Consider the following 57,671-nt stretch of genomic DNA (forward strand, 5'->3'; position numbering starts at 1 on the left):
ACCGGAGGGGCAACCATACCCCTCCACCCCGAAAGGGGTATGCTTCTTAAACCGCTACCGCGTGTTCCTCCCTGGTCTAAAGCTTGCCCGATAAGCGAAGCGAAGGGACACAGGGTTTCCCACAACGAAGGATTTTTATGATTGGGAGTTTTTAGGAAACTTAACATAGTTAACTTTTTTTATCTCCGAATATAGCGTTTCCAGATCTAGTGAGGTACTATGCCTTGCCTTGGGCGCAATCCTGGCAAGGCTTGCGCCCCGAAAAAAAAATTTCCGATCTTAAGAATTATAAACTATTGTAACGAATATAGCGTTTTCATTTGAGATGTAAACAAGCACCCCTTGCCCAGTAAGGCTTTCAGGGCTTTTGCTCTACACGAATCATCTGAAAACGCTATAGCCGTCCTATTTAGTTTGTGGCAATTTATTTTCTGGCTAGACTCTAGGTTAGTAATCGATTGTCAACTCAATCGATTGTAAATCTTTTTTTTAACAAAGTGTAATTCTTGTAAACAACAGGGTGTCAGATGGAATTCACAACTACAACTGAACAATTTTTTCCTTTAGGTCTTGATCCGGAAACCAACCCTGCCTCTCTGGGGTTAACTGAAAATCAAACGGCAGAGAACCCTGCTGCATCTACATCTAGTGTTGATTTGGAGGCTACTCTCACAACCCTGTCTCTTAGTCAATGGACAGATGACTTGGTGGTGAATACCCTCATACCTTCTGATTCTACTGTTGAGGATACTCAACTAGACTCGGAAGATTCTTCAGAAAACAATCTTCCTTTAGTCGGTGCATTTGGCGACGCTTTGACTGGGACAATTTCCTCGAAAAAGCCGGAACAGGGAAACGGTCTGTCCGAGGACGCCCAAGAAAAGGAAAAGAAAGAAAAAGATAAACTAAAAAGTTTGTTTTCGGCATCCAAACTTGCTGCAATCACGGGCGACCCCAAGACAGTCCGTGTTAACGTCGGGGGTTCAGAAAACTATCTCGATAGTCAAGGTCAGGTTTGGGCAGCAGACAGTAACTTCACCAGCGGTAAAAGCGGGAAAAGCTTTAAAACATTACCCAAAGTTACAGGAACCAAGGAGTCAGTCCTGTTTCAGTCGGGGCGTCAGGCAGCAGAGTTTGAGTATTTATTTGCTCTGCCCAACGGTGACTATGAAGTGAGGTTAAGTTTTGTCGAAACGCCTTATGTCCTTGAAGCTGATCAACGAGAGTTTCAGGTAAAAGCCAATCAACTAGTTGCTCTTGATGAAGTTGATGTGATTCAAGAGATAAAGGCTAAGAAGAAAAATGCTGTTGATAAAATTGATGCCATCATCAAAGCGGAAAAGCTCAAAAATAAATTAGGCATTGGCAAGATAAAAATCCTGGAAATTGAAGAGGCTGTTAAGGGATTAGAAGATGAAAAAATTAGCGGCATCCTTAAAAAAGGAAAATTTAAAGACAAACTAGAAATTGATGAAGCTGAAACCCTACTTCAAGCCGTTAAAGATAAACCAGAAACTAATACAGCCCTGACTCAAACCTTTAAAGCCAAGGTAAAAGATGGGTTTCTTGAATTAAATTTCAAATCTCTTAAAGGTGAAGCCGCTCGCCTCTCAAGTATTGAAATTGTTCCGGATGAAAAGAAAGGAAAAGGAAATAAGAAGAGTAAAAGTGACGAGTCGCTCTTGCCAGTACTCCAAATCAACGACTTAACCTTGGCAAGTGACGAGTCGCTCTTGCCAGTAGCTAGAAGCAGCGACTTAAGTTTGGCAACAGCTTCGGCTAACGAGCCAACCGTATCAGCAACCCAAGTGACTACCTCCGCAATACGTATCAATGCGGGGGGAGGAAACTATACCGATAGTGAAGGTAACCTTTGGCAGGCGGACAATTATTTTACCGCCGGAAATACCTCTTTATTCAATGTTCCCATTGCTGGTACTAGCGAAGATACTCTCTATCAAACAGAACGCTGGCGGAAAAACTTCGGGTATGCAATTCCCGTCGATAATGGCACTTATACCGTTAACCTGCACTTTGCCGAAGTTTACTTCGATTTAGCCGGAAAACGGGTGTTTGATGCCACCGTTGAGGGCCAGTTACTCAATGACAATTTAGACATTGTTTCGGTAACTGGAGCAAAAAATTCCGCCTTAATCACATCCCTTTCTGCTGTAAACGTTAGCGATGGCATCCTGAATATTGACTTTGCTGGTGTTGTTGACAAAGCCAAGATTTCAGCTATTGAGGTATTAGCGAGTCCCAGTGCAGATACGATAGTGCCAACCGCTAGCCTGAGTGCGACTAATGTCACCCAAGAGGGCGGAACCAGTTACCAATTCAGTGTCATCTACTCTGATAACAAAGCCGTTAACTTGTCCACTGTGGACAGCAATGACCTGCTCGTCACTGGACCTAATGGGTTCAGTCAGTTAGCCACTCTGAATAACGTGAAGCTAGATAGTAATGGCACGCCAATGAAAGCCACTTACAGCTTCCTGGCTCCAGGAGGAACCTGGGATTCGGGGGATAATGGCACTTACGCGATCGCTCAGCAAGCTAACCAAGTGATGGACACCAGTGGCAATGCGGTGTCTAGCGGTTCTCTGGGAACCTTTAACGTCAACGCCGCTCCCCCAGTACCAACAGATATCCGGATCAATGTGGGAGGAGGAAACTATACAGATACTCAAGGTAACCTTTGGTTCGCCGATACCCACTTCACCAACGGCAATACCTCATCAACCAGTGCTGCTATTGATGGTACCGTAGAAGATACCCTGTATAAAACAGAGCGCTACCATAGCTCCTTCGGGTACGACATTCCCATCGTCAATGGCACCTATACGGTAAACCTGCACTTTGCCGAAACTTTCTTTAATCAAGAAGGACAACGGGCGTTTGATGTGGCGGTTGAGGGTGATCCGTTCCTGAATAATTTAGACATCTTCTCGGTTACTGGGGTGAAGAATACCGCCTTAATCACCTCCCTGGCAAATGTTAATGTCACCGATGGCGTCCTCGACCTAGACTTGAATGCTCTGGTCAATAACGCCAAGCTCTCAGCCATTGAGATATTAGCCAATCCCATCCCGGATACCATCATACCAACCGCTAGTTTGAAGGCGACTGATGTAACCTACCGAGGTGGAACCGAGTATCAATTCAGCGTCACCTACTCCGATAACCAAGTCATTGATTCCACCACTGTAGACAGCAGCGATGTTCTCGTCACCGGACCGAATGGGTTCAGTCAGTTAGCCACTCTACACAGTATTCAACCAGACAGTAATGGTTCTCCACTAAAAGCCATTTACAAGTTTGCTGCCCCAGGTGGAAACTGGGATGGGACAGATGATGGCACCTACACCATCGCGTTGGCAGCCAACCAAGTCAGCGACGCTAGTGGTAACTTTGTCACCAGTGGCACTCTAGGCAGCTTTGATGTTGCTGTCACCGGGACTGCACTCCCCCCCACCCTGATCAACTCCGGGGGACCAGACTACACCAGTGTTGATAGTCGGCTTTGGAAAGCCGATACCTACTTCGTTGGTGGTGGTACTAATGCCATTGCCGCGACAACGGATATCGGTAATACCTTTGACGATAAGCTATATCAAACAGAGCGCTGGCACAAAAATACCCTGTCTTATCAAGTTCCTGTCCCTGAACAAGGCACCTATACGGTCAACCTGAATTTTGCGGAAATTTACTGGGCTGATGCGGGGTTGCGGGTATTTGATGTCATCGCTGAGGGGAATGTAATCGCCAATGATCTAGACATTTACGCTCAGGTGGGTGGTAATGCGGCACTGACAATTTCCAACAATGTTGGGGTAACCGATGGCATTCTCAATATCGATTTAGTCGGTGTGGTGGAGAAGCCGAAAATCTCATCCATCGAAGTTGTCAAGGAAGAAAAGGCTCACGGGGGTCATCCCTTTCTCCATGTTGTGATCGATGCCCCAGAATATGCCATTGACTATAACGGAAATGGTAGCGAAGGGGTCAGCTTTTTGGGCAATGAATCCCACACCCATGAACCCGGTAAGGTATTGACAAGCTGGACTTGGGCAGAAGGGGCAACGGTTTTAGGCACAGGGGAAGATATTCAGGCGACTTTGGGCGTTGGTTCCCATACAGTCTCATTGACCATTGAAGATAGCAATGCACCAGCCGATAGTCTCACGGATTCGGTTGACCTGAATATATTTCCCATCAACGCCGTCGGTGGGATGTTAGTCTCCTACGATCTGGATGCTGATATTGACAATCTCACCGCCCCTGAGTTTCAGGAAATCCTACCCCTGACGCCAAAAGATCCGAATGATTTACTAGATGGCAGCTTACACCTGAAGGAAAATGGTACCTTTGGCACCTTGGGCAGTTCGTCCTACTCCAACCAAAATGTAGCCGTTGTATTCAAGGGAAAATTTGCACCCACCACCGCTGGAAACTATGATTTCACCGTTAATGGTGGCACTGATAGCGACATCTATATTAATGGCAATCTGGTCACGGCTACAGAAACGTTAACCGCAGGCACAACCTATAACCTAGAAGTTCGTGTGGCTCGGGCAGCCGGGGAAGTAAACCCCATAGAAGTACTGGCATCAATTGATGGTGCCCCACCCGCACCCCTGCAAGGAACCCATCTAACTCACGACCAAACCAGTCTGCTTCCCTTCATCAATCCCCCCGCCGATACCGATATCTCCACGTTCGGGGCTCAAATCCTCACCCTCAAGGGTATTGCGTTTTGGGAAGGTGATGCCTCCGATCAAGTTAAAGTTCACTGGGGCAATACGATTTTCACTGAACCCGATATCCAAGTGAATCAGGGGACAATCACCTTTGCCACACCTCCTGGAACCTTTGGCGACACGGTTGATGTAAGGGTGGAAACGCCCAATGGGATGAGCAATGTGGTCACCTTTAATTATGTTGAAGGAGTACCACCGATTAAATTCCTGCCTGAACAACAAACGGGTGCCACGCTATTCGGACCCACTCAGGCAACTTGGGGACCCGATGGCAGGCTCTACGTGGGAACGATTACCGGAGCCATTAAAATCTACACCTTCGATGATAACTATCAGGTGACCAATACCCAGTCCGTTTCCAGTATCGCCGGTCTGAGCAACAACAATATTTTGGGAATCGCCTTTAACCCCTTTGATGATCCTGCTGATGCCCCTAAAATCTACGTCGCCCACAGTGAACTTTTTGCCCATAATGGTGGTCAAGGACCTGTCACCGAATTTTCACCCTACAATGGTCAGGTTTCTATCCTCGAAGGACCCAACTTCTCAACGGTAACGCCTTTAATTACAGGTTTACCCGTCTCTAACCACGACCATGGAATTAACGGATTGGCGTTTGACAATCATGGAGACTTGCTCATCGCCGTTGGCGGAAATACCAATGCCGGAGTCTCCAACAACAACATTGGTGGTCTTCCGGAATCTCCGTTATCGGGGGCTATTCTGAAAGCCAAAATCACAAAACCGAATTTTAATGGAACGGTTGAGTACGAGTTAACTCCAGGAGAAACAGCACCGACTGGATTTAATGCTAATGACCAGGTATACGGATCAATCGTCAACGTGGTTCCTGGTGTGGATGTATCCGTGTTCGCCAGCGGACAGCGAAACCCCTTTGATACTGTCTGGACGACTCAAAATCGACTCTACGGCACAGATAATGGTGCCAATGCCAGCAGTGCTTTTGGTACTGCCTCTACGGGACCGAACACCGAAAAGACCATCACCGGTCAACCCGATGAAATTAACCTTTTGGTTGAGGGGAACTACTACGGACATGCCAATCGCAATCAAGGTCGCTTCGATCCTCGGCAGTATGTTTGGTATGGTGCGAATGATACAGGTGACTTTACCTCGCCCTTAGGGGCGGTAGCGTCCTCAACCAATGGGATTACCGAATACCGAGCCACGACCTTTTTGGGACAGATGCAGGGCAACCTATTGGCTCAGAAATGGAATGGCACCGTCTACAATGCTTCTGTCTCCCCCAATGGCTCCTTTGAGTCCTTAGAGACGATCATCAATACCCCAACTGCTCTAGATGTTGTGCATGGTCCTGGGGGCGCAATTCTGGGCATCGATTTCACGGACGACCAAATCACTGTTTCCCTACCCGATGATCTGGCGGCTGTCTTCGATATGACTGCCTATGATATCTTTCCCTGGCGCTCGCCGGCTGTGGGTGGTGCTACCTTCACGATTGGCGGGACAAACTTCAACCCTAACCTTGCCAATACCACAGTCACGATTGGCGGTCAGACAGCGCTTCTTACCTCCGTCTCTGCCAACCGGATTCAGGGGATTATCCCTGAGCAAACCGCCCCAACGGGTGATCTACTTGATGTAGTGGTCACCAATGACGGAACCACCTCCACCATACCCGATGCCTTTGTCTACTTGAGTAGCACCTTGGCATTCGGTGATCTGGAGTTTACGGTTAATGAAAATGGCACATCTGTGACTCAGGTGAGTGTTACTCGCACTGGCGTGAGTTTTGGCGCCGTCAGTGCAACAGTGACTCAAACCGATGGCACAGCTACCAGTGGTGTTGACTACACCAATGCTCCGATTACCGTTTCCTTTGCCGATGGGGAAACCGGAACGAAAGTGGTGTCGATTCCTATCCTAGAAGATACGGAAGTAGAAGGAGATGAGACAATCAAGTTGGTACTGGATAGTCCTACCCCATGGGCAAGAATTGGGGCGCAAAATAAAGCTACGCTGCGGATTTTGGACAATGAAGCCTTGCCAACGACCACGGCATCGGCTAAATTTACAATTGACCCACCGGGGGCAGGTATCAATAGCAGTACCTTTGGCTCCGGTTCGTTCCGAATCACCAACACCTCGACTTCGGGTCAGAAACTCGACCGGGTTTTGATTGATTTGAGTTCAAGTATTCTGCCTGATTTAGTTTTTGACCCCAATGGTACCGCTGGCGACACAGCCGCCAAAGTCTTTACCGTGGATAGCGACTCAGGAGTGGGATACCTTTCGCACACGCTGCTAAGTTCCCATGACGGTGGTTTTGATGCCTTGGAAATCCTATTCAATGACTTTGATCCGACAGAAACACTAACCTTCTCCATTGACGTTGACCCGACTAGCATTAAGGGGTCGCCACAACCCGGACCTGGCGATTCGGCTGACGTTTCTGGACTTGAGTTAACGGGTACCCAAGTGCGAGCTGATTTTAATGATGGCTCAACGTTGGTGGGAGATACCTATCGGATTCCCAACAGTGTCGATGGGTCTCAGGTGACACTCCAATCGGACTTGCCCGGTCAACCCACGATTTCAGCCGTAGGACTGTCTTCGACACGAGCCAAGGTGTCCAATGAAAATCAGACCATCCAGGTTACAGGTCCTGCGGGTGCTGAGGTTGTATTGCTGGTTACGGAGGCAGCACTGTTTACTGATAGTGGCAATGGATTTGATCTAGACCCATTTGAGGCAAACAGTATTATAGCCATTACTGAGCAGTCCGCTACCCTTGACGGGACCGGCTCTGTTGACATTCCCGTAACCTTGACCAAATCTGATCCAGAAGGAGGACTCAACTACATTGTTGCTGTGGTGAAATATTTAGATGGCACCACGAGTCCCCTTTCCTCAGAAATCATCCTCGAACTTGTGTGATGATAGTTGAACGCACCCCACTCAAATCGAAGATTCTGAGTGGGGATTCTTATGCTAGGCTTCAAATCTGTGGAAGATATAGCAGTAGACACATAGCTTAGGACTTTCCGAACTGTGGTAGAGACGTTCCGCCGGAACGTCTCTACTCAATGATCAAATGCTGTTGGCTTTGTTCGGAAAACCTAACCCCTTAATTATTTTCCCCAATCATCGCCGCCAGGGGTAGAATCGCGGCAATTCTCTCTGTGGAAATAGTACCCAGAGAACTTAACGCCACATTAAATAACCGTCCCGGTTTCAAGTCATCTTTGACCAAATTCCAGAGGCGTTGCACCTCTTCAGTGTGCAATCGGTCATCTTCGGTTAATGCCAATAGTACCTGACGCCGCAGAAACTTCCCTTCTTCAGATAGCAGATATTGTAATCCTAGTTGGGCTGTGGGTAGCAAATCAAAGTTCTCATCCGATCGCGCGATCGCTATCATATTCTCTAACCGTTGCCATTGGAATCTACCATCCTTAAACAACACCTCAATCAACCGCCGCCGCATTGCTGGCGATTCACCCTTGAGTAGACGTTTGGCGATGTAAGGATAAGACACCTCAACTATTTTGAAATCTGGATTCAGGGTTAACGCCAACCCTTCCTGAGTCACCAACGACCGAATAATTAGGGCAAATTTGGCTGGAACTCGGAACGGATAGTCAAACATTAACTCCGAAAAACTATCCGTAATCGTTTTAAAATTGAAGTCCCGTACACTTTGACCCACCGCGTCTCCCAGCACTCGTTCTATGGCAGGAATAATCGGTATGATATCTGTCTCCGGGGTTAAAAAGCCCAGTATGACAAACTTTTTCGCTAACTCCACATAATCCTTATTGATTAAATCAATAACTGCACTTACGATAGTTTCTTTCGTTTCTTCCTCCAACTGATCCATCATGCCAAAGTCAATGTAAGCCATGCGACCATCGGGCATAGCAAACAAGTTACCGGGATGGGGATCAGCGTGGAAAAAGCCGTGTTCTAAGAGTTGGCGCAAACCCGCTATGACGCCAGTTTGAATAATTTGGTCAGCATCAAGTCCAGCCGTGCAAAGACTTTTTGTATCGGTTAGCTTACACCCATTAATCCACTCTAAGGTTAAAACCCGGTGGTTACTGTACGTCCAATAAATGGTCGGCACTTTGACACTGGGATCATCGCGGAAGTTACTGGCAAAGAGTTCTGCATGGCGACCTTCGTTGATATAATCAATTTCTTCAAACAACTTAATGCCAAATTCATCGACAATTAACGTCAAATCATGACCCAAATTTAGGGGGAGCCATCGGGATAACCAACCGGCTGACTTCCGCATTAAATACAGATCCAGGGTGAGTAACTTGAGTAGGTTAGGACGCTGAACTTTAACGGCTACCTCTTCCCCGGTATGCAGATAAGCGTGATAAACTTGACCGAGACTTGCCGCAGCGATTGGATCTGGAGAAATTTGGCGATAGACTTCACTCACCGGACGCTCTAACTCTGACTCGATAATCCCTAAGGCGGTTTCATTGTCAAAGGGCGGGAGTTGGTCTTGTAGCTTAATCAGTTCTTCTAAGAAATCTTTGCGAACTAAATCTGGGCGCGTGGATAAAGCTTGTCCCACTTTAATGAATGTCGGACCGAGGCGAGTCAAGATCTGTCGCAGTTGAGTAGCGCGTTTAAACCGATTCCGCTCAACTTGGTTCCGCCACTCGTCCCACTTGAGACCTAGAATAAACTGCACAAAGTTCCAGATAATCCTTAACGCCCGCCAGAGAACCACCCAAGGGCGATAGCGGTATTTGGCTGCGATCTCGTCGGGATCATAGCGCCGTCTGGGTTGAATCTGTTCGGCTTCAAGATAATCAACTTCAATGTAATGCTGACTCACAGCCATTTATAGCCTCTCACGTAACGAACTAGAAAAGTTTATTTATTTTTTTATCGTTTTGTTAAGTATATTCTATGTGATCCTACTTAGTCCAGACCACAACAGCGCTGAGAGGGAGTGGGAAGAGTCGAGAGGCTGACGGGAAACAAGTAGGCTGAAACCCTTGCCCGATAAAGCTTTCAGTTACCATGAAAACGAGATGCAACAGGCAGAAGATACTATGCTAATACAAAAGAAGCCACAGACCCATACTCTAGAAGACTATTTCGCCTTAGAGGAACAATCCGAAACCAAACATGAGTACCACAACGGAGAAATTGTACCCATGACTGGCGGCACGACCAATCATAATCGTATTATTATTAATTTAGTGGCTTTTTTAAAGTTTGCCTTTCGGGGGAAACCACTGAGTTTTTTTGCCAGTGATGTTCGTCTATGGCTGCCCGAATACAATCGCTACACATACCCCGATTTACAGATTATTTCTGGAGATATTCTGTATTATGAGAACCGCAAAGATACTGTAACCAACCCTTCAATTATTGTGGAAGTACTCTCGAATTCAACCCGCAGTTACGACAAAGGAGATAAGTTTAAATATTATCGCTCCCTACCTACGTTTCAAGAATATATCACCATCGACCAATATGGCTTTGAGGTGGAACAATATGTCAAAACCGATGACGGCAAATGGTTGGTGACTTACCTGGAATCTGAAGACTCTGTTTTATCCTTGACCTCTGTTGAGTTTGAAATCTCCTTAAAGGATTTATACGATTGCGTAAACTTCTCTGAAGCAGATTAGATGTTATCTCTTCCATTACCGGAGGAATTTGATTAGCAAGGGATTACTCAGCAGTATCTCAGACGAGTGAAAGCAATCTATCGAGAGTCTGATGAATTTGAATGATTCTCGATTCTCAGAACCTAGACGCGATTCGAGACAATACTGACGCGATCGCACAGTTTCAGTATAGCCGTTGATGAACTATTCGCCTAGAATCTACTAGAATAATTGCTCTTGGAGGTATTGACAAGGGTGATGGTTTTATGAGATAATTACTTCATAATGGGAAAATGTACCCGCCTATAGGGTCGATTTCATCCAGATTTAATACAACTATCATAGCTGAAATCAGCAGTTTAAGCTTATCCCATCAGTAATACAGCAAATTGCCCTAACCTTGAACAACGCATCTCAATCAGAAGTGAGGATCAGAACCCGTCAAAAATGTGGATGCGATACGTTCTCTTCGGAACAGGCTCCGCCAACGCGCCAAGGTTAATCCCTTCCAGTTATCCTCCAGTTCAGGTAATGTTCAGCGTTCAATTATCCTGATGCAACATTATTCGGAGGGCGCACATCTATGCGCCCCTAAAGTTTCTGGATATAAAACCCCTTATGTATTACAGCAATTGATCAATCACTAGCTAAGTGAGTCGGCTTTTGACTGGTTGCGATCGCGAACCGGGGTTACACCCACTGATGCTCTAGCTCATAGACAACAAAGCTTTGGAATTCCGGTGCATTAGCAGAACCCAAAGACTTTTTGGAGAGTTGCCGCCAACCGCCAAGTTTGAACTCTTGTTCAGCAATCCGTGGGGACATTTTGTGTTCATCGCCAGAACCCGTCATTAGGTCATTATACGTTGCTCGGAGTTCGTCGATTGCGACTTCAATACAATTCCTTTCCATGGCGTAGTCAACAACATACCTATACCAAATCCAGAGTGCCTGTTGCCGACGCCGTTCAAATTCCAATGCCACAGGCGGAATCTCCTCTGAACGTTTATAATTTTCTACCTCAGCCGCCGTTGTCAAAATATACCCATTCGCGATGTAGATAAGTTCAGCGTTAGCAATCCGTACTGCATCAGTTTCATCGCAGTAATCTGGGCAAAATTCATCCCCGACAATGAAAATGCCATCTTTTTTTAGCACCTGCTTGGCGTGAATTAAATAGTTTGACGGCAAATGGTGGTGAGCGCCCCAAGAGAGGATTATATCTACGGGTTCGTTCCACTCTTCAAAGGGACAGTTGAATACTTTAGCATTAGTGTTAGCGAGACGACGTTCTAATTTAACCACAATATCAGGTTCTGCTTCTGCCGCGATCAGTTCGATTTCCGAGAACTGCTTGAGCAACCTTGACGCAAAATACCCAGTACCACAGCCAACATCAAGCAGACGAACGGGTAGTTCGAGGCGTTGGCAATGTTGTTTAACCAGTCTCATGATGTAGGCGTCACCTTCCGCAATTTGAGGATGACCTTTACGCATCAATTTTGCAATATCTCCTTCCGCAAAGTTGACCATCATTGGGGAATTATCAGTAACAAAAACAGACATCTACAAACTCCTGTAATAGGAGTAAATATATTAACCTGGGTTCGGCATAGGCAAGAAAACACATTTGTCCTGGCTAGACTATAGGCATAGGGATGAAGCGGCTTGAAACAAACAGATGCTTTCCACTCCTTATCGCAATGCATTGGCTTTCCCTTGTCCAATTCTAATTTTTTGCCAGAATTGGGTTACCCCTTTAACGATAGCATTGAACCCATACATCACGCGACCTTTGAGACCAGCAAGAAAAAAGTAATTGAAAGAACAGACAGGTAATTTGGCAATTATTTCTTGAGCCAACGCTTTCTTATCACCGGAACCTCGTAAACGAAATTGCGTTGCATTGGTAGCACCATAAACAATACGCAGCCAGAGGCGAGGATGTAAGAAAAAGTAGTTCCATAATGGCGGTTTGCAACCGATTATATCAGCCATATCATCCATGTAAATATGATAATCAACCAAACTACGGATGCGAAGAGCATTATGTTCAAACTGGTTTAAATAGTTCTCTCGATCTATCGATGCTATTTGCTCCATTTCCGCCGCAGCCGGAAGCGTTTTTTCACCAGTACAAATCAAGGCAAACAATCGGGCTTGCATTTCCATAATCGGAAACTGACTTCCGAACCCCGGACGTGCCCAGCCAATCCAAGTGATTTTGTCTCGATACTGGGGATGAAATAGATGTTTGTAAAGGTTCCGGGGGTCAGTTTGCTTCAGTTCATCGGGAAGGAAAGGTACATAGTTTTTGTAGCCCGTACAAAATAGTACCGCATTTACATCTTGCAAAGTTTTCCCATCAACCGTGAGTAATGTTTTGCCACCATCTTTTACCGTAATTATGTCACCAACGACGTGACACCCATGCTCCACAATTGCCTTTGGTAACGCGAATGTTTTAGTTCCGTATGTTCCCAAAACTCCGTTTCTGCACTTAACTTTCTCATTCAGGGTAACGGCAGTTTGCTCAACAGGATTGTTGTAATTTAACCACTGTCGCAAGATAATTTTGCTCAAGGTATATCCATAGTCTCTGGGTAAGCCGTATATACCCCGATTGCTAGCGATGTCGTTGGCGCGATTATTTCTCTGGCGAGGTACGACAAACCCCGTTGAATGCCGCAGACTAACCCAGCAATTATTGGCGACACGAGATAATTCTAGAGCTATGTCTGAACCGGATTCACCGCCGCCAACGACTAATATATTTTTGCCCGCAAAGCCCTCAGCATTACGATAGTCTTGGGAATGGGAAAAATCTACCTCCGTTAATAATTCTTTCCATTTGGAATAATTCGGGATACTATTATTCCCGATCGCCAATGCCACTCGTTTTGAAAGTAAAGTCTCTCCAGATGCCAATTGAACTTGCCATCCTTGGTTTTCTTCCTGCTCCGCCAGGGCTACAACTTTGGCGTTGAAACGAATTTTCTCTAACACACCAAACTGTTTGGCATATCGCTTCCAATAGTCAAGGGCTTCAGTCTTTGTCCAGAATTTGTGCTGTTCTCCATCACCAATCCAGAAGTCGGAAAACATACTATAGGTGCAAGACGAGGTTAGGACTAAACTGTCGTAGGTTTTAGCAAAAACGCCACCCACATCCTCGGCTTGCTCTAAACAGACAACGTCGCGCACCCCTTGTTCGAGTAATTCTTTGGTTGTCACTAGACCTCCGGGGCCAGCTCCAATCACAATGCAATCCAACATAGAGTTTGGTGGTTTAATGTTTAAAAAATTGGCTAATAAATAGTTATTTTATTCTTTATGTAGGAATTAAATATCCACTCTACCTTATATTAGAATTTTTATCCAGTTTTTTGCATAAAAAAAACTTATTAAATTTTTCCAAAAAAATAAGTAACTTTAATAAAAATAATCGGGATTGTCTGGGAGGATATTGAGAGGAAGTTAAAATCGATTGTTTAGCGTTGAAAAGAAAAAAGAAACTATGACGACAAACCAAATTGATGCCGCTCGCCAACGGACAGTGAATTGGTACTACCAGGATGTCTGGGGTTGGCAGCCTGAAGAGATTCCTCCGGCAGAAGTACATACCACTTTTCTCAAGGCTCAACTCATTGCCGCTAATGGCGACGGGACACTGACGAATGAAGAAAGACAGTGGGCGCTGGGTCGGGCGGCGGCTTGTGGATACCGAGAAGAGCTACTGCAAGAATTAGAAACCTATCCGGCAAATGAAGATATCGTCGAGGTACTTTCTCAAACTCAGACAACCAATAAATCTCGCAAAGCTGTAATCTACTTTACGATTAAAGTTTGTGCGGCTGATGGCGTTTATCACGACAAAGAAAAAAAGGTTGTCCGTCAAGCGGCTGCGGCTCTAGGGATTGCTGAAGACGTAGTAAAAGAAATTGAAAAACTGTGTGCCGAAGAAGAACGTCTGAAACAACAACGTATTCAGTTATTGTTCCCTGATGGCAGCCCCGTACATGACTAGAGGTTTGTACAGACGTTGGATGTAACGTTTCTAGCAAAGGGATAATTGTATTATTTTTAATTATCCTGTAGGGGCGACCCGCTGGCACGAATCAACAGCAGTGTCTACTCAATTTACTCGGGTCGCCCTTGACTAAGGGAAAATAATAAACACCTGAATAGCGCTCATTGTCCTAGCTAAGAACAATGTTTGGGTATCAGTTGTTGAACATTATTCCAGACAACGAAATCCTTTTTGTTTCTTCAGCTTGCGATCAAAACTAACTGTTTCTGTACAACCCGCTTGATGGACAATCGCTCCGATTAAATAATCCGAAAAGTCAGCACTACCTTGTTTGTACCGCTGTAAAGCTTGATAAACAGTAGAACGGTTTTCAAATTCAAAAGCAGAACTATGTAACATTGCTTCTAGGGTATTGATAATTTCATCTTTATGGAACCCGTAGTTGCCTCCTTTGAGAACCCAAACCAACTCGCAAAGGACAATATTGGTAATAAAACAGGGCTGGTTTTGTTGAATCAGTGCGACGGCTTTTTGCCACTGCTGTTCATCATCTTGGGTAAGGTAGCGAACCAGAATGTTTGTATCAAGCCCAATCATTGGCTCCCTCAGAGATGGCAACTTCCATTTCTTCTAGGGTAGATTTCCTGATGCCAGGTCGGTGTAAAAACCCTGATAATTTTTCTACAGAAACATTAAGAGGAATCAGTTTAACCTGACCGTCTTCATCAATAACAAAATCAATTTTACTGCCACTACTAAGTTTAAGGTAGTCCTGAATTTCTTGAGGAATCGTAATTTGTCCGGTATCGGTGACTGTTGTACTGAACATGACTAAGAGTTTTGAGTCATTTAAGCCCTTTAATTATAATCCATTTGGATACCCTCGGTTGCCTTCGGTACGCCTTACGGACTAAGTGCTAACCTCTGCGTTACCCTATAAACGTTATCGAATTCACCCCTAACTCTCAAGCAATGATCACCTCAACAACTCCCTCAACTCACACCCAACCCATCTCCCTAGACGACTGGATGGAAAATCACCCAAATAGTACAGAATGGGTCAATGGAGAATTAATCGAAAAAAATGGCATGACACTCAAACATAGTCGAATTCAATCCAAACTTTCTTCTTACTGGAGAACCCATAAAGACTCCAGTGAATTAGGTGGAGAAGTCTATACAGAAGCACCTTGTCGCACCAATAAACAAGGGCGTTGTCCCGATGTCGCCTATCTTCCCCCAGAACTTGTCAGCCAATATGGTGATGCAAAAGTCCTCCCCCGAAGTTTTCCCCTGAGTGCAGAAATCGTTTCCCCCACTGATTTAGCTGAAGATGTGATTATCAAAGCCCAAGAATACTTACAATCGGGTGGTAAGGAAGTTTGGTTAGTCTTTCCAGAAAGCCGTTGGATTATTATCGCCACTCACAACCAGAGATTGGTGTTTACTTCTGGGGAAGTGGTGAGTACACAAACTGTTTTACCCGGTTTCAGTATAACCGTTGATGAACTATTAGCCTAGAATCACTAAAATCATTTCTATTTCAGTATTGACAAATGCGGTGGTTTTCTGAGATACTTATTTCATAATGGAAAAATGTGTCCGCCTATAGGGTCGCTTTTCATCCCGATTCAACACAAGTATGGGGTGAAATCACGGATTTAAGCTTGTCTGATCAGTAATAGCGTGAATTATTCTAAGCAAGCACAAGGTATCGGAATCAGTTAAAGCATCAGAACCGGACAAAAATGTAGATGCGATCGCGCCAAGGTCAACCCATCCCAGTTATCGTCTCCTGAAGGGGATGTTCAGTGTTCAAAAAACCAACGCGATCGCACCCCACCCCAAACGCAAGCAATTTCCCCTCTGCGCCCCTCTGCGCTACCCTCTGCGTCCTCTGCGTTACCCTATAAACATTACCGAATTCACCCCTAACTCTCAAACTAGGAAAATAATTTCTATTTCAGTGTTGACAAATGCCATGGTTTTGTGGGATGCTTACTTCATAATGGGAAAATGTGCCAGCCTATAGGGTCAATTTAATCCCGATTCAACACAAAGATTCGGTGAAATCACGGGTGTAAGCCTATCCAATCAGTAATACAGCAAATTGTCCTAACCTTGAACAACGCCTCTCAATCAGTTAAAGCATCAGAACCGGACAAAAATGTAGATGCGATCGCGCCAAGGTGAACCCATCCCAGTTATCGTCTCCTGAAGGAGATTTTCAGTGTTCAATTATCCCGATGCAACGAAAAGATGAGAGGGCGCACGTCTATGCGCCCCTACCGTTGACCAATGACAAATTAAGACGATTTCGCTTCTAGGCTTTCTAGGCGGCTTTTAAGTTCCTGATTTTCTTGCTTAATCTGGTCAAGTTCTTCGCGAAGCTGTTTAATCGCTTTGTCTGAACCCACCTGCTTCTGCACCTTTTGAATCGCCTCTTCCGCCCGCCGACGTACACGCCCATCCGGTGTTTGATCACACAGCGATCGCAAAACCCCAATCGCTTTGACAGTCTCCATTTGAGCTAATGCGGAAACCACCGCCACTTGAGTCAGGAAGAACGACTCCCCAGATAACTCCTCTAACGCCTCCAATATTTCCTCTAGCTTATTCGGGGTTTGACCCGTGGAAATCGTACCTAAAGCCCGAATTGACGCCAGTCGCAAGGGTTGAGGAACACCGGGCTTAGTGTACTCCATAATTACATCTAACGCCTGGGGTGAAGACTTCATCTGACTCAATCCCGCGATCGCACCCGATCGCACAACTTCATTCCAACCCGCACGTTGATTAAGGATCGTGCTTAAAAGTTGCAGCACTTCATCAGCTTTATCTTTCATACTCCCTGACGCCAGTTTACCCAGCACCTTCGCCGCAGACGCTTCCACATAATAACTAGCATCCCCCACCTCTAGTAGATGCTTTAATGCTTCATAGCTTTCTACTGTTTTCACCTTATTCAAGGCTTCAACCACCGAGCGCCGCACCCGCGCATCTTTATCCGGCAATCCAGCGACTAAAGCAACAGAGGCTTGATCCAGTTTGACCTTTGCTAATTGTTTAGCGACTTCGACTCGTACACCCCAGAACGGATCATCAGTCATGGCTTGGGCTAACGCCTGAACCACTTCTAACCCCCCCTTCTTAACTAACGCTTGGGCGGCGTAAATCCGGGAAACGGGGTCAGGGTCATGTTTTAGCTGGGCTTTCAGTTCGGCTAACGGATACTCCAGCGTCACCGTTTTTAAGTAATTGTTCCCTGCATCAAAACTAATAAACTGGGGCTTTTTCTCCAAGGGGAAATAGAAACTCTGTTCCCGTTCATGGATGCGAACCTTAAATGTTTTCAGTGGGGAATCAGCGTCTTTGTAGCCAAAAGCGATGGGAATTTTTAGGTCAAATAGCTCATTTTTACTACCATTTTGACTCTCTTTTGCATGGCTTTGGCTAACTGTCACTTTCGCCAACTGGCTGTCGGCGTCCCAGGTGTAGCTAACTTTATAGTCGGGATGACCACCTCGGAAGACATATTGATCGAACAAAAAGAGGAGATTTCGACCCGTGGCTTTTTCAATTGCCCGTAATAGGTCAACGGTTTCTACTGTATTATGGGCATTATCTTGCACAAAGGTTTGAATCGTCTTCCAGAATAACTCATCCCCCAATTCCGCCCGAATCATGTGATAGACACAAGCCCCTTTTTCATAAAGGTGGCGGTCATACAATTCAATCGCTTCTCGGTAGATATGGGTAACAATGGGGCGGCGATAGCGGGAGGTGTCTTCGTGTATGTAGCTGCGGGCTTCATTAAGTAGGTAATACGCCCCATCATCTTTACCATACTCCTGCTGGGTCCACAAAACTTCGGTATAGGACGCCATTCCTTCCTTAATCCAAGCATGGGACCAATGCTTGATCACCACCAAGTCACCAAACCATTGATGTGCCAATTCGTGGGCGACTAAGCTTTCGGTACGCATCCCATCAAGCGCCGCCCGTTCATCGAGTAAGCAGCGATCGGTAAGTAGGGTGGTAGAGGTGTTTTCCATCCCCCCAAAGATAAAGTCATCAACACAGACTTGGGCGTATTTAGGATAAGGATAGGGATAGCCAAAGACATGACTAAAGAATTCTATCATCTGGGGCGTTTTCCCCATACTGCGCCGCCCATCATCTTCGCGCCCTTTTTCTACATAATAGGTAACAGGTTTTCCTTGCCATTGATCACGAATTTCGGCAAAGTCCCCTACCGCCAGGGTCATCAAATAGGTAGGATGAACATGGTTCTGTAACCAGTGATAGGTTGTGCGATCGCCCTCTTGTTGAGTTCCGATCAGTTCCCCATTGGATATCGCCATCAGGGGTTTGGGAACCGTGACGCGCAGTTCAGAACTGGCTAATTGACCGGGATAATCGAAACAGGGGAACCAGAAGCGAGAGTCTTCATCTTCTCCCTGTGTCCACACCTGGGTGGGTTTGTTGGGGTAATCTTGGCTGGGAGTAATGAAATAGATACCCCGTTGCGGCTTCTCCACATGATACGCGATCGCGATTTTTACCTCTTTCCCCGCCTCAGTCGGGTTGTGAAGTTGGATCTGTAGTTGTTCCCCGTCACAGTCAAAGGGTTGGGATTCACCATCAATCTGCACCGATTCAATCGTCAGGTTCACCGCATCCAGGACAAACTGATGGATATCATTCCGCACTGGCGTTAAAGTAATAGTGCAAGTCCCTTCTAAGCGCTGCTTGGGGATATCCAAGACCAAATCCAGGAAAATATGATTAACTTGTCCCGGGCGATCGGGGTTGTAGTGGGGTCTAGCACCCGGTAATTCAAAGGACTTGTGACCGTTTTGATCCGAATCAAAATAAGACTGTGCCATGTGTGAATTTGTCAAACGTTAACAGAACAACTACAGGTATCTCTTCCTTCCAGGTTAGCTTGTCTCCCCGACTCCCAGTCAATGCGAACCAGCGTTTTAACTTAGAGCTCTCTTAACCTTAAACAATCACTACGCCAAAAAATATTTTGTGTAGGGTGGGTTAGGCGGGTTTCTCATCAGGACAATAACCATTGAATAAATTCTCCGCCGTAACCCACCAATATTAATGCTGAAGCGAATATCATTTAACCTACCTTGTTGGTTTTAAAAATACGTCTATTTTCCATTACTATGAATTTTTAATTTTCCTCAAAACCTCGGAAATCATCATTTTTAACTGAGGAACATCTTCCTGAACCGCTTGCCAGATGATTTCCACATTTGCATTAAAATAATCATGAATCAGTTTATCCCGCATTCCGGCAATATCTCTCCAAGGAATATCAGGATATTGATTTCTCACTGAATCAGGTACTCGCTTCACAGCTTCACCAATAATTTCCATAGCTCTTGAAACTGCAAAAACCTTCTCTAAATTTTGTGAGAAAGCTTCAAAATCAATACCTGCGGTAAACTGTTCAATAGCAGCAACAGCATCCAAAATATCCTGTAAATAGTCCTCCACTTGCCGTTTGGTCACAGGTAAACAACCTCCGCCAAAACCCGCTCTCCAATTCGAGGCTTCAAGCCTCCCTTATGCACCAGATCAACCTTAACTCCTAGGTTATCAGTAAGATAATTCTCCAAATTGACAAACTTTAACAAGCTGGGTGTCTGGGAAAACTCCACTAACACATCAACATCGCTCGTTTCAGTCTGCTCTTTTCTCACGTAGGAACCAAAAATACCGAGTTCCCTAACCTGATAACGTTCCTGCAACACTGACTTATTTTGCACAAGCCATTGCTTGATTTCCTCTAAAGTTTTCATCACCCCAATCTCACGTTGAATAAGTACGGTGTTAATCTAGCTTACACCAATCCGGATGGAAACTTGAATAGTGGGTGTTTTAGGCGCACGTCTTTTTACCCTATAGTTTCTGGATGTTAGGCTAATCTATCCGATTGGCTGTACTACGGCACTATTGTGAATTATATTTGCGGAGAATTTCATCAACAAAATAACTGTTTCACGAAAAACACGACACCAGTTAACCCACGCCAAGCATAAAAAAAGCGGTGAAGCCAGAAGGTAACATCGCCTCACCGCAAAATTAATTAAAGTTTTAGTTGGAATTTGCTAGTCCTAATGAATATACTCCACCTAACCTGGATCAGGGAAGAGAAAACCTGCCCAGAGTTCAAGCAATAGGGCTTGAGTTTTTGGTTCCTTGGGTTCAAACCCAAAGCAGGTTAATACTTTCCCCCTTTACGCAGAAACAATGTAATCCGAGTCAATCACACTCACCTGATTCGCATCCACTAAGGCTTGATAAACCATAGCAGCCACCTCACCACGGGTAGCCGCTTTTGTCGGATTTAGTTTTTTGATATCAGGGTGATTCACCACAATTTGTTTCTTCGTTGCCGTGGCTACTTCCTCCTTACCATAGTCAGGAATATCATCGCTATCCTCGTAAACATTTAAGGCATTATCATCAGATTCTGATAATTCTAATCCATTCACCAAAGACACCAAAACCTGAACCCGTTCTACATTATCTCCCTGGCGGAACATATCACCAGGATAACCAGACAGAAATTCGCCGCGATAGGCTTTTTGAATCACATCCTTTGCCCAAGACTTGTCACTAACATCCAGAAATTTCTTGGCTTCCCGTTTAGGTTCAGGGTCAAAGGCTTTAACCAATAACGCCGCATATTGAGCGCGGGTCATTTTTTCATTGGGTTTAAATGTACCATCACCAAAACCGCTAATTAACCCTTTCTTGAGTAATCCTTCAATAAAGGGTTTTGCCCAATGGTTTTGAATATCAGGGAAGGTTTTACTGGCGCTAACAATATAGTCTGAGTTAACTTCACTCACCTGATTCGCATCAACCAGCGCCTGATACACCATCGCCGCCACCTCAGCACGGGTAGCATCTTTTGTCGGGTTAAGTTGTTTCGTATCCGGATAACTCACCACAATTTCTTTCTTGGTTGCCGTGTTGACTTCATCTTTGGCATAATCTGGAATAGCCGCGCGATCGCTATAGGTAATCAACACCGTCTCATCGCTTGCCGATAACTCCAATCCATTAACCAAAGAAACAATCACTTGCACCCGTTGCACATTATCATTGGGTTTAAAGGTATTTTTTGGAAAACCAGACAGGAATTCGCCGCGATAAGCCTGTTGTATCACATCCTTTGCCCATAAATCAGCGGCAACATCTGTGAAATTTATCGCATTCCGTTTAGCCGAGGGATTAAAGGCTTTCACTAATAGTGCCGCATATTGAGCGCGGGTCATTTTTTCATCGGGCTTAAATGTGCCATCTTTAAAGCCGCTAATTAATCCTTTGTCAAGTAATCCTTCAATAAAGGGTTTTGCCCAGTGGTTTTGAATATCGGAGAAGCTATCCGGTGGTGAATCCCCATTACCACCATCTCCACCGCTATCACCGTTATCACCGACGATGCTGCCCTCAATTTTAACTGAACCACTAACTTGATTACTCGTCAACTGATTTCCCCAAGAAACCAGGGTATTCTTGCTGGAGTTGAGAATGGCGAATTTGCCGTTGTTGCGAAAAATATTATTACCTGGAGCTTCTTTGCTACCTAAGTCGGGTTCGGCATTGCCTGTCACGGCTATACCGTATTCTTCATTATCTTCAATCCGGTTATTTCGCAGGATAGGTTTAGCATCTACAGAAACTCCCACTCCGAAACGGTTTTCAGAAATAAGATTATCTACAACTCGCGGCGTCGCATTGCCATCAATGCTAATACCGTACCCTGCTTTTTTGCAACTATTATTTTTAATTTCACCTTGAGCATTTTTGGTAAAGGAGATGCCATTACCACCATTATCAATGAAGTTATTATTGACAACGTTAGGTTTGGCTGTTCCTGTGGCTAAAACCCCTTCGCGATTACATTGAGTAAAGGTACAGTTGGTTATAGTCGGATCAGTCGATTCAATCCAAATCCCTGTGCCTCGCGTGGCTTTATTCGTCACCGTGACACCACGCACTTCGGTTGTATTTGCGAGTAAAAGGGTTATATTTTGTTGAGCCAGCGTGGGACTAATATACTCACCACTTCCTTCAATTACAATACCACTGCCTTTATTCCCTTCATTGCCTACAAGTTTGACCCCAGATGGGACTTGCAGTGGGAAAATCTCGCCGCTAGTCCCATTATAGGTTCCCGCCGCCAGTTGGATAGTTGTATCGGCTTGGGCTTGTTGCAGGGCTTTGGACAGGGTTTTCCAGGGAGCAGATTGGTCACCCGCAGCGCTATCGTTTCCGGTAGCGGGATTAACGTAAAGAGTTTGAGCCATAATGTAATCTTTCTATCGAAACAATAATGAGAGTATTGACTTGAGATAAGGGTGAATGTTTCCCAGCCTAGGCTCAACTCAGGGCAAAAATCATCCTTCATTTGGGTGAAATCTAGCTACTCACGGTTCCCTAGCCTCAGATTTTACACTGTTCAGAGCAAATGTACTAACAGGATTACGCCATGGTGCAACACACATAATGCATTATGTGTAGGGGCGCACGGGGCGTGCGCCCTAGGCTGTAGTCGATGCAATCGAGAGTTGCGATAAATTGCATGGGTTTTAGTTAGTTTTGAATATACGCGATCGCGTATTGCCGGATTTAGAAACCTACTCCAATTGTCTGTTTTTTGCCTGTCGCTTGTGTCGGCTAATCTATTGAAAACAATAAACGCAGCCTTCTCGAATAAGTAACCCAGAAAAGCCCAGATGGTGTTCGACTTACACCAATTTTACATTGTACAGTTTGAAGCGATGATCGTTGGTGATAATAATGTAATCTTCGGCTTTCGCCTGAGCGATAATTAGCCGATCAAAAGGATCTTGATGATGAAAGGGCAAATGCTGCAATATTTCGTAATGACTAAACTTAGCGTCTAAAATTTGAAACTGATTATTTATTAGAAAAATTTCTAACTCAGACAATGAAATCGACAAAGACAACTTGCTGATACTAATCTTAATGGTCATTTCCCATAAACTCGCTTGACTGACATAGATAGAATTAGCAGGATTAGCAATTAATTTTTGTGCCTGTGTAGAAAGATTAGTGTTCCCTTCAATAAACCAAATTAGTATATGAGTATCAATTAAATAGTTCATGATAGCATATAGTCTTCAAAACCCGGAGGTATTGCATCAAAATCATCTGCCACATAACTAAAAATACCTTTGCCACAACCAAATTGCCGAGGCTTAGTCGGGGCTATATTTTTCACTGAGTTTTCTTTTATGTTCTGAATTTCATTTAAGAGTTGAACATCTTGCAATAACAAAATCCACTGAATCAGTTCTAGTTTAAGAGATTCTATCTTCATGGCTTTTACAGATATAAGTTTTTTGACTTAAATTACGCGCTATTAAGATGAGAAACTAGCCCATCTAAATTTATTTATAATGCGAGGGTTTTGAAAGGGAAGCAGTATAATTATTATAATATCAATTAGCTAGTCAATAGTCAAACTGCGCCACACCTGAACAAATGGGAATGACGGGACTTGAACCCGCTATTGACTTGTTCCACAAACAAGCGCCGCGACCGCTTTGGCTTCAGACACCATCATGGATCTGGCGGGGGTCGAACCCGCAACCTCCTGTGTGCAAAACAGGCGTTTTCCCATTAGAACTACAGACCGTTACATAAGACTTACCCAAAGTTGCCCAAAGCGTGGACATCCTTGACGCTTACTTCCTGCTTCATCCTGGTGGTGACGGCACTCAACCAGTCCACAGGCTAACACCACCTAACTGGCGGCTATCTCTCTCACCTATCTAGCTGTGGTTTTTAGCTGGATAGGTGTACCAATAAAGTATACACATAATTGGGGGAGCGGGGGAGCATTTTTTTCCGTTTTGTCTATTACCTAAGATACGTCTCAGTTGGATTGTTCTTGGCTCCCCAAGTTGGTGAACGACTACAATTGATATCCTTGGAAATTCAACCTGAATCTTTAGTCAAATTATCATTGACGCAATATCTCTCGCACTTCCCCTAAAATCTGTCCCAATCTATTTTGACCACTGCTATCTTTACCGCACCCCCAGTAGTAATCTATGGGAGAATTCTCGACAATTAAGTCATCTCCTGTCGCCAAAAGTATCTCGCGGATATCGGCATTTGCTTTAAACTTTTGCAATACTCCCCGCTTCATGATTTCATCCTTAACTTGTTCCCAATCGCTACGGAGAGGATGTTCCCGACTTCTGCCCATTTTGGCAGCTTCCTTGGGTGTTTTTACCTCGCGGATTTTGTCGAACCAAGGATGATCCGTATCGACGAATTTCTGTGCCTGGAAGTAATGTTCACTCGTTGCCCACCAATAACCATCTAACTCGAAACCATGGTGAGAGAAGTTGGAAAAGCAACCGTAGGGTTTTTCGCGGGTGCTGTAGAAGTAGACAGGCATAATTTAAATTGGTATTTTTGTACTATTTTAGTCCAATATTTGTAATTTTGCGATCGCCCTCTCGTACTAAGTATGTAAGCTCTTAGAAGTAACGATAAAACGGGAAAATCTGATGCTAGGATGAATTAATCTGTTTGTAGTAAGCGCTAAAGCGCTTCTTCTGGCACGAAGCGTGCCTACTACGAACGAACCCCCGAAAACTATGTCCTCGCCACGTTCTCTGAGAATTGAACTGACTGTTTCTGCCTCCAATCCCAACTTACTCGAAGGTCTAGAAACCTGGTTGCGCTTGGGTTTAATCAGTGATGCCCAAGTTAAGCAATTAAGTCGAATCTCTCTGTCTTGTCGCGTACCTCAACCAGAGATTGCGCCGCTTCCATCTCGTCCTCAAGTTGCGTCTCCCCGGAAGGTGAAAACTCAGGTAGAGGAACCCGTTCCTACGGTGTCACCCTTATCCGGTGTCTGGCAGTCATGGCAAGAGGAACTGAGTGTACGCTGGCTGCTGTTTCTGGGTGTCTTTCTGGTTGTTGTCTCTTCCGGTGTCCTCGCCGCAACTCAATGGCAGAATTTTCCCCCGGCGGGACAGTATGGTGTTTTATGGGCATATACTGTTGTCTTTTGGGGCATTAGCCTTTGGGCGGGAAAGCGTTCTAACTTAAAGTTAACCTCTCAAACCTTGCAACTGATTGCCCTACTTTTAGTCCCGGTTAATTTTTGGGCAATGGATAGCTTTGGGTTATGGCGTCATCCCTGGGAATGGATTGTTGTTGGTGTTGCGGCTTTAAGCCTAACCGGGATTACGGTTATCAATCAATCTATCCAAACCAACTCATTCCGCCTTACCTCCCGCGCCTCTCTAATTTTATGGTTGAGTTATCTGCACTGGGGTTGGAATTGGTCACAGGTTCCATTAGTCGCCGTTTATTTAGGCGTCATCGGAACCGCAATTTTCCTCCCCTCTGCCTTTCCAATCCCTCGCGCTTCCCCATCTGTGCCTAATCATGCCCCTACGGGCAGTTTAGTGGTGATTTATGCCCTAACGGTGTTGTTAGGACGGGCGATTTTCGTGATGAATGTGCCAATTGTCCAACTTGGTTTGGCGATGGGAATCTGTGGTTGGTTGTTGGCGCGACAGGGAAAGCCTCCAGCCGTCTCACCAGAGTCTGTTTCCTCCTTTAGTACAAAACTCTGGGATGGAATTGGCGGCGGGTTATTGCTGATGGGTTGGTTGGTTTCGGTAGGAGAAGCAATTCCTTGGCAAGCTACGGCGGTTAGTGGGTTGGCGATTTTGTTTTTCGCCCAGCGCTTACAGTATTCTCGGCGGCGTCGGGATTTAGCTGCCATTTTTATTATTAGTTTGCAAACGCTGTTTTTACTATGGCGATTAATCCCGTTGGCGGTACGAGAAGATGTAATCGCATTCCTCTCTCAACAGTTTGGTTTAGTCGTCGAAGCTTGGTGGGGTGTCGCCCTGTTTCCCTACGTTATTCTCTGGGTGGGCTTGACAGATTGGCTGTATCGTAAGTCGAACCCTAAATTAGCCCGTTTTGGGGAAGGACTCACATTAGGATTGGGTGTAATGTTAACGGTAATCAGTACCCTGAATCCGACGACGCGATCGCTCAATCTATTACTCTCGACTGTAACCCTTGGTATTGTTACCCATCGTCGCCCTCCTCTGCGAATTCCTCTGGTTTATCTCACCCATATCGCCGGATTATTCACCCTCTGTTCGTTTATCGAGGGATGGTTTGGGACTCTCAGCGAACCCCTCTGGGCAAGTTTATTGTTGGCGCTAATGGTAGGAGAATGGAGTCTAAGTATAAGGCAGGAGGCTTTCAGAAGCCAGGAAGGGCAAACCGTAGAAGCAAATCCCCCATCTCCTGTTCCCAAACAAATTTGGTATCGCAGTTGTTGGCACATTGGTTTTGTCCTCGCTGGAATTAGTTATGTTTTATTGGCTGGGGAGGGATTTCCTGATGGGGTTTCCTTTTCCCCGCACCCTTGGGGACTTTTATGGTTACTCACCCCATTAACCTTAACTGGAGTTGCCCGTCTTACTCAGCGATCGCGGCGCATTCAGGCGGCTTCGTGGAGTGCGATCGCGTTATTTTTTGCCCAAGGGCTAACCCTATTCACACCGCACAGTAGACTGATAGGCTTAGGGATTGCTACGGTTTTAATGTTCCTCAATAGCCGCTATTTACGCCAAACTGTAGCCGCCGCGATCGCGATTGGATTTGCCCTCAGCTTTTTGGCTGCATGGCTTTGGCAAGGAATTCCCGGATTATCTCCCTTATCTGTCGCCGATTGGTATTTGGCTGGCGCGATCGCAATTCTCGGATTATGGCTGCTACGGGCTAGCTTAATTCCCCAGTCTGGCAGGTTAGCTACATTGTACGCCCAAGCCTCGGATGGATGGGCAATTGCCCTGTCTGGTACAGAATTAGGATTTCTGACGCTACACATTACCCAGAGTTACATCGAACTGATTCCATCGAGTTGGCAATACTTAACCGCCTCAATTTTAATTGGCGGTGCGATTTGGTTTCGCTGTTGGCGATCATTTACAGAATTTGGTGTTTACGGCATCAGTTGGGCAATTGAATTAGCGATCGCAGATACCATTGTCTTACGAAATGGTTCATCCTTAACCCTAGCCACCGCCAATATTATCCTGGCACTTTTAACGCTATTCCTCACAGATTGGTGGTTTGCCCGTTTAGAGGGGGACACAGGGGAACCCGTAGAGACGCGCCCTGATACGTCTGGAAGCCCGTTTGTAGGGGCGGGTTTTACCGATAACGTTTTGGAGACAACCGTTAATTTAACTAAACCCGCCCTTCTTTGGGAACAGGGAAGAAGTTACCGGGATGCACTGGAAATTTTACCCTTAATTTATGCCCTGATTGGCATTGGTTTACGCTGGACTTATTTCACCCCTTATACCGGGTTACTCACTCTCGGTGCGGCGTTAACCGGGATAGGCGTAGGGCGTCGCCGTCTTTCCTGGAAAGGTATCACCTATCTTTCCCTAGCGGGTATTTCCATCGCCTGGTATGAATTGGTGATTTACCAGATGCTGCAAGCAGATGGGGGAAATCCGGCGGATGGCTTTACTATTTTAGGAGTTGTGGCGACTGCGATCGCGGTTATTTATCGAGTGTTGGCTTGGTTTTGGCAATCGCGCGATCGTTCCCAATTTCTCAACCTCAGTATCACTGAAATTAAAATCACCGCCCATATTCACTGGGCAATTGCCAGTTTCCTGATGGTGCTAGCGGCTGGAATGTCTGTGTTCACAACACCAAACCTGAGAACCGTCGGACTTGCCATCAGTTGGATACTGGCTATCTATGCGTTATTACAGGGGCGTACCAGAGGACAACAACGCCAGTTTTTTGCCTCATCTGCTAACGTCTGGATATACGCCGGATTAACCCAAGTCGCCGCCACAGGTGTTTATGCACGTTTGGCATGGACACAGTTAAGTATATTTGACCCTTGGAGAGGGGTAATGGCTTGTTTATTCGCGATCGCTCTTTTTCAACTTCCCTGGCGACGCTGGGGATGGAACGATAAACCTTGGCAACATTACGCCATAATATCTCCTCTGCTAACAGTTTGCTTCAATTATCAAACCCTATCTTCAATCAATTTACTAGCAGTTGCGGGTTTTTATGCCTGGGTTGCCAACCGCCAGTCTAATTTACGTTGGACGTATTTGAGTCTATTTTTCGTTGATTGGGCAATCTGGCGTGTTTTAGTTAATCAACAGCTCACCGAACCCTTATGGTATGCTGCCATAATTGGCGGTTCTTGCCTCTACATTGCCCAAATTGATCCAGAATTAAGACGTACCCGAAAACGACAAACTCGTCATTATCTCCGCTTACTGGGTAGTAGCATCATTTGTTTAGCCGCGTTCTTTTTCCATCAAGGTACTGGACTGATTCCAGGAATAATTAGCCTGATTGCCATATTTACTGGATTAGGACTGCGAATTAGGGCATTCTTAATGGTTGGAACTGCCACATTTGTGCTAACGGTTTTTTACCAGTTAGTTGTTTTGAGTTTTCAGTATCCATTTTCAAAATGGGTCGTTGGCTTAATCGCTGGCATCATTTTTATTAGCATTGCCGCTAATTTTGAACAGCGACGGGAGCAAATTTTGGGCATTTTCCAAAACTGGGCGAACCAGTGGCGAGAATGGGAATAAGCAAAGGTTTTTCCAGACGTGCCATGGCACGTCTTTTAGCTGGGTCAGTTTGATTATTGATTGTGTAGGGGCGGGTTTCACGATTATCTTTTCGGTTACATCCATAAGTAACTAAACCCGCCCCTACTCAGGCTTCTAGACTACCAGTGAAAAGTGTTAGAATTCCGCTGACACAAAGGAGTGACTAATGAAATGCTGACCACTCAGCCAGGTGGAAACCTCAAGGTTTTATAGAACCTACAACCAACACCCTGGATTTTATCGAGGGTTAACCTTTATGGTTTGAGAGTTGACTGTCTAACCTTTAACGATTGAACGTTAAGCGTTAAGCGTTGAGCTTTAAGCTTTAAAGGTAATAGACGATGGAATCGCTACGCAATTGAGCTATCCACCGCAACCCATAAATTTAGAGATTTTCGAGTGACCAGCAATTCTATCTTAGTCGGGAATCTCAATCATTGTCCGAGCATTGCTAATTGACAGTACCCGGTCAACCGTTGATTTAAACTCTTCAACAAACCCTTGCCGTCTCTCGATGTCTTCTGCCAGATTAGTGGGATCGAGTATTTCTACCCCTTCTCGTGACAAGAAGCTATCCGCCAGAGATTGATATTTTGCAGAAGCCGCATTTTTACCTAACACCTCTAGGGCTAACTTATCAAGTCGTTCTTTCACTCGTGCTTGAGCGGCTTTGTACTCATTCTGAGTGCGAGTATACGCCGACACCATCGTGTGAAAAACTGCCTCATAGTACACGATGAAATTCTTCATCTCGATAGCTTCAGCCACTGTCATTTCTTGACCCGCGACGGAAACCATGGTGGAGGCATTAGACAAAACAACGGCTCGTTTAATTGTCCGTCGTCTAGCAATTAAATCATCGACTCGTTGTAAACCAGCGCGTGCTTTAGAGGCATGTTCCTCTCTCGATTTGTAGCCTGTTGGCACTTTGCCGACTTCCACAACAGCAATTAACGTATTATTATCTAAATTGGCTCGTGCAGAATCAATCCGTTTTTCCAACAGTGTCAACTCTGCCAAAGCATCAGTCACCGTCATCGTAGTCATTTTCACTCCTCCTCTTCTATAAAAATTACGGATAAACAGGTGGCAAGATTTGCACAGGCAAAAAGGCTTGACTCAACACCTGTATTCAAAAGCAGATGGCGGGAATCGAACCCACATCGAGGATTTACCACACCCTTGTGTTGCCATTGACACCACATCTGCATGACTAGCTATTTTCATAACTGCCAATAACCACTCCAGTACGTTGACATTCCCCTTAACTTGCCCCTAAAATAGTCTTCTAAGCGGAGGTCAGTTCACAACTTGAAGTTAATACTTGTAGCTCCCAGTTCACAACTGTTTGCAGCTTTTCAACAGTATTTCAGCTATTTACCCAACGTAGAAATCGTTAACGACTATTTCCAGTGGTTGCCCGAATTTGACTGTTTAGTCAGCCCTGCCAATTCATTTGGCATGATGGATGGTGGCATGGATGCAGAAATTGTACAGTTTTTTGGTCGTTCCCTGATGATAAACGTTCAGCAGCACATCCTGGAAGAATTCCTGGGAGAACAGCCTGTTGGTACATCATTTATTGTGGAAACGGGTCATCTAAAACACCCTTTTTTGGCTCATACACCCACCATGCGAGTACCCATGTCTATTGCTGGCACTGATATCCCATACATAGCCATGTGGGCAATGCTTTTGGCGGTTCGACGACACAATCAAAATGCTACCCGAAAAATTGATAGGATTGCCTGTCCTGGATTAGGCACAGGAATAGGGCGAATTCCTTATCACGAAGCAGCTAGACAGATGGCAGTTGCTTATGACAACTTCTTACATCCACCCAAATTTCTCAATTGTATCGTTGCGGCTGAACGACAACTTCAGATTTGGGAAGGTGAACGTTCAAGCTTTGCCTGAGTCGCGAGTAGCAGTGTACTTGGCAAGCAGGTGGCGAGAGTCGAACCCACAATTTCAAGAAATCGGGTTTAAGCCGATCGCGTCTGCCAATTCCGCCACAGGAGCGAGTTTTGGTACTATGAATGGATGCCGGGACAGGAGTTGAACCTGTATCTCAGACTTCAGAGGACTGCGACTTTCCATTCGTCCACCCGGCAATAAATGGCTGCCCCAGTAGGACTCGAACCTACAACCCCCGCGTTAACAGCGCGTCGCTCTACCATTGAGCTATAGGGCAATGCCAGTCCCCCAGGTCAGTATTGAACTGACGACCTCTTGCTTTTCAAGCAAGCGCTCTACCCAACTGAGCTACCGGGGGAAATGGTTGATTGGCGCAGGGACTGAGATTTGAACTCAGATCATCGGTTTTGGAGACCGAAATGTTGCCGTTACACTATCCCTACATTCAATTTGAACTTTGAAAGCAAAATTCAATGGGTCGGGCAGGATTCGCACCTGCAACGCATAAAAGCGGCTGTTTTACAGACAGTTGCCCACCCTAATAGGCGAGCCGACCCAGAGTCTATGTAGTATGTCTGGCTCGATATACTACATAAAGCGGAGAGGACAGGAGTCGTTCGCGGAGCGTTCTCGAAGAGTAGCTGCAATGGGTTGCCCCATGCTTCCTTAGCACTTAAGTGCTTTCACCAATTCAGCCACCTCTCCAGATAGCCCCAAGGAGACTTGAACTCCTCTTTCTGCCTTGAGGGGGCAGCGTCCTAACCACTAGACGATGAGGCTGGATCACAAGATATTGAGTGGGAGCAGCAGGAATCGAACCCGCAACCAGACGGTTAAAAGCCGCCTGCTCTGCCAGTTGAGCTATACTCCCCTTACTCAAATAATCCGCTTCTTTTGAAGGTCAAGGTAGGAGCTGTCAGTATTCCCTTCAACCCCTCAATTACTTGACCTGATTCATCAATGTCATAGCCCCAACGGGATTTGAACCCGTGTCTTCTGAGCGAAAATCAGAGATCCTTGTCCACTAGACAATGGAGCCAGATAGCGGGAGCGACGAGACTTGAAAAGAGCAACCTCAGACTCGACAGGTCTTTGCTCTAGCCATTGAGCTACGCCCCCACATTGATAAAAAAAATGTGTTACATATTCAGTTTTCAAGGTTCGGCTTGAGCGCTTGGAGTCAAGCGGTTTTGCTCTCTCCCCTTCGCTCTTAAATACATACTACAAAAATACTACAAGTCTGTCAAGGGTTTGGGCAAAAAATTTTTTGGACTTGGCTCAAAACCTTATAGAGAGGAAGATTCAAGCGCGATCGCACGGGTGTCCGACTATTTAGGTCGAATGGCACACTCAGATGAGGCTGGTGGGCGGTGCCCACCCTACGGTAAAGGGAATTTTTCTGGGTTATCCGTCAATTGGGTAGAGGTTGTACGGGACAATCCTTTGAGCAGTACACTTCGACAAAACGAATCGTGGCTGTATCCTTATACTCCTTCGTCTGGTTAAATTCCTTTTGGGGTGAGGGATAGACTCCAGCCAAGCTATCATCATTCGCTGCACCCAGCCGGAAGGCAATGTCTGGAGACGGATGTTGGGCAAACTTGACGTATTCCCGCGACTCGTTAACAGTGTTATAGGTAAGAGTCGCCTCTCCGTAAACGTCTTCTGCTTGCTTCAGGGGGGTTCCGGGTCCAACACCCTCAGCCGTTTGATAATTGGGATTATCTGTAACTAACGCCTCGATGATATCGTCGTCACTCATGGGTATTCCCGCCGGATACAAGATGTAGTATTGGGGTTTACCTTCTTGAACGATCGCGATCGCATCAAAATCGACCATAAACGGTGACGTAACCTGAAACTCAGCTTGATCTCCCAGCAATTTTTTCAGTTCACCCAGCGTCATCCCAACTTGCGCCACTCCAATCCCCTTTGCAGATATCCGTTGGGTTTGAGCCGATTGAGTGGATTTAGACGGATCAACTGGGGAACGTTCGCCCGGTGAGGTACGAGGGGATGATGGCTGCGCCGATGGTGTATCTTGAGAAGACACAGATGATGTATCCGTCAGGTTTGGAGAGTTGTTCTCGCAACTGACGAGTAGGCAAAAAATAAACGTGATCAGAGGAATTTGTAGTTGGCGCATGATTGACTTAACCCGTTTTAACTCACATCTTGCACCATCCCAGGGTAAGCTGATTTTATTTAGGCTTCTTCCCTAATAGTGGAACACCTATTCCCACAGCACCGAATGCAAGCAAGCCTAACACCGAACCGGGTTCAGGAACAACCGCCGCTAGAGCGCGATCGGCTTGAATTAAACCAAAACCACTGTCAAAGTCAAAGCCAGGACTTTCCATATCCAGGGCAGTGGTTTCCAATATACGATAAATTTCAGTTGGGCTAGTACCGGGCGCCGCTTGCAAGATTAGAGCCGCCACAGCCGCCGCATGGGGAGCCGCCGCAGACGTACCAAAGAAGTTCGGAAAACCATCACCTTCAGGATCTCTGGGATCTAAGAAAGGAGGTGGGAAAAATGTTGTATTTGTTCCATCAACAGCAATAATATCTGGCTTTAAGCGAATTTCCGGATTTGCCAAGCGATTACCCGCCCTATCAAACAGAATCGGAGTCGGTCCTGCTGAGGAGAATGGCTGTAATTTAGGTGGAGCAACACCAAATTCGGGTGTGTCTTGATAAAACGCCGCGCCAACAGCTTCTGCTCCCCTAGCATTAGGATGCCCAAACACCGTTCCACTAGCCGTATCATACTCATTCAGCGTACCATCGCCAAACAATATGTACTTCATCAATCCAGGATCTAAACCCTCTACCTTTGATATAGCTAGGTTAAATGTATCGGTTCCTAATGACCCATCATTGAAGAACGAGAAAAATTCAACCGCATCATTGCCCACATTTTGATTGATGCTGCTCGCCAATATATTCGTTCCTGACTCATCAAACAGGAAAATATCCAAATCATTAGGAGAACCCGCACCACCGCTCACCGAAAAGAACGGTGAATCCCACTGAAACGAGATGCCAAATCCGCCGTTTTCAGGAATCGTCAAACTTTGCAAAATATCGATTCCTGTTCCTGGATCAAAATCATGAAATTCACCGCTGACTAAAGGTTCAAACAGATTACTTCCATTAAACGCACTTTCGTAAGACTGTCGAGCATCGTTACCCGCCGCCGAGAAATAGGCAACACCCTGAGCAACGACAGTATCAACGGCTTGAGCGATGATTCCATCCTGGAACATTGGCTCAGTCGGGTAAAAGATGTCATCTACAATAATGTCAGCACCAGCATTGGCGAGTGCCAGAATCCCTTGAGCAAAATCTGTTTCATTAAACGCCGCCGTGTGAAACGCTAAATTAGCACCCGGCGCCACGTCATGAATCAGTTGCATCATGGCACGACCTTCATCAATACCAAAGATATCTTCACCTAAACTCCCGTCATTGGGTAAATCTTTCAGCACATTGATACCCGATGGCAAATCTCCACTCGCCACATCCTCTGCGGCTGTGCCTAAAAAATTAAAGCTATCTGATAATACCCCAATCGTAACCCCTTTTCCATCCACACCAAACCGATTACGCGCTACATCTGCACGTAAGGCGACATTCGCCTGACTGGTTGTTTTGCCAACATTGGTTATGGGTTTATAAGCTGGCTTAGCGAATTTTAAGCTTTCTAACTGTGCCATAGAAGCAAGAGCATCAATAACCACGTTGTTATTGTAGGTCTGCAATAAAGATGAGGTATTCTGCCCATAAAAATTGCCTTTATTAACAGCCATCGGCGCTAAATCAAACATCAGCTTACTCAGGGAACCTTTTTTGATGGCGCTAGTTTCAATAGAGTTTCCTCCACTGTCAAATGTGATTGCCTCTGCTCTATTGGGTAGATAGCTAATCGTCGCCGTGGTCAGAATGGTAACTGATGCAACGGTTTGAGCGAGACGTTTCATCTTTTTGTCCTGCCAATAAAATTATTATGTATCTATCCATAGAATAAATCTATTTAAATTAAATAGGTGAGATATGTCTTTATCTTTATCAATAATTTATTTTTTCAAATTAATATAAATATTGATGTTTATGAAGATTCCGTAAAGAAAAATGAGTTCTTGGATTGCAGTTTGCTTACCCAAGTGTTATGGGCGCACGTCGATCCTGCGTGTCAACTTAAGCCACAACCCTTGCCAATCCTAATTTTCAGCGAGGGCGTCCCTGCTCCCTATACAAGTCATAGTTCCCTCGGAACACCTCTATAAGGCTCCCCCAGCTTCCCCAGCTTCCCCAGCTCCCCCAGCTCCCCCTGCTCCCCCAGCTCCCCCTGCTTTTGGCGCTTAAGTTGCAATGCACGTCGGTACGCCCCTACGGTTTGGCTTGCCCTTGAATGGGGCAAGATGTGGGTTAAAAGCTAAAGGTGGTGCGGATAGCCCCGATAACAATGTCCTTATTATCACTATCGTGATCAGGTGCAGTGAGCCAGATGATTCCTGGTGTGATGGCAATGTTATCGGTTAGCTGATACTGATAAAACGCTTCAATGTGGAAAGACGTATCCTCATCCTCGGTATTGATCCCGGCAATATTAACGCTAGAATCCGTAACTTTTGGTTCCATCCCCACCAAAATCGCGGCGACACTTCCTTCTTTGCCTAAATCCGGGAAGGCTAAGCTAACCGCCCAATTCCAAATATCTAAGTCACCGCGATCAATTTGTCCACCTAACGTCGAAAGGGTTGTGGTTTTGGTATAGCCTAGCCAACCGCCAAGGGCGAAGCGATCGCTTAACCGCCATGATAGTTCTACACCGTAGGCATTGCTAGACGTGGGAACGGCATTACCGATCACATCTTCAGTAAAACTGCGAAAATTGGAGCGTCGGCTTCCAGTGTCGGTATCTTGATTGTAGGCGTGAATATAGGTTAATCCAATATCGAGTCTATCGCTCGGCTTAAACAAAATCTGGGCAAGCGCCCCATAGGGACCATTGAATATGCCATTATCCTCACCGGGATCAGCCGCCTCACTCGCTAAATAGCCGACACCGAGTGTCACCTTATCACCGAAGGCGTGATTCATAACGATGCCAGCACCATCCAGATAATAATAGATAGAATGCCTTGTCCCAAAGCGAGAAAGTGCCCCACTAGCCCCATCACCATCCAGGAAAGGATTAACCGTACTGGCAAAGTCATCAGACGCACCAGCATTGGCTTCAATGACAACCCGGGTATTTTCACCCAAGGGGAAATCATAGAGTAACGCATCAACGACGACATCACTATCCGTTGCACCGGCAAAGAAGAGATCGCCTTCGGGTGTGAGTGTCTGTTCTGTCAGAGAACCTAAACCTTCAGATTGCAGTCGGGTTCTGAGTACATCTTCCCCCGTGAAACTGGTATTTAATTCCAGGCGGGTGCGATGACCAAAAATGGTTACATTATCGATATCATTTCCATTAGCATCCTCCCCCGCCGCTATACCTGCTAATCCAAAGATGACTTCGCCCGATAGTTTGGTGGTTGTGGAAAACTGATTATCCTCTAAAAACGCGACTCGTCCTTCTAAATTATCTACCCGCGCTCCGAGGGTGGCGAGTTCGGCTTCAAATTCTTGGATTAACCGTTGCAAGGTTTCTAAGTCACTTCCATCAACACCATTATTCCCTGCTATTAAGCGTTCGATTTGCTGCAAACAGGCATTTAATCCGGCGGCAAATTCATAACGAGTCATGGCACGATTCCCCCGATAGGTGCCATCGGGATATCCCGCAATACAACCATAGCGTTCAACGAGCGATCGCAAGGCTTCATACGCCCAGTCTCCGGGAGATACATCCCGTAACTGAGAGACATTCGTCACTTGCTCTAAAGCGTTCGTCTCGTTGCTGTAATGGTTAATTTGTTCCCAAATTTTATCACTGGAATTGCCACCATGATTAGGACTTTGGGCTAGCTGGGTTAGTGGAGCAACGGTTTCTTTTTCTGGGCTTGCGGTAATGGCTAAGGATTCTGCTGTCTGAGGTGAATTCACTTCTGTTGCGATCGCACTAACCCCCACGCCGACTATTGCCGCCAAAATTGTCGGGCTAACCACCCCATAGTTCCACAGTAGACTGGATTGTTTCATGTTCTCACACCTATGACGTGATAGTCGGGAATTGATGATCCCTTGACTTCATCACAATAACGATTTTCATTATCAAAACAAAGCGGGATTCCGTCAATCCCCGTACCGGGGACATGACCAGTTTCTGGGCAACAAAAGGGGCCACCCTTGCCGTATTGCCTCTAAGCAAACTGCATGAAGGGTTAGCTGGCAATCGAGCAGTTCAACGTCTTCATCCCTCGCTTGTTTTTGACTAATCTTTAAAATGGAAGGATCTTTGAACTCAATCGTTTGATGACACTGAAGACATACAAGATGATGGTGGTGTTTTAAACCCGAATAATTCAGCTCATAGTGCTTATGTCCTTCTGCCAATTCCAGTTCTCGCAGTATACCGATGCGAACCATTAACTTAACGGTTCTGTATACGGTGGATAAACTGACATTTTTACCAAGACTCTCTAAACAATCATGCAAATCCTCGACACTAAGATGCTCACCTGGGGGAAGTTCTTGAAACACTTGCAGAATCGTCTCTCTCTGGGGAGTCATCCGCAAATTTCTTCGGTTGAGGGCTAATTTGAGTGAGTTTGCCGTTAAGACTTCACGCATTCAAAAATTCGTCTTATGTTTATATACTGTAGGGTGGGCAATGCCCACCCGTCTTAAGTCTGTGACATTCTACTTAAGATGGGGACGAGGAAATGGTTTGACTGGTATTCGCTGGTGAACCGTTAGCCTCTGGCGTTGAGGGATTGGGCGTTTGTGGGTTGCTACAGCTTGTCAGGGCAATCAGAGTCGCTGCTGCACCCGTGATCGACAAAAAACGAACGGATGACATTGTTAGGAATTTTTATCAATAACTGGTTTAACCAATGGTTTTTAGTCTACAGCTATTGATATTATTTTGCAATAAATGACAAAAAAATAAATAGCTATCAGAGGGAAATCACCTTAAACATACCCATACAGCCATTTTCTGCGATCGCGTCTTGGTGGGGATGGAACATATACTCACCAGGGTAGGGGTAGGAAAACTCCAGGATATGCCGTTCCGCCGTCCCCAGGGTAATCACATCCGTTTCCATTGTGGGGGTGAGGGTGCGACCGGTGGGATAAACTTGGAACAGATTGGCATGGATATGAAACGTCGCCGCCGCATCGAATTCAATCATATTCAGTAGATACAGCCGCACGAGTTGGTTTTGATAGATCGGGATGGGATGGTCTAATTAATTGATAATTATTCTTGGCTGTTGAAATTTTACCCTATCAGAGCCCAAACCCTTGATATACCGTAGGGTGGGCATTGCCCACCAACCTACTTAGATATCTGTCAAAGGTTCGCGATTCAAAATGTCTCGACATTGCCGCCACTGGGGTAAATACTGATCCATGTAGGCGTGGAATCGTTCGTTATGATAGCGTTCCCACAAATGAACTAACTCATGAACGAGCACATATTCCAGGCATTCTGTCGGTTTTTTAGCTAACTCTAAGTTTAACCAAATGCGGCGATCGCGGATATTACAACTCCCCCATTTAGTTTTCATTCTCTTAATCCCCCAATCTGCCACTTGTTGACCAATAATCGGTTGCCATTGGTTGAGTAAATCGGGTATTCTGGCTTTGAGTTGTTCGCGATACCATTCGGTTAAAACTACGGCGCGATTTTGGGTAGAAGTACCGGGATTAACGAAAAGTTGTAGGGTGTTAGGCTTCGCGATCGCGACTTCGTGACGCCCCTGTCTTTCGATGACGTGCAGTTGATACGGAGCGCCAAAGACATAATGGTTTTCCCCGGATATCATTTCCCGTTTCGGTTGGCGGGGTTGGGCGGCAAATTTGGCTTGTTGTTTCTGAATCCAAGAGAGTTTAGAAATGATGGCGAGGCGGATGTTATCCTCACTCAAGTGTAAGGGGGCTGCAACGCGGACGCGCCCATCGGGGGGATAAACTGCAAGGTGGAAATTTTTGATCGGCTTGCGTAGGATTTGGATGGGAATGTTTCGGATGATTACAGTTAGTTCTGTGTCTGGGTTATTGATACTCATCTTGATTCTTGACTAATTCTAATATTTCCGCTATATTAATAGTATTATCGCCGATCGCGGTGCGAATCGCTCCCTCAATTTCCCGTTCCTTAAACCGATTGCCGATCCACCCTTCTTTTTTGGTGCAGCGGACTGCGGTATCGATAGACAGCGCCAGGGCTTTATTTTGTCCTAAGTTATCGTAGAGCGATCGCTTGGCGGCAGTGTCGAGGGAGGCGGGATAATTTGACCTAGCTGTGCTGTCGGGTTGGACAACTTGTTCTGCCAGTTGTTTGACGTTTTCTAGGTAGTCTTGATACGTGGTGGCTTGCTGTCGCCGTTGTTCAATTAAAGCATCCAGTAAGTTTGACATTTCCTGGTAGTATTTGGGATTGACGGGAGTCTCATCAATGATGATTCTCCGCATATTATTCTCGATGGTTTCCGCGACGGCGTCTTGATTCTTTTGTAGGGTATCGGGGAGGGTTTCTAAGGCGTTCACCCCGTTTTTAACAATCAGTTGAATTAAGCCTAAATTCTCAAAATTCGAGACAACTTGGCTGGATTCGGCGCGGATGTAGGTGTCGAGGAGGTGGCGCATGGCGGGTTCGTAGAGTTTCATGTCTACAGAGTCTCCACTGGCGATTTTTACCTCATCGCGCATCTGGCTGTAATGGTTTACGTCGGCTTTAATTTGGTTGGCTTCCTGGGGGGTATACCCAGCTTCTGTCATCTCATTGGCGAGGTGGGAATAGGCGCGAATTAAGGCGTTGACGGATTGGTAGAGGGCGACTCGTTTGGGTTCATTATTGGCGATCGCGTCTTGATCGCGGGTGTCGGCGGTGCAGAAGTAATGCAGGTAGTCGGATGTGTGGCGGGGAGGGGAAACGGGTTCACATAGCGCCTTGACGGTTTCCAGGGTTTCTGAGAGGCGATCGCGCCCTTTTTCCAGGCGATTTTTCAGTAATCCGGCTACGTCGTCAGGATCGTAGCCGTCAAATGCGCCACTGGTGTAGTCGGTGACAGCGCCTTCGAGTTGTTTAAATAGGTCTTTATAATCGACGATATAACCATAGTCTTTATCCTCCCCATCCAGGCGGTTGACGCGACAGATGGCTTGGAATAAGCCATGATCTCCCATGGTTTTGTCGATGTAGAGGTAAGTCGCGGGAGGCGCATCGAAGCCAGTCAGGAGTTTATCCACGACAATTAGCAGGCGCATTTGTCCGGGTTGTTTGATAAAACGTTCTTTAACTTTGTCCTCGAATTCTTCTACTTGAGACATGGCTTTGTCTTCGGGTTGGTTGAAAAAATCTGCCAGCATTTTTCGGTAAATTTCATACTGGTGCAGTTTCTCGGTGTAGCCTTCTCCGGTTTCTTCTCCTTTGATATCAGATGGGGCGGGTTTATAACTGGTAATAATCGCGCATTTTCCGGCTAAATCGGTTTGGCTGAAGAGGTGGTAAATTTTGCAGGCTTGGTAAATACTAGAACAGACTAACATGGCATTACCGCGCCCGTCCATGAGTCGGGGTTTGGTTTCCATGTCGAGGAGGATATCGTCAACGATTTGTTCGAGGCGAGACTTGCTAGAGAGGAGGTTTTGCATGGTTCCCCACTTGCGTTTAAGTTGGGTTTTGGCGGATTCGGTTAAGCCGCGAGTTTTTACCTGAAACCACTGGTCGATTTTTTGGTGTGAGGTAATAGTTTGGTCAATATCGCGGGCTTCATAGCGCAAGTCGAGAACGATACCATCGGTGACGGCTTGATCGAATTTATAGGTGTGGATGTAATTGCCGAAAATATCGATACTTTTTTGTTTATCTTTTTTGAGGAGGGGTGTACCGGTAAAGCCGATAAAGATGGCATTGGGGAGGATGGATTTCATCGCCTTGTGGAGTTCCCCGGATTGGGTGCGGTGACATTCATCGACGAAGACAAAAAGATTTCCTTTAATTTCGCGATCGCGGGAATAGGCGGCGGCTAATTCTGCTACAAATTTATCGGTAGGGTGTTCTGAATGGCTGCCAAATTTATGCATTAAGGCACAAATCAGCCAGTCTTCATTGGTTTCTAATGTAGCGATAAGGGCAGCGCCGCCGTTACTGTAGCGTTGTTGGCGAATTTGTCCTTTTTCTTTTATCGTACCATTGAGAATCCGGACAATGTTTTCATCAACGCCTAAAAAAACGCTTTCAATTTGGTCATCGAGTTCCGTGCGATCGGTGAGAATTAGAACTCGCGCATCGGTGATGTTTTCCCGTATCCATTTGGCTAGCCATACCATGGTTAGGCTTTTACCGGAACCTTGGGTATGCCAAATAATGCCGCCTTTGCCGTCTTTTATTTGGGTTTGGGCGGCTTTGATGCCAAAGTATTGATGGGGGCGACAGGTTTTTTTGATGCCAGTGTCGAAGATGATGAAATTGTGGAGAATTTCCAGAAAGCGGGTTTTATTACACAGACGAATTAGGGCGCAATCGAGGGGATTATTGGCGGTTTCACAGTCGGAGTTAGAAAGATATTGTCGAGTCTTGGTATCGGTTTGGGGATTGTAGTTGGGGTTTTCTTCTTTCCATTCCAGATAATATTTTTCTGGCGTTTCGATGGTGGCGTAGCGGATGCCTTGGGTATCGTTTCCCGCCATAATTAATTGTAGGGTGGTGAAGAAGGGGCGGATAAATTCTTTTTTTTGGTTGTCTAGGTTTTGGCGGATGCCTTCACTTATGGAAACGATGGAACGTTTGAGTTCGAGGATACCGAGGGCGATTCCGTTGATGTAGAGGACGATATCCGGGCGTTTTTTATTGTGTCCTTTAATTGTGACTTCTTCGGCGATGGCAAAGGTATTTTGTTCGGGATGTTCCCAGTCAATTAACCAGATGGTTTGGTTTTGTTCTCCTGCACCTGCTTTAACTTTGACACCGTAGCGGAGGAGATGATAAACGGCTTTATTGGCATCATAGAGGGTTTTATCACCGAGGGCGGCGGCTTGTTCGAGTTGGCGCAGGGTTTTGGTGATTAGGGTTTGGTTAATGCCTCGGTTGCTTAACCATTGGGTTAAATGTTTGGGTTCAATATTGCGGTTGTTTTCTCGACGGTGCCAGTTACCGAGGTAGGTGTAACCGAGTTGGGTTTGGAAGAGTTGGATTACTCGGTTTTGGGTTATTCGTTCTTTTTGTCCAACGTTAGTCATAATTGATAATTGATAATTGATAATTGATAATTGTCAATTATCTGTTTTTGTTGATTTTATGATTGCGGTTAGGAGCTTTAAGAGTTCGATACAGTCTTGATTGATTGAATTAAAGCCTTTCTGATCAATGTAATCTGCCTGATGTAGTAATTCTAACCAATATTGGGTTTCATTGGCTTCTTTGAGAGCAATGGCTAGTTTATGCACAAAGTCGGCACGGCTCTCGGCGTGTTCGGCTTCGCGCACTAAAGCGCCAACTGCTGTACCACTACGAAGTAATTGTTTTGATAAGACATACTCGCGCTTTTCTTGATTCAGATATTTGAACAGCTTGACAATCCGTAAGGCAAATGCAAATGATTTTTCTTTAACTATGTTAGTTTTCATAATGGATAATTCATAATTGTCAATTATCAATTATCAATTATCAATTATCAATTGTCAATTGTCAATTGTCAATTAACCGCGTCCTTTTTCCAGGCAATTTTTCAGTAAACCCGCCACGTCATCAGCATCGTAGCCGTCAAAGAAACTACTCAATAATTTCATCGTATTGATTGACACCGCTGTCTCGATGCTGTTTCATGGAGAGTAGAATCTCCTCTAATGGCGTTTTGTCTTGCCACTGATGGCGTTCTTTGGTGTAATCGCCTTGACCTGGGCTAAAGTATTGAATAAACCGGATGGTATCAACGACTCCCAAGGAATCGATTAAGGCTTTATATCCTTTTTTAATAACTTCCTGCTGAGTATTAGTCATGGGGTTGCTCCTATTTGTGAGTAATGCTCATTAGCCATTGAACGGGATTATTAACGGGGACATTGATAAGCTGAATATGTCGAATTGTTCTCTTAATTAGACGGTCATCTGTGGATAAAAATATATCGGCACGGCTTCGTTCAGCACTGGCGATGTGGGTGGCATCATATCCAGAGAATCCTAATTGGACAAGTTCTCTAGAACGGTTTTCTATCCATTGATTGCTGATTACCTTAATTTTAGCAATACTCAGGATTGCCTTGACGTTCTTGAGTTTTTCAAAATCGGGAGTTTGAGCGAGTTCTGCATCTAAGGCGGCGCTGGTAATGAGTTTCCATTGTCCTGATTGGCATTGGCTCAAGATAGAGAGGATGGCTTGAGTTTCTAAGGCGATTCTGGGCTGGGTTTGGTCGTCAAATGGGCGATTGAGGCAGCAAGCATCTAGATAAATTCTGTAACTTTCACTCATATTAACCGCGTTCTCCCAGTTAGTAGTTCTTGCATCATCCCCTGTTTGATGGCTTGGGTTTTGGCGCGGCGGTTTTCTAGGGCGGCGATGTCGGTGTCTATGTCGGTGAGAACTTGCGCGATCGCGCGTTGTTCTTCTATTGTCGGTAGTGGAATGATTAGTTTCCTAAACATCTCCAAGTTTAAATGTCCAACGGTAGAGCCGACTTTCTCCCCAATCATGCGAATCTGAGTTCGTTCATCTCTAACAAGCCATAACAGAAAATTAGAGTTCAAAAGTGAATTTGACTGAATAACAATAATGCTTTCATAGATACTAAACTCTCGATCAACGTCAACAATTGCACATACACCAAGAGAGCCTGATTTGCTTACAAGCACATCTCCTTGTTTTGGACGACGGTATCTAGTTAACTCCTTATGTTGACGAACAGAAATAGCCCTGGCATCAGAAAAGCTGAGTCTACCGCTTGCAATATCACTTGCCCGGATAAGTGGTATTCCGCCACTGTTTACATAATCAACTTTAGCCGTAAGCCCAAGAAATATTTCACCTGTCGCTTTTGTAATAGGGACTACATTCCAATCTTCAGGAATTACCCCAAAATTAGTTTTTTTATAACCCTTTCCCTCACCAAACCCCGGCAGGCGTTTCTTGCCCGTGAGGAGTTGCTGCATGGTGGCGGTTTTGATGTGGCGCTTTTTGGCAAGCTGCTTATCCAGTGCGGCTATGAGGGTGTCAGCGTCGGATAGGGCTCGCGCGATCGCACGTTGTTCTGGAAGTGGCGGTAGAGGTATTGCAAAATTTCTAACGACTTCAACATTTAAATTCTGTACGCCTGCTCCTGCAAATAATCCATTTTTAGCTAAGAACTTATACCGCTCACTATTGAGAAGATTTGAAATAAAATAGCTATCTGCTTTGTCATATTTAAGTTTAATTAAAGTTAGGCTAACATATATGGCAAATTCAAAATCATTTTCAATTACACCTGCATCTCCAATTCCTGCCCCCACCCTGGTATAAAGAATATCTCCCCTACTTGGCTTATTATGTCTAGTGATTTGAGCAAAAAGTTCCTTGCTTACAAACTTATAATTTTCATAAACAACTTTACCATCTCGGACATTTTGTGCTGATAAGAAAGGCTTGCCTTTTGCTTCCGTTACATATTTAGGTGTAGCTGCCAGACCGCAGGTAATTACTTCAGTAATATCCTGAAATTTCTCTACTTTCCAATCTTCAGGAATCAACCCAATCTTAGTCTGCTTATAGCCTTCTGGCAATTTATAATTACTCATCATTCTCTATTATATAGAAAATTGTTGCCGCCAAGGAAAAAGTGTCACTGACAATAATCACAGCCATCCTTTTGCCCTAAAATGCTCAATATATTACTCAAATTCAGCCACATCATAATGGACGCAAATACCTCGTTACGCAATCAAACGCTGAAAACGAATCTGGGACATATTGAGCAATTCTGCCGCCTTTCCCAAACTAACCTTCTCCTGTTGAAAGAGCAGTAAAACCACCTCTACCAAAAACTCATCCTCTGACAACCCACTCGCTTTCACAATCTCATTCGGCAATCACCAAACTCATCTCCCTACCCCTTCATAAAATTATCAATTATCAATTATCAATTATCAATTCCACTCCAACCCCATCCTCCTCAAATGCTCATCCACCTTACTCGATAACATCTCAACCTCCTGCACCAACTGCGGTAACGGTTCCGCATATCGCTCCTCTAACGTCTTCACCCGATTCGCCAACTGTTGCGTCACCCGCTCAATTTCCCCTGAAATCGCCGCCTCTAGGGTTTTCTGCCATTTATCATCAACCACCAACCCTTTAATCTCCGCCTCCGTTAACTTCCCATACTGGGCAAACACCGCCTTATCCAGTGACGCCTGAGCCTCCTTAACCACCCTCTTCATCTCCGCCTCTAAATCAAACAACTCCAGACATTGCTCCAGAATCGATAACTGTTCCCCATCAACAGACAACTCTGAACCATCAATCGTTAATTGTCCATTAGCAACGATTAATTGCTTCACCTTCGTCTTCGTCACCTTCCCCCCATCCGTCTGAGCATCACTCAACGCCCCATCTTCCCCACTATGCTCCTCAATTAACCCCTCCAACTCCTGCGTCACCCCATCCAAATCCGCCTGTAACTTATCAATATACGCCTGCTTATCGGCAAAATACCGCGCCACAATCAATCCGGGGGGTATCAAATCCGCCTTATACTTTTTCTTACCCATCAGTAAATCCGGCGTTTCCCTCAGCTTCTCCCCCTTCTTCACCACCAACTCCCGCAGCACCTTCCCCACTTCCCAGCCATCCTGCACCAGCACATAGACATCATCCTGCATCGTTTCCGCCCAGTAATCCATCAAAAGCTGGTAAATATCATACTTATCCAACAACTCCGCCCCAGCAAACCGCGCCAACAAATCCTCTGATAAAACCCTAATAACTTCTTTCGGTTTATCCCCAATCCCAATCCCCTTTAATCGCCCCTGATGATACTGTCGCCACTCCTGATAAAGTGTCAACGTACTATCAGCAAACGCCTTAAATTCCGGATGATTCAGAATCGTCGCCGCCACCTGACTCGCTGCCACCAAACCCTGACTATACCCTGGACGGTGACTCGGCGCAAATAAAGCACTTCGCACCTGGGGAAATACCCGCCAATACTCCTCTAACGCATCAATATCCGCCTGGGGAATCCCCCCATTCAGATGAGCGCTTAGGTCATGAATATCTTCCGGTTCGCTAGCATCAATATAACGGGGAATATTTAAGTTATAGTCATTCGCGGCAATTTCCGCCAACTCCACCATGCGACTATAACCCGACAACTCCATTTGATGAGTAAACACATCCACAATCTTATGGATATCCTGACTGCGGAGGCGATTCTTATTCCCATCCTTAATAAACCCCTGACTGGCATCCACCATAAACACCCCCTGGCGGCTATCGGCGTCAGCGTTATCAATCACCAGAATACAAGCGGGAATCCCTGTGCCATAAAACAAGTTTGGCGGTAAACCAATAATCCCCTTAATATACCCTTTCCTAAGCAAATTCTGGCGAATCCGCGCCTCCGCATTCCCGCGAAACAATACCCCATGGGGCAGAATCACCGCCGCTTTCCCCCTAGGTTTCAACGATTTAAGAATATGCAGCAAAAACGCATAATCCCCATTTTTATCCGGCGGCGCACCATCCTCAAACCGATTAAACTCATCCTTAATAATATTGATGCCATGACTCCACGACTTATAAGAAAAAGGCGGATTCGCCACAGCAAAATCAAAAGTTTTCAGACTCCCATCCGAATTTTTCCAATAGGGCGACGCCAGTGTATTCCCCTTCCAAATATCTGCAGTCGGATAATCATGGAGAATCATATTCATCCGCGCCAACGCCACCGTCGCGTTATCCATTTCCTGCCCATAAATCGTCAACCCATTCGGTGCTTCATCTGCCACTTTCAACAACAGCGAACCCGAACCACACGTCGGATCATATACCGTCGCATCCTGACGAGTTTCCGGCGTAATTCCCACCACCTTCGCCAACACCCGCGACACCTCCGCCGGGGTATAAAACTGCCCCTTACTCTTCCCCGACTCCGTAGCAAAATGGCGCATCAAATACTCATAAGCATCCCCCAGTAAATCATCCCCCTCGGCACGATTGGCGCTCAAATTCAAGCCCGCAAAGATACCCACCAACTTAGAGAGGCGATCAACCATTTCCTTCCCCTTGCCGAGTTTATCCTCATCATTAAAATCGGCAACATTAATCACCCCATCCAAGTCATTTTCTTTTGCCAAATTACCGATAATTTGATTAATCTTATCGCCAATTTCCTTATCTCCTTTCAGCGCCTCCAAATCCTGAAAAGAAGCCCCATCCGGAACAATAATAATCCCATCCGGATCACCCGCGTACTTATCCGAGACATACTTCAAAAATAACAACGTAAGGACATAATCCTTATACTGAGAGGCATCCATACCCCCGCGCAATTCATCACATCCCGCCCATAACGAGCGATACAGTTCTGTCTTTTTAACTGCCATCAGAGACTCTCATTAACCTGCCATCACTGAGTAAACTTTAGCATTTTGCGTTTTGCGTCAGACATTGCCCAGGGCGCAAGCCTTCTTATGTGTCAATTTAAGGTAAAAACCAAGATAGGGGGAGCTTTCACCCTCATCCCCTAACCCCCCTTTTTATCCCCATTTTCCCTTATAGATCCCCCTTGCGTCCCCCTATAGATCCTTAGTTTTCACGGTATGTGGTGCAATGTGTGTAGGGGCTCCTACAGTTTTATTGCTCGTCCAATACTTGGCTTCAAAGCCTAATTCTACCTACTTTTTAACCGCCCTGTCATCCCCGGACGTTCGCCAGTTTTCTCGATAGAAATTCGGCTGAGATTGAACCCATAACCTTGCCCCCGATTCAATTAATTCTTGCTCAATTTGCACAGCATCCTCGACTATCGCTGCTGTCAAGTTCATCGTCTTTAGATAAACATTATAAGCCGCGACGGGCACATTTAAAACAGCACTCCAGGCTTCCTCTTGTTGGTGAAATGCCTGAAGTTCTGGCTGTTGTTCCGTGACTCCCTTTCCTATCTTCAATCCGCCTAACTCAATTTCTGACGCCGATGGTACTTCATCAATTAAACCATGATAGTAATCTCCCACATTCAGCAATAAATCATAAACCTCTCTAGATAACCGTTTACCAATAGGATGAGACAAATTACACCTCAACATTGGCAGTACATGCCACGTTTGAGCCAGCAAATCTTGTCCAACACCAGACAGATTAGCGGGAATCAGCAGATCAACAGCACTCAAAAAATCCGTGTTTAGTGAAAGAACCATAACTGAAACAACTTGCCACTCCTCGGCGGCGACAGGAGATTCCGGTTCCTTAACAATCATCACATAGCGCGGTGGCGAATTTCCCGCCAGAAACCGTCGTGCTGAATCAGGAAATAGATTCTGTTTCTCCTGCCAAGAAAACTCTAGAGGACTATCCACCGAGCGATTAACCTGCCAAATTTCTCCAGGTTGAGGGGGTTGCTGGTTTAATCTTGAACCCTGAGAAAACCTGTATTCACTATAATTTATACGCATTAGCTTATAGCTCCAGACAATACGATACTCTACTCAAATGAGAAAGCAAACAGCCTGAAACCTAGCCTACTCTAAATTACACCAAACTGCGTATATAAATCGAGCAATTTTACCAAAACTTCAAATCCTTAGTTAAGTTAAGGTAGATACACCTCATCGGCTGATAATTGTTTCAACCCGCCTCATACCGAGTTGCGCTCAAACATAGTAGATAGGAAAAGCAGGGGAAGCAGGGGAAGCAGGGGGAGAGAAAGTTATATCTTTGAATGCAACTTGGTATCAAACCCTCACCAATGACAAATTACTATCCTTACCAATCTTGAGTTGAGCGCACTCGCTGAACCTTTTGACGGCTTGTCGCTTTGATTTCGGCTTGAATCGTTGCCGATTGCACCAATCCTAACTCCTCAGCAAGGCGCTCTAATAATTCGCCCCAACGTTTTGAGACAGCGCTTTGAGTTTTTACGCCCAAATCAGCCGCCAGTTGCACTTGGGTTCTGCCCTCTACCTTACCATACCAGAGTTTTTGATAACCCCGATTCGGATGGCGTTTATCCAGCACTGAAATCGCATCAATGGCGCGGCTGACTAAATCAGCACGCTCTACAGTATCCAATAAATCCAATTCATCCTGTATCGTTTCTAACAACGGCAAATCCGTTCCGGGAATGGTTTGATCTAAACTGGTACAGTGTTGTTTTTTCTCTTTACGAACCAAATCAATAATCGCAAAACGAGCCACCATTGCCGCCCAGTGGTAGAAGTCTTGGACATCCCCTTGGTGGAACTTTCCAGCCATGACAGCTTGAAACACTTTAGCATGGGCAGTTTGGGCAGCATCTTCCCAGGAAACAGCCGTACCTCTGGTATTTTTCCGGGCAATTCTTTCAATTGTCCGTTGATGTTCCAAGTGGCTCAGAAGTTGTCCAAAAACCAGACAATCTCCCTTGAGACAGCGTTTTATTGGGGCTTCAGGAAGAAGAGCGTGATTAAATTGCTGAGTCATATCCAGTCTGGCTAAAGAGTATATTATGTGCCTTGTTTCGTCAAATGGGTTGACTGTGTAGAAAAATTCACGGGGAAAAGAGACTCCTACACATCTGTGTACAAGTCATAGATGAGCTGAAAGCATTACATCATAGCAAAGGTATGGAAAGGTTGATAGGGAAATAACCCCACCTGCGGCTGACTAGGTGGAAAAACCTATGACTACAGGCGGGGTGTTGTTGTTCCAGTTTTGGCGTAAGCACCGGGTTCTAATCGCAACGACTTAACTGACAACAAAAGTTTTTCCGGGGATTTCGGAATATTTTGCTTTGAGGATTCGTTACAGATATAGCAACCGCTGGCATCGGTTAGGATATATCATTTAGCAGAGACGTTCCACTGGAAAGTCTCTAGCACAGTTCGTTTGTCCACCGCTCATGTTTCTACTGCTATAACAGAAAAGATTAACTCAGTTGGCTTAGTTCCATAAGTTAGTTCAATATCCTATTTCCGGAGTGAGATTTCCTTACACCCATACCCAAGACACCCAACAAAAGTAAACCCCAGACAGAAGCTGGTTCGGGAACATTAGCCACATCCTCTGCATTTAAAGTATCTACAGCTAGGGTGGCAATTTGCCGATGAGCCGCTGTAGTTACATGAATGGCGTCCCAAAATAAATGCTCATTAGGATTGGCACAAACTGTTTCCGTCATGGGGTTAAAACAGGGGACTTCCACGTCTGAAAATCCAAAACTTCCGGCTCTGGCTTCGTGAAAAAGAGTATTAACATCCAATCCGATGAGGTTAATATCAGCAGATACAGTCTGGCTTAATGTTTGCAATCCCCGGTTATGTTCTGTCGTTAACATATTCAGATCAGCCGCTATTGGCGTATTCTGTACCAGGGGCAGATTTCCCAAATCAGGTAGATTCACAACCATGATAGTTTTAGCACCGAGTTGGGCAAGTGTATTCACGACTCCTGTGATATTGGCAAGGGTTGTTTCCGGGGTGGTGAATGGTACAAACTCTGGACTTTGAGTGGGTAGATAATCATTAGCTCCTGCCCATAAGATATACAGTGCATTCGGATCAACCCATTGATCAGGAGGGATCAAGGTTTGAAAGGCGGCAATCTGCTCCTGTACGCTCAACAAACCTTGATAGATTGTGTTATCCTGCCCTGTGGTAGCACCACCAAAGGCAAAGTTAATGGATGGTGTTGAGGAACTACTATAATTAAGGGCACTGAACAGAGTTGGCTCTAGGTGTAAGTCTTGTGCCAAATAATCTATCCAGTTCAAACCATTGGAAAAATGTCCATCAATGTAGGGAAATGGGGGGAAACCTGTGGTGTGATGAACATTACCCGAATCGGAAAGGCTATCCCCAAAAACATACAGTCCACTAAAACTGGCGGCGGTTGCCTTAAACGGCAAAATTAACGACAAGAGTGCGACGCTTGTAGCAACAATTGGATTCTTCATGGTAGTTTTACCTATGAGTTCAAATAAACTAACCCATGAAACCTTTTCCACCCAGAACTATTGCCCTTTGCGGCTGACTTAGCTAAGCCAGAAGATTATAAACTCAGAATAGCTTATTCAGTGACTCATAAACCCAAATTAATCTAATGATTTGTAACATAACAGACAGTTTCTAATCACAAAAATGTAAATTTATATGTCATTAAACCTAACTTTCCAGCCCTCTTTACCCCTCTCCTCCCAGGGGAGGGTTAGGGAGAGGTCAGATCAACAGCTTCCTTCCAGTCGTCAGGGCAAAAAGAGAGTTACGTGTAATAGATTGGTGGCTACGTCAACAAGAAGAAGACGGTTGGCTTAAGTCCACGCCCTAAAAAATGTATTATCTTCCCAAGCCTGTGCCGTGCGCTGTTCAATCGCCGCCAATTCCATCTCATCCAAGGGCTGAAAACGGCTGGCTACCTGCACATTTGACTCTAACTGTGGCACATCTTCCGCCGCAATCACGGCACAGTGAACCCCAGATTGAGAAAGGGTATATCCTAGCGCCTGGTGCATACCCTCTAAGACACCAGATTTAAACAACCGCCCATAGGCGGGAACTTTCATGGCAATCACACCCACCTTGTTCTGACGAGCAACGGGTAAAACCGTGGGGATAAATGGACGGGGGTGGTGTTTATCCGCCGCATTTATACAAACTAGAGTAGTATCAAAGGGATAACGCTGCAATCCAGCCGCAATCACATCAGGTTCGTGGTGTCCGGTAATCCCACAGTATTTAATCAAGTTTTGGGCTTTGGCTTCTTCTATGGCTTGAGCCGCCCCAGTTGAACTAAAAATGGTATCAAGTTCTTCGTGAAACGAGACGTGGTGCAATTGCCACAAGTCCAAATAATCGGTATTCAAGCGTTTAAGCGATCGCTCCAACTCCCGCCACGCCCCATCGCGATCGCGGGCGGCGGTTTTACTGGCGAGAAAGACCTGCTGCCGATAGTTTGGTAAGATTTTACCGAGATAGTCTTCACTCGGTCCATAACTCGCCGCTGTATCGAAGTAACGAATCCCCAATTCTAACGCCCGTTGAATAATCGCCAACGCATCCGCTTCCTGGTTGGGCTTGGATAAGGGTGTTTTCCCTGCCCCTCCTAAGCCTAAAATAGGTACAGAAACCCCCGTATTCCCTAACATCCGTTCCGGCATTGTGGTGGTTCTAGAGACTGACATCGCAGTGGTTGACCCTGACTGCAGCTGGGAAGCCGAGGGTTGATTTTGTTTCCACGCCGCACTCCCCACTATTCCTCCTGCTACCGCCATACCCGTGAGTAGAAATGTGCGTCGGTTTGTTTTTTCGGACATGCACTACACCTCCAGCCTTTCTTCCCATTGTGCTGACTTCGGCTAAATATGCAATATCACCGAATTTAAAACTCAATCGGGGCGGGTTTAGTTACATCTAGTGTGCAAAGGAAATGATAGTAGTAAAACCCGCCCCTACAAACCAGGTTCCCTTGAGCGAAGCGAAGGATCAAAACTCAACACTTAATGTCCACACCCCATCCCAATCCGGAGGTGGTGGAGAGTCTAGCCAATACAAACAGCGCTGAATATGTAGTCTCGCCGCCTTATCACCGCCATCAATTGCCAAAACCTGGGAAAATTCCCCGATCGCGAGGGCAAATTGCTGGTTTAGGTAATAGCGACGCCCTTGTTGATAATGGTCAATAATCTGTTCTTGTTGACTAGAAAGAGACTGAGAACGAAGTCCCAGAAGTTCATAGATAGCAAGGGATTGGGGTTTACTCTTGACGGGGAGGCGATCAAGTTCCCGCACCCAGACGCGATCGCGACAGTGTTTATAAATAGTTTCACTAATAATAATGTCACTGCCATAATCGCGACTCCCTTGTTCGAGTAATGAGGTAAAGTTAACAATATCACCCGACAATGGGGGTTGAGAACTATTCTGACTCAGATGGACTCTGTCGGCGTGAATGCCAATACCCAGGTGAGGCATTGGCTGATTGGGCGTCAAATGGCTACGATTAAACTCAGTTAGTTGTTGGCGCATGTCTAGAGCTGCTTGTACTGCATACCAAGCGCGATCGCTTACTGGTAAGGATGTATCAAACACAGCAATTAGCGCATCACCAATATATTGATTTAAAGTACCTTGATACTTCAATACAGCCTGCACCATCAATTCACAATAGTGATTGAGCATGGAAACAACTGTTTCAGCTTCCATGTCTTCCATCAAGTTGGTATAACCTTGAATATCGGCACATAAAATCGCCACATTGGGGTGATCCAATAACTGGCTCTCATGTTTTTTTAGAAATTCCTGGCTTAGTTCCTGGCTGACTTGGTGATAGGCTGGTACTTGGGGGGAACTCGTCCCATTGATTTCTTTGAGGACGACGACAAGTCCGTAAAAATTATTCGAGCCGTTGTTCTCCGCAATCGACCGAATCGATAAATCAATCGAGTATTCCTGATCGTTGGCGATAACCGTATGAGGTGCGTGATAGTCTTGGTGTTCAGTTAAAGTCCCTTGGACTAAATGGGCAAAGTTGCTCTCTTTAACCTGAATAAAGTCGCCAATCCAACTCCCTTCAACCCCATCTAACTCACTGCTGTTGAGGAGCTGATGGGCTTTTTTATTTACAGTAATAATTCGACCCTTTGCATCTGTATATATTACTCCATTATCTAGAGTCTTTAAAATAAGGCGTTGAATTTCTTCCTGCTGCTTCAGCGACGCGAATTGCCGCGAATTTTGCAAAGCGATCCCAACTTGCAAGGCAAATGCTCCCATCAATTGTTGATCCGCTTGACTAAAACTTGCCTTAAATATGTCCGGCGGAATGGGCCAAGTATCGGGGTCATAGGCTGGAAAATTTCCCCGTTTCTTTTTGTTAATTAATTCCAGTACACCCAATACTTCGTTATCGGGAGTCACAACGGGCAGACAAAGTAAACTACAGGTACGATACCCGATACGGCAATCCCTTTGTTTTATCCGATCAACACCGGGGTGGATATAGAGGTCAAAGGGAATATTCAAGGCTTTTCCTGACTTGGCTACTTGACCGACAAAGCCGACGCCCATGGGGTGACGCTCCTCGTGAGGATTACCCGCCTCAGTTTCTACCTTTGTCCATAGTTCCTGGCGTTCCCGATCCATCAGCCATAAACGACTGCGATCGGCATTCATTAATTCATTGGCTTCTTGAATAATAATCTGAAGGGTAGAATCAAAATTTAATCCGCCCTGACTAATTGTATGAATTGCTTTAATAAAGCTAATAAAAATATCTTGTTTCTTGATTTCTGCATAAAGCGCCTGACATCGATCAACCGTTGAGCGAATCCACGACATTGCCCGATTTAACTGCTTTTCATCGTCTTGGTCAAATCCCTCATTGTCAATCTTTTTGTCTAAGGGATGATCGGGATTAGCCTCAGGTTTTAGTTTATTAATTAATTGGACAAAGGCAACAATATTATCTTGCTTATTATATAATGGCAGAGACAATAAATTATAAACAATATAGTCAAAAGATTGGATTAAGTCTAGGTCATTATCTTTACAGTGAAATTTGCCGTCAAAGGGTTTTTCTAAAAAAATCTTCAAATTAGCAATTCCACCAATTCCAGTTGCATTGGGAATTCTTAACTCTAGGGGTTGGGAACCGTTCAAACTTAAAACAAGGCATTGTTCTGGATCATATCGGTCTAACAAAAAAATATGAACTCGATCAACCTGGATATTTTTTTTGAAGCACTGAGCGATTTCTACTAACATTTCTGTTAATATAAAATTTAAGTCCTGGTGATTTGACATCCGTGTAGATCCTCCCTTTCTTCTAACCAGGCAGTTGCCCATTTAAGCCGCTTATCGAGATTTATCAAGTAAGATGCTTCTGAAACAGTGCGATTGGGCGCAACATCTCTACCTGCAATCTACAATTTTGACATGCCTGTGACCTATATTGGCGTCAATTTAAGCTGAAAGCACAGAAAGCAATGTTCCAGATGTACCATTGCGCTATGGATAGCTGGAGGGACATGCTACGTCTGGGAGCTGGGGAAGAGTAAATTAAATTAAAGTTTATCCGAGTAATATTAGGAGCTAACTATCCCTATCCGTTGAGGAGGGAAAAATCGTTTGGTCACTTTTCCCAGAATATTTGGTCGGGGAAGAAAACCCCAATCTTCACTATCATAGCTGTGGTTACGGTTATCCCCCAAGACGAAATAAGAATTGGCAGGAACGGTAATAGGGATAAAGGAGTATTGAGAAAGTTTTTGAGGATAGTTCTCTTCCAGAGGCTGAGAATTGATATAAACCCTTCCATTTTGAATCTCTACCCGTTCTCCGGGTAAACCAATAATTCGCTGAATAAATGCCTCTCTAAAATGATTATCTTGCAAGGGTTCCGGCGGTGAAAATAGTACAATATCTCCCCGCTGTGGTGATTTAAAGCGGTAGATTTGTTTATCGACAATAACGTGGTCACCTCTTTGTAACGTTGGCTTCATCTCGTTCGTGACAATGATATGAGTATCAGCAATATGGGTTTTAATAAAAAATATCTGCAGGGAAATTATCAGCGAAAACAGAATAGATACAAGCGCCATGCCTAAAATGGGTAGCTGATTTCGTTCACGACGAATAGTTGAGGCGATATAAACGTGATAAAAAATTAAAGATTTGAGCAATATTGGCACGAGTTGAACCAGCAGAGATATGACAAAAAAAGTAAAAAATAGAACGCTAAACCACAGACGATTAATATATAAATGACCCGCACCGGGAACGAGGCGCGAGAGAAAGACAGCTAGCCATGGATCTTTTTGACTGGTTCTAAGTTTCTCAAAACTTGGAGAGTTGGCTGTCTTAGCACAGTCATAAGCATCAAAGATTCCCCAAATACTCAACGCGAAAGCCGTGATTAATAAAAGTTCTCCGATAAAAATATTACCGATTTGACTTAAAATCAACCATCCACTTAAGGCATATAACCCGACTTGAGTGATAATTAAACTATGCCCTCTGATAATCTTTCCGGCATAAAGCTGACCAATTCCAGGAAAAAATAGGGATAAGTTAACCGCTAACCAAGGTTCTTTTACTGAACTTGGCAAGGAAGGGTGCGGAAATTGAGACATCGGTCTTGCCTTCGATATAGGTATAGCCCAGTAGATACCCCCTGTTAAGATGCTGAATTTAATAAAAGTCTAAGAGATCGGCTTTACTATAACCAACAACAGAGGGGAGTGGCAAGTTAATTTGATGGTCTTCATGAAAACTTATAATCAGGGACTTAAAACACAGAGATATAACCTGGAAATCCAGTCAGTTCCTTATGAATTCCAAAAGGGACTTCTCGCCGAATCCAGTTAAAATTTCTGGGGATGAGGGATTCCGGAGGCGCTAAAGCGCTTACTACGAACGAATGGTGCGATCGCGCCCCAAATACTACGTATGTAATACAATAATTGGGTAAGATATGGATCATGGTCAATGGTATCTCATCCCCATCAGCCGAAACAGAATGATGCTGTATTAGGAACGGGTCAATTGCAACTTCCATCTAATGCGGCGGTTTTAGGCGGTTTGGCAGGTGTTCGGCGTCGTTTACACAGTGCTTTGGTGAGTCAGCGTGTGGCGGCGGTAAAAGAGAGTGTGAATTATGGTAAAGCGGGAATTTCTGTAGTATTAGAGGCGCTCAAAGATGATCACTATCAAGTGCGCTATACCGCCTATTCGCAACTCCAGGGAATTGATCATCCCCAATTGCCGCAGCTTCTAAGTGAGTATAATCCTTATCAGTGTCTGAAATGTCTTTATCGCCATTCTACTGCCCATTCTACGGCTTATGCATTGGCAATTAGTCCGGATCAACAGTTGCTGATCAGTGGTGCAACGGATAAAATTATTAAAGTGCGATCGCTACATACAGGCAAGATTCTTTGTACTCTAAAAGGACATCGGGGTTCGGTATCGGCGGTTACATTTCATCCCCATCAACCCATGCTAATTAGTGGCAGTTGGGATAGTACGATTAAGCTGTGGGATTTAGCCGGAGTTTGTCAACAAAATCAATTAGCCAGCGATAGGTTGATGGCTACGTTTAGGGGAACCGATAGTAAGATATATACTATTGCCCTGCATCCAGAGGGAAAGATTCTTGCCAGTGGGAATCAGGATGGAACGATTACCCTGTGGGATATTCAGGCTGGAGAAAAGATAGGTGCGATCGCAGAACATACAGAGGCGATTACCGATCTTGCCTTTACTCCCAATGGTAAAACCTTAATCAGTAGCAGTATGGATAATAATACCCTGAACGGCTGGAATTGGCAAGCGCAACACCTCCAGTAT

General features: G+C 45.2%; 38 protein-coding genes, 13 tRNA genes and 2 pseudogenes (1 of these 53 running past the window's edge). 7 read left to right on the plus strand and 46 right to left on the minus strand.

Going from position 1 to position 57,671, the window contains the following annotated elements; translation table 11 throughout:
- The first annotated feature begins 527 nt into the window (after positions 1–527).
- Positions 528–7,679, plus strand: a complete 7,152-nt coding sequence (locus RID09_RS29680) for a malectin domain-containing carbohydrate-binding protein (protein ID WP_446339512.1) — start codon at positions 528–530, stop codon at positions 7,677–7,679.
- 190 nt (positions 7,680–7,869) lie between these two features.
- On the opposite strand, the gene RID09_RS29685 is transcribed toward RID09_RS29680, so the two are convergent.
- Positions 7,870–9,606 (minus strand): ABC1 kinase family protein, encoded by a 1,737-nt coding sequence (locus tag RID09_RS29685; RefSeq protein WP_446339513.1) that lies wholly within the window; start codon positions 9,604–9,606, stop codon positions 7,870–7,872.
- Between the two features lie 214 nt (positions 9,607–9,820).
- Here RID09_RS29685 and RID09_RS29690 point away from each other — a divergent pair, with 214 nt between their 5' ends.
- Complete coding sequence (locus RID09_RS29690) at positions 9,821–10,405, plus strand: Uma2 family endonuclease (protein WP_446339514.1); 585 nt, start codon at positions 9,821–9,823, stop codon at positions 10,403–10,405.
- 669 nt (positions 10,406–11,074) lie between these two features.
- Here the strand turns inward: RID09_RS29690 and RID09_RS29695 are convergent.
- Positions 11,075–11,950 (minus strand): class I SAM-dependent methyltransferase, encoded by an 876-nt coding sequence (locus RID09_RS29695; protein ID WP_446339515.1) that lies wholly within the window; start codon positions 11,948–11,950, stop codon positions 11,075–11,077.
- Positions 11,951–12,079: 129 nt separating this feature from the next.
- Positions 12,080–13,645 (minus strand): flavin-containing monooxygenase, encoded by a 1,566-nt coding sequence (locus tag RID09_RS29700; RefSeq protein WP_446339516.1) that lies wholly within the window; start codon positions 13,643–13,645, stop codon positions 12,080–12,082.
- A 256-nt stretch (positions 13,646–13,901) separates the two neighbouring features.
- Here RID09_RS29700 and RID09_RS29705 point away from each other — a divergent pair, with 256 nt between their 5' ends.
- Positions 13,902–14,411, plus strand: coding sequence for a TerB family tellurite resistance protein (locus RID09_RS29705; protein ID WP_446339517.1), 510 nt, complete (start codon positions 13,902–13,904; stop codon positions 14,409–14,411).
- A gap of 210 nt (positions 14,412–14,621) precedes the next feature.
- On the opposite strand, the gene RID09_RS29710 is transcribed toward RID09_RS29705, so the two are convergent.
- Together RID09_RS29710 and RID09_RS29715 are read right to left on the minus strand one after the other, a co-directional pair.
- Entirely contained in the window at positions 14,622–15,011 is a 390-nt protein-coding gene (locus RID09_RS29710) for a PIN domain-containing protein (RefSeq protein WP_446339518.1), read from the minus strand.
- A complete protein-coding gene (locus RID09_RS29715) occupies positions 14,998–15,243 on the minus strand; it encodes an AbrB/MazE/SpoVT family DNA-binding domain-containing protein (RefSeq protein WP_446339519.1) in 246 nt (81 codons plus the stop codon). Before RID09_RS29715 ends, RID09_RS29710 begins: the two co-directional genes overlap by 14 nt.
- Positions 15,244–15,386: 143 nt before the next feature.
- Here RID09_RS29715 and RID09_RS29720 point away from each other — a divergent pair, with 143 nt between their 5' ends.
- Positions 15,387–15,935, plus strand: coding sequence for a Uma2 family endonuclease (locus RID09_RS29720; RefSeq protein ID WP_446339520.1), 549 nt, complete (start codon positions 15,387–15,389; stop codon positions 15,933–15,935).
- 785 nt (positions 15,936–16,720) lie between these two features.
- Here the strand turns inward: RID09_RS29720 and RID09_RS29725 are convergent.
- The 9 genes from RID09_RS29725 to RID09_RS29765 all read right to left on the minus strand — a co-directional run bounded on the left by RID09_RS29725 (position 16,721) and on the right by RID09_RS29765 (position 24,879).
- Positions 16,721–19,303 (minus strand): M1 family aminopeptidase, encoded by a 2,583-nt coding sequence (locus RID09_RS29725; RefSeq protein ID WP_446339521.1) that lies wholly within the window; start codon positions 19,301–19,303, stop codon positions 16,721–16,723.
- Positions 19,304–19,592: 289 nt separating this feature from the next.
- Positions 19,593–19,943, minus strand: coding sequence for a HepT-like ribonuclease domain-containing protein (locus RID09_RS29730; RefSeq protein WP_446339522.1), 351 nt, complete (start codon positions 19,941–19,943; stop codon positions 19,593–19,595).
- Positions 19,940–20,233 carry a nucleotidyltransferase family protein gene (locus RID09_RS29735; RefSeq protein ID WP_446339523.1) on the minus strand — a complete coding sequence of 98 codons (294 nt, stop codon included), beginning with the start codon at positions 20,231–20,233 and terminating at the stop codon, positions 19,940–19,942. Before RID09_RS29735 ends, RID09_RS29730 begins: the two co-directional genes overlap by 4 nt.
- Positions 20,234–20,671: 438 nt before the next feature.
- Positions 20,672–22,753, minus strand: a complete 2,082-nt coding sequence (locus RID09_RS29740; protein ID WP_446339524.1) for an S-layer homology domain-containing protein — start codon at positions 22,751–22,753, stop codon at positions 20,672–20,674.
- A 441-nt stretch (positions 22,754–23,194) separates the two neighbouring features.
- Positions 23,195–23,575 (minus strand): type II toxin-antitoxin system VapC family toxin, encoded by a 381-nt coding sequence (locus tag RID09_RS29745; protein ID WP_446339525.1) that lies wholly within the window; start codon positions 23,573–23,575, stop codon positions 23,195–23,197.
- Positions 23,572–23,790 (minus strand): hypothetical protein, encoded by a 219-nt coding sequence (locus RID09_RS29750; RefSeq protein ID WP_446339526.1) that lies wholly within the window; start codon positions 23,788–23,790, stop codon positions 23,572–23,574. The genes RID09_RS29745 and RID09_RS29750 overlap by 4 nt, the downstream gene beginning before the upstream one ends.
- Positions 23,791–23,955: 165 nt before the next feature.
- Positions 23,956–24,022, minus strand: a tRNA-His gene (locus RID09_RS29755).
- Positions 24,023–24,035: 13 nt separating this feature from the next.
- A tRNA-Ala gene (locus tag RID09_RS29760) sits at positions 24,036–24,107 on the minus strand.
- Positions 24,108–24,435: 328 nt separating this feature from the next.
- Positions 24,436–24,879, minus strand: coding sequence for an NADAR family protein (locus tag RID09_RS29765; protein WP_446339527.1), 444 nt, complete (start codon positions 24,877–24,879; stop codon positions 24,436–24,438).
- Positions 24,880–25,081: 202 nt separating this feature from the next.
- On the opposite strand from RID09_RS29765, the gene RID09_RS29770 reads away from it, so the two are divergent.
- A complete protein-coding gene (locus RID09_RS29770; protein ID WP_446339528.1) occupies positions 25,082–29,098 on the plus strand; it encodes a DUF2157 domain-containing protein in 4,017 nt (1,338 codons plus the stop codon).
- A gap of 438 nt (positions 29,099–29,536) precedes the next feature.
- On the opposite strand, the gene RID09_RS29775 is transcribed toward RID09_RS29770, so the two are convergent.
- Both RID09_RS29775 and RID09_RS29780 read right to left on the minus strand, forming a co-directional pair.
- A complete protein-coding gene (locus tag RID09_RS29775; RefSeq protein ID WP_446339529.1) occupies positions 29,537–30,166 on the minus strand; it encodes a hypothetical protein in 630 nt (209 codons plus the stop codon).
- A 90-nt stretch (positions 30,167–30,256) separates the two neighbouring features.
- Positions 30,257–30,328, minus strand: a tRNA-Thr gene (locus RID09_RS29780).
- A gap of 102 nt (positions 30,329–30,430) precedes the next feature.
- Here RID09_RS29780 and RID09_RS29785 point away from each other — a divergent pair.
- Complete coding sequence (locus tag RID09_RS29785) at positions 30,431–31,036, plus strand: macro domain-containing protein (RefSeq protein ID WP_446339530.1); 606 nt, start codon at positions 30,431–30,433, stop codon at positions 31,034–31,036.
- A gap of 123 nt (positions 31,037–31,159) precedes the next feature.
- On the opposite strand, the gene RID09_RS29790 is transcribed toward RID09_RS29785, so the two are convergent.
- The 30 genes and pseudogenes from RID09_RS29790 to lepB form a co-directional block, all read right to left on the minus strand.
- Positions 31,160–31,233: transfer RNA gene (locus RID09_RS29790), tRNA-Gln, on the minus strand.
- Between the two features lie 5 nt (positions 31,234–31,238).
- Positions 31,239–31,313 (minus strand) — tRNA-Asn (locus tag RID09_RS29795).
- A gap of 7 nt (positions 31,314–31,320) precedes the next feature.
- Positions 31,321–31,394: transfer RNA gene (locus RID09_RS29800), tRNA-Phe, on the minus strand.
- A gap of 11 nt (positions 31,395–31,405) precedes the next feature.
- Positions 31,406–31,479, minus strand: a tRNA-Trp gene (locus RID09_RS29805).
- A 31-nt stretch (positions 31,480–31,510) separates the two neighbouring features.
- A tRNA-Tyr gene (locus RID09_RS29810) sits at positions 31,511–31,593 on the minus strand.
- Positions 31,594–31,634: 41 nt separating this feature from the next.
- A tRNA-OTHER gene (locus tag RID09_RS29815) sits at positions 31,635–31,741 on the minus strand.
- 3 nt (positions 31,742–31,744) lie between these two features.
- Positions 31,745–31,816 (minus strand) — tRNA-Glu (locus tag RID09_RS29820).
- Between the two features lie 18 nt (positions 31,817–31,834).
- Positions 31,835–31,907: transfer RNA gene (locus RID09_RS29825), tRNA-Lys, on the minus strand.
- A gap of 95 nt (positions 31,908–32,002) precedes the next feature.
- Positions 32,003–32,075, minus strand: a tRNA-Glu gene (locus tag RID09_RS29830).
- 6 nt (positions 32,076–32,081) lie between these two features.
- A tRNA-Asp gene (locus tag RID09_RS29835) sits at positions 32,082–32,155 on the minus strand.
- Between the two features lie 292 nt (positions 32,156–32,447).
- Positions 32,448–33,182: a hypothetical protein gene (locus RID09_RS29840; RefSeq protein WP_446339531.1), complete on the minus strand. Its 735-nt coding sequence runs from the start codon at positions 33,180–33,182 to the stop codon at positions 32,448–32,450.
- 55 nt (positions 33,183–33,237) lie between these two features.
- Positions 33,238–35,019 (minus strand): S8 family peptidase, encoded by a 1,782-nt coding sequence (locus RID09_RS29845; RefSeq protein ID WP_446339532.1) that lies wholly within the window; start codon positions 35,017–35,019, stop codon positions 33,238–33,240.
- Positions 35,020–35,467: 448 nt separating this feature from the next.
- Positions 35,468–37,192 carry an iron uptake porin gene (locus RID09_RS29850; RefSeq protein WP_446339533.1) on the minus strand — a complete coding sequence of 575 codons (1,725 nt, stop codon included), beginning with the start codon at positions 37,190–37,192 and terminating at the stop codon, positions 35,468–35,470.
- A 93-nt stretch (positions 37,193–37,285) separates the two neighbouring features.
- Positions 37,286–37,783: a transcriptional repressor gene (locus RID09_RS29855; protein ID WP_446339534.1), complete on the minus strand. Its 498-nt coding sequence runs from the start codon at positions 37,781–37,783 to the stop codon at positions 37,286–37,288.
- Positions 37,784–37,856: 73 nt separating this feature from the next.
- The gene (locus RID09_RS29860; protein ID WP_446339535.1) at positions 37,857–38,012 is read right to left on the minus strand and encodes a hypothetical protein; all 156 of its coding nucleotides are present in this window, start codon (positions 38,010–38,012) and stop codon (positions 37,857–37,859) included.
- 97 nt (positions 38,013–38,109) lie between these two features.
- A pseudogene (locus RID09_RS29865) lies at positions 38,110–38,400 on the minus strand (multicopper oxidase domain-containing protein); the annotation flags it as partial.
- 96 nt (positions 38,401–38,496) lie between these two features.
- Positions 38,497–39,225, minus strand: coding sequence for a M48 family metallopeptidase (locus RID09_RS29870; RefSeq protein WP_446339536.1), 729 nt, complete (start codon positions 39,223–39,225; stop codon positions 38,497–38,499).
- Positions 39,212–42,400, minus strand: a complete 3,189-nt coding sequence (locus RID09_RS29875; protein WP_446339537.1) for a type I restriction endonuclease subunit R — start codon at positions 42,398–42,400, stop codon at positions 39,212–39,214. Before RID09_RS29875 ends, RID09_RS29870 begins: the two co-directional genes overlap by 14 nt.
- 33 nt (positions 42,401–42,433) lie before the next feature.
- Positions 42,434–42,787, minus strand: a complete 354-nt coding sequence (locus RID09_RS29880; protein ID WP_446339538.1) for a four helix bundle protein — start codon at positions 42,785–42,787, stop codon at positions 42,434–42,436.
- 145 nt (positions 42,788–42,932) lie between these two features.
- Positions 42,933–43,160 carry a hypothetical protein gene (locus RID09_RS29885; RefSeq protein ID WP_446339539.1) on the minus strand — a complete coding sequence of 76 codons (228 nt, stop codon included), beginning with the start codon at positions 43,158–43,160 and terminating at the stop codon, positions 42,933–42,935.
- A gap of 10 nt (positions 43,161–43,170) precedes the next feature.
- Positions 43,171–43,629: a PIN domain-containing protein gene (locus RID09_RS29890; protein ID WP_446339540.1), complete on the minus strand. Its 459-nt coding sequence runs from the start codon at positions 43,627–43,629 to the stop codon at positions 43,171–43,173.
- A complete protein-coding gene (locus RID09_RS29895) occupies positions 43,626–44,933 on the minus strand; it encodes a restriction endonuclease subunit S (protein WP_446339541.1) in 1,308 nt (435 codons plus the stop codon). The genes RID09_RS29890 and RID09_RS29895 overlap by 4 nt, the downstream gene beginning before the upstream one ends.
- A gap of 90 nt (positions 44,934–45,023) precedes the next feature.
- A pseudogene (locus RID09_RS29900) lies at positions 45,024–45,234 on the minus strand (UPF0175 family protein).
- Between the two features lie 44 nt (positions 45,235–45,278).
- Positions 45,279–47,738 (minus strand): type I restriction-modification system subunit M, encoded by a 2,460-nt coding sequence (locus RID09_RS29905; RefSeq protein WP_446339542.1) that lies wholly within the window; start codon positions 47,736–47,738, stop codon positions 45,279–45,281.
- Positions 47,739–48,029: 291 nt separating this feature from the next.
- Positions 48,030–48,806, minus strand: coding sequence for a hypothetical protein (locus RID09_RS29910; RefSeq protein WP_446339543.1), 777 nt, complete (start codon positions 48,804–48,806; stop codon positions 48,030–48,032).
- A gap of 310 nt (positions 48,807–49,116) precedes the next feature.
- Positions 49,117–49,812, minus strand: a complete 696-nt coding sequence (locus RID09_RS29915) for a sigma-70 family RNA polymerase sigma factor (RefSeq protein ID WP_446339544.1) — start codon at positions 49,810–49,812, stop codon at positions 49,117–49,119.
- A 472-nt stretch (positions 49,813–50,284) separates the two neighbouring features.
- Positions 50,285–51,283, minus strand: coding sequence for an SGNH/GDSL hydrolase family protein (locus tag RID09_RS29920; protein WP_446339545.1), 999 nt, complete (start codon positions 51,281–51,283; stop codon positions 50,285–50,287).
- A gap of 354 nt (positions 51,284–51,637) precedes the next feature.
- Positions 51,638–52,639, minus strand: a complete 1,002-nt coding sequence (locus RID09_RS29925; RefSeq protein ID WP_446339546.1) for an aldo/keto reductase — start codon at positions 52,637–52,639, stop codon at positions 51,638–51,640.
- Positions 52,640–52,808: 169 nt separating this feature from the next.
- On the minus strand, positions 52,809–55,127 hold the full coding sequence (locus RID09_RS29930; RefSeq protein WP_446339547.1) for a GAF domain-containing protein: 2,319 nt from the start codon (positions 55,125–55,127) through the stop codon (positions 52,809–52,811).
- Between the two features lie 281 nt (positions 55,128–55,408).
- Positions 55,409–56,455, minus strand: coding sequence for a signal peptidase I (gene lepB, locus RID09_RS29935; protein ID WP_446339548.1), 1,047 nt, complete (start codon positions 56,453–56,455; stop codon positions 55,409–55,411).
- Between the two features lie 355 nt (positions 56,456–56,810).
- On the opposite strand from lepB, the gene RID09_RS29940 reads away from it, so the two are divergent.
- Positions 56,811–57,671, plus strand: the 5' portion of a protein-coding gene (locus RID09_RS29940; protein ID WP_446339549.1) for a WD40 repeat domain-containing protein. The gene runs 363 nt beyond the window's last position; 861 of the gene's 1,224 nt are visible here — the first part of the coding sequence; the start codon lies at positions 56,811–56,813; its stop codon lies beyond the right edge, outside the window.

The organism is Coleofasciculus sp. G1-WW12-02 (assembly GCF_040219735.1).
Taxonomy (GTDB): Bacteria; Cyanobacteriota; Cyanobacteriia; order Cyanobacteriales; family Coleofasciculaceae; genus Coleofasciculus.

Excerpts from the sequence above, each read along its gene's own strand:
- RID09_RS29680 (WP_446339512.1), top strand. The coding sequence starts at position 528 with ATGGAATTCACAACTACAACTGAACAATTTTTTCCTTTAGGTCTTGAT.
- RID09_RS29685 (WP_446339513.1), bottom strand. The coding sequence starts at position 9,606 with ATGGCTGTGAGTCAGCATTACATTGAAGTTGATTATCTTGAAGCCGAA.
- RID09_RS29690 (WP_446339514.1), top strand. The coding sequence starts at position 9,821 with ATGCTAATACAAAAGAAGCCACAGACCCATACTCTAGAAGACTATTTC.
- RID09_RS29695 (WP_446339515.1), bottom strand. The coding sequence starts at position 11,950 with ATGTCTGTTTTTGTTACTGATAATTCCCCAATGATGGTCAACTTTGCG.
- RID09_RS29705 (WP_446339517.1), top strand. The coding sequence starts at position 13,902 with ATGACGACAAACCAAATTGATGCCGCTCGCCAACGGACAGTGAATTGG.
- RID09_RS29710 (WP_446339518.1), bottom strand. The coding sequence starts at position 15,011 with ATGATTGGGCTTGATACAAACATTCTGGTTCGCTACCTTACCCAAGAT.
- RID09_RS29715 (WP_446339519.1), bottom strand. The coding sequence starts at position 15,243 with ATGTTCAGTACAACAGTCACCGATACCGGACAAATTACGATTCCTCAA.
- RID09_RS29720 (WP_446339520.1), top strand. The coding sequence starts at position 15,387 with ATGATCACCTCAACAACTCCCTCAACTCACACCCAACCCATCTCCCTA.
- RID09_RS29725 (WP_446339521.1), bottom strand. The coding sequence starts at position 19,303 with ATGGCACAGTCTTATTTTGATTCGGATCAAAACGGTCACAAGTCCTTT.
- RID09_RS29735 (WP_446339523.1), bottom strand. The coding sequence starts at position 20,233 with ATGAAAACTTTAGAGGAAATCAAGCAATGGCTTGTGCAAAATAAGTCA.
- RID09_RS29740 (WP_446339524.1), bottom strand. The coding sequence starts at position 22,753 with ATGGCTCAAACTCTTTACGTTAATCCCGCTACCGGAAACGATAGCGCT.
- RID09_RS29745 (WP_446339525.1), bottom strand. The coding sequence starts at position 23,575 with ATGAACTATTTAATTGATACTCATATACTAATTTGGTTTATTGAAGGG.
- RID09_RS29750 (WP_446339526.1), bottom strand. The coding sequence starts at position 23,790 with ATGAAGATAGAATCTCTTAAACTAGAACTGATTCAGTGGATTTTGTTA.
- RID09_RS29765 (WP_446339527.1), bottom strand. The coding sequence starts at position 24,879 with ATGCCTGTCTACTTCTACAGCACCCGCGAAAAACCCTACGGTTGCTTT.
- RID09_RS29770 (WP_446339528.1), top strand. The coding sequence starts at position 25,082 with ATGTCCTCGCCACGTTCTCTGAGAATTGAACTGACTGTTTCTGCCTCC.
- RID09_RS29775 (WP_446339529.1), bottom strand. The coding sequence starts at position 30,166 with ATGACTACGATGACGGTGACTGATGCTTTGGCAGAGTTGACACTGTTG.
- RID09_RS29840 (WP_446339531.1), bottom strand. The coding sequence starts at position 33,182 with ATGCGCCAACTACAAATTCCTCTGATCACGTTTATTTTTTGCCTACTC.
- RID09_RS29845 (WP_446339532.1), bottom strand. The coding sequence starts at position 35,019 with ATGAAACGTCTCGCTCAAACCGTTGCATCAGTTACCATTCTGACCACG.
- RID09_RS29850 (WP_446339533.1), bottom strand. The coding sequence starts at position 37,192 with ATGAAACAATCCAGTCTACTGTGGAACTATGGGGTGGTTAGCCCGACA.
- RID09_RS29855 (WP_446339534.1), bottom strand. The coding sequence starts at position 37,783 with ATGCGTGAAGTCTTAACGGCAAACTCACTCAAATTAGCCCTCAACCGA.
- RID09_RS29860 (WP_446339535.1), bottom strand. The coding sequence starts at position 38,012 with ATGTCATCCGTTCGTTTTTTGTCGATCACGGGTGCAGCAGCGACTCTG.
- RID09_RS29870 (WP_446339536.1), bottom strand. The coding sequence starts at position 39,225 with ATGAGTATCAATAACCCAGACACAGAACTAACTGTAATCATCCGAAAC.
- RID09_RS29875 (WP_446339537.1), bottom strand. The coding sequence starts at position 42,400 with ATGACTAACGTTGGACAAAAAGAACGAATAACCCAAAACCGAGTAATC.
- RID09_RS29880 (WP_446339538.1), bottom strand. The coding sequence starts at position 42,787 with ATGAAAACTAACATAGTTAAAGAAAAATCATTTGCATTTGCCTTACGG.
- RID09_RS29885 (WP_446339539.1), bottom strand. The coding sequence starts at position 43,160 with ATGACTAATACTCAGCAGGAAGTTATTAAAAAAGGATATAAAGCCTTA.
- RID09_RS29890 (WP_446339540.1), bottom strand. The coding sequence starts at position 43,629 with ATGAGTGAAAGTTACAGAATTTATCTAGATGCTTGCTGCCTCAATCGC.
- RID09_RS29895 (WP_446339541.1), bottom strand. The coding sequence starts at position 44,933 with ATGATGAGTAATTATAAATTGCCAGAAGGCTATAAGCAGACTAAGATT.
- RID09_RS29905 (WP_446339542.1), bottom strand. The coding sequence starts at position 47,738 with ATGGCAGTTAAAAAGACAGAACTGTATCGCTCGTTATGGGCGGGATGT.
- RID09_RS29910 (WP_446339543.1), bottom strand. The coding sequence starts at position 48,806 with ATGCGTATAAATTATAGTGAATACAGGTTTTCTCAGGGTTCAAGATTA.
- RID09_RS29915 (WP_446339544.1), bottom strand. The coding sequence starts at position 49,812 with ATGACTCAGCAATTTAATCACGCTCTTCTTCCTGAAGCCCCAATAAAA.
- RID09_RS29920 (WP_446339545.1), bottom strand. The coding sequence starts at position 51,283 with ATGAAGAATCCAATTGTTGCTACAAGCGTCGCACTCTTGTCGTTAATT.
- RID09_RS29925 (WP_446339546.1), bottom strand. The coding sequence starts at position 52,639 with ATGTCCGAAAAAACAAACCGACGCACATTTCTACTCACGGGTATGGCG.
- RID09_RS29930 (WP_446339547.1), bottom strand. The coding sequence starts at position 55,127 with ATGTCAAATCACCAGGACTTAAATTTTATATTAACAGAAATGTTAGTA.
- lepB (WP_446339548.1), bottom strand. The coding sequence starts at position 56,455 with ATGTCTCAATTTCCGCACCCTTCCTTGCCAAGTTCAGTAAAAGAACCT.